Genomic DNA, 55,666 nt, shown 5'->3' with positions numbered 1-55,666 from the left:
CACCGGCCCGAACAGCAGTTCGTCGCCGGCGGCCCGCTTGAAGTACAGATGCGCCTGGTGCTCCCAGGTGAACCCGATCCCGCCGTGCAGCTGGATCCCCTCGGCGGCGGCGAGCCGCAGCGCCTGGAGCGCCTGGGCGAGCGCGAGCCCGCCGACGCCCTCGCCGCGCCCGGTCGCCCAGGCGGCGTAGTACGCGGCGGACCGGGCGGCCTGGACCTGCACATACACGTCGGCCAGCCGGTGCTGCACCGCCTGGAATGACCCGATCGCCCGCCCGAACTGCTCGCGCTGTTTCAGGTACTCCACGGTCCGCTCCAGCGCCCGGTCGGCGGCCCCGACGGCCTCGCAGGCGAGGAAGGCGGCGGCGAACTCCCCGGTACGGGCCAGCACTTTGCTCACTTTCGTCTCCTCGTCCCCCAGCAACTCCGCTTCTGCATCCCGTAGTTGTACCCGCCCCTGCGGCCGGGTCGCGTCGAGGGCGGTCTGGCGGGTTCGTACGACCCGGTCGGCGTCGCCCGCCACCAGGAACAGCAGGGTCCGCGACCGTACGAACCCCCCGGTGTGGGCGGCGACGAGCAGCAGCCCGGCGCTGTGCCCGTCGAGGACCTGGGCGGCCTCGCCGTACAGCCGCCAGCCGTCCCCGGCCCGCCGGGCCTGCACCCCGCCCGCGCGTCCGCCGCCGGACCAGTCGCCGCCGCCCGGCCCGGTCAGGGCGAGCGCGGTGGCGAGGGCGGGCGCGGGGACGGCGAGGGCGGCGGTGAGCGTGCCGTCGGTGAGGCGCGGGAGCAGCCGGGCGCGCTGGGCGTCGGTGCCGAGGGCCAGGACCAGGGGCGCGGCGAGGACGGAGGTGGCGAGCAGCGGGGTGGGGGCGAGGGCCCGGCCGGTCTCCTCGGCGGCGAGCGCGAGGTCGGTACGGGGGCAGCCGACACCGCCGTACGCCTCGGGGACGGCGAGGCCGGGCAGGCCGAGCTGTTCGGCGAGGGTGGTCCACAGGGCGCGGTCGTGGCCGGCCGGGGTGTCGAGGGCGGCCCGCAGTTCCTCGGGGCCGCAGCGTTTGTGGAGCAGTTCCCGCAGGGCGCGGCGGATCTCGTCCTGCTCGGCGGTGAGACGGGGGTCCATGGCGGTTCCCTCCGGATCTGACATCCCTGCGGATCCGGCACTTCCCTCCGGATCTGACGGTCCGTCATATTAGGAGCGCCGGATCGAGATGCACAGAGGAAGGTGGCCCCTCATGACCTCGGGGACCCGGAAAGTGGCCGTCGTCGGCGTCGCGCTCTCGGACTGCGGGAGGGTGGACGACGCGACCCCGTACGCCCTGCACGCCCAGGCGGCCCGCCGGGCGCTGGCGGACGCCGGGCTCGACCGGTCGCGGGTGGACGGTCTCGCCTCCGCCGGGCTCGGCACGCTCGCCCCGGTCGAGGTGGCCGACCATCTGGGCCTGCGCCCCACCTGGGTCGACTCCACCTCCGTCGGCGGCGCCACCTGGGAGGTCATGGCGGCGCACGCGGCCGACGCGATCGCCGCCGGGCACGCGAACGCGGTCCTGCTGGTCTACGGCTCCACGGCCCGCGCCGACATCCGGGCCGGCCGCCGCACCGGCACCTTCGCCTTCGGCGCCCGCGGCCCGCTCCAGTTCGAGGTGCCGTACGGGCACACCCTGATCGCCAAGTACGCGATGGCGGCCCGCCGGCACATGACCGAGTACGGCACGACGATCGAGCAGCTCGCCGAGGTCGCCGTGCAGGCGCGGGCGAACGCGGCGCTGAACCCGGAGGCGATGTTCCGCACCCCGGTCACCGTGGACGAGGTGCTCTCCGGGCCGATGATCGCCGACCCGTTCACCAAGCTGCACTGCTGTCTGCGCTCCGACGGGGGCGCGGCGGTCCTGCTGGCGGCCGAGGAGTACGTACGGGACTGCCGTACGGCCCCGGTGTGGATTCTCGGCACCGGGGAGCACGTCTCGCACGCGAGCCTGTCGGAGTGGGAGGACTTCACGGTCTCCCCGGCGGCGGTCAGCGGGCGGCTGGCCTTCGGGCGGGCGGGGGTGCGGCCGGCTGAGATGGACTTCGCGGAGATCTACGACGCGTTCACCTACATGACCCTGGTGACCCTGGAGGACCTGGGGTTCTGCGCCAAGGGCGAGGGCGGGGCGTTCGTGGAGAAGGGCCGCCTGACGGCCGGCGGGGAGCTGCCGGTGAACACCGACGGGGGCGGGCTGTCGGCCCAGCATCCCGGTATGCGGGGGCTGTTCCTGCTGGTGGAGGCGGTCCGGCAGTTGCGGGGGGAGGCCGGGGAGCGTCAAGTGCGGCGACCCGACGGCGAGTTGCCCCGGCTGGGGGTGGCCTCGGGGACCGGGGGGTGGTTCTGTTCGTCGGGAACGGTGGTACTGGGCCGGAACTGAATTCGGCCGTACCCTCGTCGTGCCCGAACGAGGCCTGGGAGAGGGCCGGCAGAGGGCTGGGACAGCGCGGCATGCCTGGGGGGCGGGAAGCGGTGGACAGAGGGGTTTTACAGGGCTTGTGCGCCCTGTCGGTGAGCGGGCTGCTGCTCGTCACGGCATGTTCCGGCGGTGGCGGATCCGGTGGGGGATCCGCTGGGGGATCCGGCGGCGGGAAGGCCACCGGGACACCGGGGCAGACGTCCACCGGCGCCTCGGGCGGTGCCGTCACGGACGCGCCCGGTTCCCCGCCCACCGCGCTCGATTTCACTCCTGACCCGGCCCGCGCCCCGAAGAACCGCGCGGACGCCGTGCGCCTGGCCGACAAGGTCGCCGCGGGCCCCGAGGTCTGGGGCGCCGGCTTCGTCCGCGCTGCTCCGGACAGCGGTCCCGGCACCTGGCCGGTCCTCGACGGCGACTGCGTCTGGCAGCGCGAGCCCGTCCCCGACGACGTGTTCGCCAGCGTCACCCGTTACAGCGAACTGCCCGCCGAGAGCGGCAAGGGCCCGGTCAGGGTCGCCGTGACCGTCACCGTCCACCGGGACACGGACGGCGCCGACTGGGAGCAGGCGTCGACGCTGGAGGAGGCGCTGCGCTGCCCGGACCAGGTGCTGCGCGCCGGGGAACGGATCACCGGCCTCAAGTCCCTCGGCCAGGCCTTCGGCCACAACGGCAACGAGTACGCCGAGGACACGTTCTACGAGGGCGGCGAGTACCACAGCGACACCCTGGGCGGCCCGTACTCGTACATGTGGACCCAGGGCCGTATCGGCCAGGTCACCGTGGCCGCGACCGCCCGCGCCGCCGAGGGCCGCGACGCCGCCGCCCTGAGCCAGGCGGTGGCCGAGACGCAGAGCACCATGCTGCTCCGTCTGGAGAACGCGCTGGAGGTGACCGGATGACCGGCCCCCTGCTGCCCTCCGACCCGTCCTCCCTCGCCGGGCACCGGCTGCTCGGCCGGCTCGGCGCAGGCGGGATGGGCGTGGTCTACCTGGGCCGTACGGACGAGGGCGCGCTGGCCGCGATCAAGGTGATCCAGACCGAGTACGCCGAGGACGCCCAGTTCCGGGCCCGTTTCCGGCGCGAGGTGGCGGCCGCGCGCCGGGTCAGCAGCCCCTGGGCGGTGCCCGTGACCGGTGCCGACCCGGATGCCGACGCCCCCTGGCTCGCCACCGCCTTCGTCCCCGGGCCCTCGCTCGCCGAGGCCGTCGCCGTGTGCGGTCCGCTGCCCGCCCGCAGTGTGCGGGTGCTGGGCAGGATGCTCGCCGGGGCGCTGGCCGAGGTGCACACGGCCGGGCTCGTGCACCGGGACGTCAAGCCCGGCAATGTCCTGCTCGCCGTCGACGGGCCGCGGCTCATCGACTTCGGGATCGCGCGGGCCGCCGACGACACGGCGCTCACCTCCGCCGACATGGTCGTCGGCACCCCCGGTTTCCTCGCTCCCGAACAGGCCGAGGCCCGTGCGGGCGAACTCGGCCCGCGCAGCGACGTGTTCTCCCTCGGCTGTCTGCTGGCGTACGCGGCGACCGGCCGCCCGCCCTTCGGCGCCGGCGCGGTCGACGCCCTGCTCTACCGCACGGTGCACGACGAGCCCGACCTGGAGGGCGTCGACGAGCAGCTGCTCGCGTTGCTGCGGCCGTGCCTGGCCAAGAGCCCGGCCGACCGTCCCTCGGCGGCCGCGCTGCACGAGCTGATCGTCGAGGACACCCCGGGGGATCCGGCGGGGTGGCTCCCGGAGGACGTCGTACGGATCATCGCCGAGCGGTCGGCCGCGATGCTCGCGCTGCCGGACATCGAGCCGACCGTCGCGGAGGCGCAGGCGGGGCCGGGATCGGGCGCGGGACCGGGACAGGGACAGGGACAGGGACAAGGACCAGGATCAGGATCAGGACCGGGATCAAGGTCGACGCCGGCGTCAGGATCGGCATCGGCATCGGGCGGGCGAGGCGGGACGGCCGGGTCCGGAGCGGACGCGGTCACGGCCGGGGCGGGCCCGCCCGCGACCGGTCGGCGCCGGTTCCTGATCGCGGCGGCCTCGGGCGCCGTACTGGCCGCGGGCGGCGGGGTGGCGGCGTGGGCCGCCCTGCGCGGGGACGACGGCTCCAAGACGTCCGCTGCCCCGTCCGGCCGGGACTGGATCATCGGCGTACAGGCGGACCTCAGCGGCCCGGGGAAGGCCCTGGGGCGGGCGCAGGAGCGGGGCGCGCGACTCGCCGTCGAGCAGTTCAACGCCCGTAAGGACAAACCCTTCACCCTGACCCTGAAAGTGGCCGACGACCGGGGCGACGTCACCCGGGCCGGCATCGTCGCCCGCGCCTTCGTCGAGGACGAGGACGTGCTCGCCGTCCTCGGCCCGACGTCCGACGACCCCGCCCGCGCCGTCGTCACCGTGTACGACGAGGCGCTGCTCCCCCTGATCTCCGTGTCCGCCGGGGCGAGCATCCTGACCAGCGCCGAGAACCGTTCCTTCCTGCACGCCCGCCCCAACGACCTGGAGGCCGTGGCCTCGATCGCCATGTTCCTGACCGCCGGAGGGAGGGCGGCGGGCGGGGAGTACGCCTCCGGTCCGGCGGCCACCGGCCCGTCGAGCCGGCCCGGTCTGCTCATGGACCGCACCGCCGCCGACTACGCCTGGGCGTCCATCGGCGCCATCAACCTGATGGTGCGGGGGCAGGGCCGGCTGCCCTACCCGCGGGTCGTCCCGGCCGGCACCGAGGCCTTCGGGCCCGTCGTCGCCGACATGCTGGCGGCGGGCTCCGACTCCTTCGTCTACGGCGGCTACCCGGCGGGCGCGGCGGCCTTCGCGCGCGCCCTGGCCGCGGCCGGCTTCGACGGACCCCGGTACAGCCCGGAGGCCTCGCTGAGCACGGAGTTCCTCGACGCGGCGGGCGAGGCCGCCGAGGGCTGGCTGATCACCAGCACCTGTGTCGACCCGGCCGGGCTGCCCGCGGCGGCCGGCTTCACCGCCGCCCACCGCACACGGTTCGGCAGCGCCCCCGGCTTCTACGCGGCGGAGGCGTACGACGTCGTCGGCATGATCGCCGACACCCTGCGCGGGGCGGACGGCCGGCCGACGCGCGCCCGGCTGACCACCGCCCTGCGCCGGACCGCCTATCAAGGCGTGACCAAGAAGTTCGCCTTCGTGCCCGAGACCGGGTCCTTCGTCTCCCCGGAGAACGGCGCGGTCTTCGGATACCTGGTGGCGGACGGCAGGTTCCGTTTCCTGGGCCCGGCGCCCGTACCGTCGTCGGACGCGTAGGGCCGTACGACCGTGCCCGTCACCGCGCTCCGTCCGGGGGATCCGCAGGCCGTCGGCGGTCACCGGCTGCTCGGGCGGCTGGGCGCGGGCGGCATGGGCGTGGTCTATCTGGCCCGTGCGCGGGGCGGGGCCCTGGTCGCGCTCAAGGTGATCCGCGCCGAGTACGCGACCGACCCCGCCTTCCGGGTGCGGTTCCGGCGCGAGGCCGAGGCGGTGGGCCGGCTCGGCACACTGCTCGCGGGGCGGCCCGGCGGACGCTGGCTGGTGCCGGTGACCGCCGCCGACCCGGAGGCCCGCGCGCCCTGGCTCGCCACGGGGTACGTCCCCGGGCCGCCGCTCGCGGAGACGGTCGCCCGCTACGGTCCGCTGCCGCCGGAGACCGTACGGGTGCTCGGCGCCAGGCTGGCCGAGGCGCTGGCGGAGGTGCACGGGGCGGGGCTGGTGCACCGGGACGTCAAGCCCGGCAACGTCCTGCTCGCCCTGGACGGGCCCCGGCTGATCGACTTCGGCATCGCCCGCTCGGCGGACGCGACCGCGCTCACCGCGAGCGATGTGGTCATCGGCTCCCCGGGCTATCTCTCCCCCGAACAGGCCCGGGCGGGCCGGGCGGAGCGGATCGGCCCACCGAGCGACGTGTTCTCGCTGGCCTGTGTCCTCGCGTTCGCCTCGACCGGCCGCCGCGCCTTCGGCACCGGCACCCCGGCCGCCGTCGTCTACCGCACGGTCCACGAGGCCCCCGACCTCGACGGCGTACCGGAACCGCTGCTGCCGCTGCTGACCGCCTGCCTGGCGAAGGAACCCGGCGACCGGCCGACGGCGGAGGAGGTCCACGCCGCCCTCGATCCCGGTACGGCGGCCGGCGCCGGCTGGCTGCCCGCTCCCCTGCCCGGCCTGATCGCCGAACGGGCGGCACGGGTACTGGAGTTGCCGGTGCCGCCGGCACCGGACACCCCACAGCTCGGGCAGCTCGACGAGACCGAGGTGGCTGCACGCCCCGCACGGCGGCGTTTCCTGGCCCTCGGGGCGGTCGCGGGGGTGCTCGGGGCCGGGGGCGGTGTGGCGGCGTGGGTGGCCGGACACTCGGGCGAGGGGGCCCGGGGCGGGGGCGGGGGCGGGACGGGGGTGCGGAGTCCGCTGCCCCGGTACGCCATCGGGCTGCACGCCGATCTGAGCGGGGCCCGGAAGAGTGTCGGGCGGGCGCAGGAGCGGGGCGCGCGGCTCGCCGTGGAGCAGCACAACGCCCGTGCGGGCCGTGACTTCGACCTCGTGCTCCGGGTGCGGGACGACGGCGGGGAGCCCGAGCGGGCCGTGGAGACCGCCGGCGCCTTCGCGGCGGACGACACGGTGTACGCCGTGGTCGGTCCCACGACGGACGCGACGGCGGTGGCCGCCCAGGCGAGCTACCAGAAGGCACTGCTGCCCGCGCTGGTCGTCTCCGCCGGCGACGAACGGCTCTCCGACACCTCGAACACGGCGGTCTTCCAGCTCAGGCCCGGCGACATCTCCCTGACGGCACCGGTCGCCTGGTACCTCACCCATGTGGAGCCGGCCCACCGAACCGCCGTCGTCGACGACCGGGCCGCGGGAGAGGTCGGCTGGAGGAGCGCCCGGTCGATGAGGGAGTTCCCACCCTCCAAGGGCACCACCACCCTCCACACGGTCGCCGCCGGCAGCGAGGACTTCCGCCCGGTCGTGACGGCGGCGATCGCCGCCCGGGCCCAGGCCCTCGTCTACACCGGCGTCTCCGCCCGGCGGGCCGCCCTGTGCGCCCGCGCGGTACGCGAGGCCGGTTTCAGCGGCCCGTGTGTGGCCATGGAACCGGTGCTGGGCCCCGCGTTCCTGGAGGAGGCGGGAGAGGCCGCCGAGGGCTGGGTGTTCGGCACGACCTACGTGGATCCCGCGGCCGCTCCCGCATCGAAGCCGGCGCAGGCCTTCGCGGCGGCGTACCGGAAGCGCTATGGCGTCGACGCCGTGCCGCCGTACGCCGCCGAGGCCTTCGACGCGCTCGGCCTGGCCGCCGAGGGGCTGCGGCTGCTCGGCCCGGACGGCATGGAGCGGGGCGGTGTGACGCGGCGGCTGCGGACACTCACGTACCGGGGTGTCTGCAAGAAGGTGTCGTTCAACAGGACGACGCTTCAGATGGACTCCACGCCCGGGCTCTTCCTGTACCAGGTGAAGGAGGGCCGGGCGCGCTTCCTGGGCCAGTACGAGACGGTGACGTGAGCGGACCGGTGGGAACCGGGTGAACCCGGGCGGCCCCGGGGCCGTATGAAGTCACGGCAACCTTCGGGAGGGTCCGCGGCGACTGTCGGGGCGGACGCTCTCGTCACCGGAGCCCCGCCCGACCGAAGGAATCGACTGTGACCACCCCTTCGCACCGCCGCCGCTCCCGCCCCCGGCGCCACACGGCGCTGCTCTCCGCCGTCGCCGTCGCCGCCGTGGCGCTCGTCGTGTCGCTGGCCGTGGCCTTCCGCCCGGGCGGCGGCGGGACCGCCGATGTGCAGGACGCCGCCAAGCCCGTCTCCGGCGCCCGGGCGAGCGCCTCGCCGACGCCCGGGGCGCCCTCGGCCTCCGGGTCGCCGACGCCGTCCGCGAGCGCGGCGAGCCCGACGGCCCGCGCGTCCGCGTCCCGCTCGGCCACCGCGTCCGCCGCGTCCTCCGCGGCCGCCCGCGCCAAGGCCACCACCTCCACCGCCACCGCACCGAGGACCTCCGCGTCGGGCTCCCTGGCCGGCCGGATCCGCCCCGGCGTCACCTACCGGGGCGTGGCCACCTCCTACGACGTCGGCAACGGCGACGGTGCCTGCTCCTACGGCCCCACCTCCGACGTGATGACGGCGGCGATGAACACCGCCGACTACGAGACCTCGAAGGCCTGCGGCGCGTTCGTGGCCGTCCACGCGGGCGGCAAGTCGATCACCGTACGGATCACCAACGAGTGCCCGGCGCCCTGCCAGGCCGGTCAGCTGGACCTCAGTCAGCAGGCCTTCGCCAAGCTGGCGCCGCTGTCGGCGGGCCGGATCCAGATCACCTGGAACCTGCTCAGCCCGAGCACGAGCGACACGATCTCGATCCGCTACAAGACGGGCTCCACCCAGTACTGGTGCGGCATCCAGGCCCTCGGCCACCGCAACCCGCTGGCCCGCCTGGAGGTCCGTACGGGCGGTGGCTGGAAGCAACTGGAGCGCACCGCGTACAACTACTTCCTCTCCGAGCAGGGCACCGGCTGCGGCGCCGCGATCCGGCTGACCGACATCTACGGCGAGCAGCTCACGATCGAGGGGATCGCGGTGAAGCCGGACGCCGTGCAGTCGACGAGCGCCCAGTTCACCCGGCGCTGAGCGACGGGGTTGACACTCGGGGCCGATACTCGGGTCATGGCTACGGATCTTCATGAGCTGCTGAGGTCGCTGCGGGTGTGGGACCCGGAGGTGACGCGGCTGCCTGCCTTCGACCCGGAGCGGGCCCCCGGCACCCCGGTGGAGCTGTTCACCGCCTGGTTCGCCGAGGCGGTGGCGGCGGGTGAGCGGGAGCCGCACACCATGACCCTGGCCACCGCCGACGAGGAGGGCCGCCCGGACGCCCGGATCGTGATGCTGCACGGCGCCGACGCCGGCGGCTGGTCCTTCGCCACGCACGCCACCAGCCGCAAGGGCCGCCAGCTCGCCGCCCGCCCGTACGCGGCGCTCACCTTCTACTGGCCCCGGCGCGGCCGCCAGGTCCGCGTCCGCGGCCCGGTCGTCTCCGCCCCCTCCGGCGAGGCCCAGGCCGACCTGCACGCCCGCTCCACCGGCGCCCTGGCCGCCGCCCTGACGGGCCGCCAGAGCGAGCCCCTCTCCTCCACCGAGGAGCTGGCGGCGGTGTCCCGGGCGGCCTGGGACCGGGCCCGGGCCGACCCGACGGCCGCATCCCCCACCTGGACCCTGTACCGGCTCGACCCCGAGGAGGCGGAGTTCTTCCAGGGCGAGGAACACCGCCGGCACGTACGCCTGTCGTACGTCAGAAACGACACCGGCTGGTCACGACAGCTGCTCTGGCCCTGAGGGGCCCGCGAGGTACCGGGCCGCCCCCGTGCGGGGCAGGACCGCCCACATGCGGGTGCCGCCGCCCGATTCGTGCTCGCCGCCGATGCCCCAGTCGCCGTGGCAGGCGCGGACGACCTCGTCCAGGACGCGCAGGGACACCCGGCGGGACAGGACGCAGATGGCGCCGAGGCGGGCCCGCTCGTGGCGGGGGTGGCCGTCGTAGACGGTGACGCGCAGGTCGCCGCCGCGGTGGCGCAGCGAGACGTACACCTCCTTGGTGGCGGACAGCCGGCAGGCGCAGGCGGTCAGTTCGCTGACCACCTGGACGACCGCGTCCGTCACCTCGGTGAGGCCGTGCGCCCTCAGGACCGTCCGGGTCGCGGCGCGCGCCACACCGGGACTGCGCGGGGAGGCCGGGAGCGTGAAGCTGTACGAGAGGTTCTCCGGGAGCGCGGGAGCGAACGGGGCATCGACGGGAGCGCTGGTCGGCGACGGGCAGGTCGTGGTGTCGGGGTGCACGGCAACTCCCTGGTCTCATGGGGGTGTTCCCCAGAGAAGCAGAGAGCACGCGGGCCGTGCTGATGCCCGTCCGGACGACTCCGGTACGACGTTGTGGTCGGCCGGTGACAATCGCGGGGTGGCGCGGCTGCGCCGTTCGGCCCCCTCCGATTGCCGCACCGCCGATGACACTCTGTGATGATTCATGACTTTCCGTGAGCTCCATCGGCTCGCGGACGAATCTCGCGGAGGTGTTCAGTGACGTTCCGTCGTTGGAGTGCGGCCCTGGTCGCGACGGCCGGGCTCGCCGGCTCCGTGCTGCTCGGCGCGCCCTCGCCCGCCACGGCCGCACCGGCCGCGCCGGCCGCGCCGGCCGCCGAGCGGTCCGTGGTGGCGCCGCTGCCCGTCCCGCGGGCGGGCGGCAAGGAGACGGCACCGCGGGGGTACGGGGACCCCGCGCCGGACGGCAGACAGGCGTCGTCCTGCCTGGGGCTGGTGCCCTCGCCCTACCCGTACGCCCACACGCCGTACTACTGCAACGACTGGCGCTTCGGTCCGGCCGAGCTGCCCACCTCCGGCCTCGTCGGGGCCACCCTCCAGGGCTACGACCGGTTCGGCACGCTCACCCCCGTCGAGTTCCTCAACAAGTGGTGGGACCCCACCCTGGAGCACGGCATCGGCGACTGGAAGTACGCGCTGATCCCGGACGACGGCTTCGACCACAACGCCCAGGGCGCGCCCGTCGCCACCGAGACGACCCTCCCGGTCGGCCAGCTCCTGGACCGCTTCGGCAACGAGTTCGGCAAGTTCCTGGCCCCGGCTGGCGCCACGTACGCCGAGCGGTCCATTCCGCCGTCCGGCCTGGACACCCAGGACCCGCGCTTCCCGTACAACTACCACCTGTACCGGGTGAAGAAGCCGACGCTGGTGTGCGCCGGCCCGACCGCCCCCGCCTTCGAGCAGCCGGGCCAGGGGGTGCAGTACGTCACCTCGGTCGCGTCGGCGGCGATGTACTGCCCGCATGTGAAGACCGGCGCCACGGTCAGCTCCCTGATCAACAGCGGCAACCTGGAACGCGCCAACTGACCCGGGAGGGGGCGGGGCAATGGACCGGCACGGGCTGTGCGCGGCACTGCGCGCGGCGGGCGTCCCCGCCGGGCTGTACGAGATCGCCGGCTGCCCCGCCCCGCCCGGCACACCCCGGCCGGAGGACCGCCTCTACCTGGCGGAGGAGGCGGGCGGCTGGGTCGTGGGCGTACGGCAGCGCGGCGTACGCACGGTCCTGGAGCGGTTCCCCGACGAGGACCGGGCCTGCCGCGGTCTCTACACCAGGCTGACCGACCCGGGGCCGCCGTCCGTACCGCTCACCGCCGAGGAGCGGGCGCGGTTGCCGGACCCTCCCGGCCCGTGAGTCACTCCTCGAACCGGTGCACCGTGAAGTCCGCCACCGGGCGGTAGCCGATGCGCTGGTAGAGGCCGTTGCTGGTGGGGTTGGCGAGGTCGGTGAAGAGGAGGACCTCCCGGGCGCCGGCGGCCCGGGCCGCTCGGCTGATCTCGGCGGTCGCGGCGCCCGCGTAGCCCCGGCCGCGCAGGGGAGCGGGGGTGTAGACGGTGGTGACCCGCACCTGGCCGGCCACCTCCGGGGTGACCACGGCCAGGGAGACGGGGGTGCCGTCGGGGGTCTCCCAGAAGAGGGCCCCGCCGTGGGCGATCCGGGCGTCGGCGAGCGCGCCGGCGTCCTGGAGTTGGCGCTCGCCGATGCTCTCGCCGAACTCCTCGTACCAGCTCATGAGCCGGGCGCGGTCCGTGGCGGTGGCGGTGGCGATCCGCGGGGCGCCCTCGGGCACCGGCTGGGGGACCGTCAACTCGTCGAGCCGGTAGAGGCGTTGCTCCTTCCAGAGGTCCGCCCCCGCGCCGGTGTGCCGCTTCCAGGCGGCGGCGAAGGCGTCGGCCGTGGCGCGGTCGGCGGTGACTCCGGGGAGGCGGTGTCCCGCGGACGCCAGCCGGGCGGCGAGGGCGTCGGCCTGTTCCCCGGTGAGGGAGGTGAGATTGATCCAGTACGGCGGGGTGTGCAGGGACACCGCCTCCACCGCGCCGCCCCGCTCCAGCACACCGAAGACGGGGGCCTCCTCGCCGTAGACGTTCACCCCCCTGTCGCGCAGGTTCTCCAGCACGGTCAGCGGCACGGTGTGCAGCGCGGGCCGGGAGGCGAGGAAGTCGCTGGCCCGCCGGAGGAAGGCGTCGAGGTCATGGGTGAGGTTCCAGTCGTCCGGTCTCATGCCCGGCATCGTGGCGTACCCGGTGCCCGTACCGCCCCCGATTTAGGGCCTGTCGTTTGGATCAGGTCGGCTGGGCCGACGTGGTCTCTCGGCCGACCTGAGCGGGGTGTGGTGCGTGCGGCTGCAAGGCGGAGGAGGGCGGCGACGCGATGGGGGTCCCTCCCGCGCGAGCGCAGCCGAGCGTGGGGGAGTCGACAACCGACGACAACGCGGCTGGGGGTCCCCCCTCTGGGGGAGTGCGTGCCACACCCCGCGACGCGCGGCATGATCCAAACGACAGGCCCTAAGGCCCCTGGGGCTCCGGGTCCGTGGCCAGGCGTCCGTGCAGGTGGACGTCGCGGAAGGCGTCGCGCCTGCCTTCTTCCCACATCGCCCCGCGCACGGTCCCCTCGTACCGGAACCCGCACCGCTCGGCGACCCGGCAGGAGCCGCCGTGGCCGAGGGCGTGGCCCAGTTCCAGCCGGTGCAGGCCGATCTCGTCGTAGGCCCAGCGCGCGGCGAGGAGCAGGGAGCGGGTGGCGATGTGCCGGCCGCGCGCCTCGGGCAGCACCCAGTAGCCGACCACGGCGTTGCTCAGTACCCGGTCGATCGCGTTGACGGAGATCTGCCCGAGGACCGTCCCGTCGTCGGTGGCGGTGACGCAGAAGGTCATGGCGCGCCCGGCATCCGTGTCCGCGGCCTTGGCCTCCAGCGACTCCCGGGCGCTCGCGGGGTCGGTGATCGTCCTGATCGGGGTGTTCCAGCGCCGGAACTCCGGGTCGGTGTGCCCGCGCAGCCACGCGTCCACATCGGTCGCGGACGCCGGATCCCAGAGGCGGAGGGTGAGGCCGTGGCCGTGTATCTCCGGGGGGTGCGGGAGGGCGCGGGGGTCGCGGATGCGAGTCATCCGGCCATTCAACACCGGGCCGGCACCGGGCCCCCGGCAGGTGGCGTGCTCGTCAGGCCGGCGCACCGTGGCCGGCCACCCGGAACACCGGCACCCCTTCCCGGAACGTCGCCTCCAGTGCCATCCCGGCCCGCAGGGTGTCCGCGTCCTCCCCCACCACCTCGGTGGACATCCGGGGGCCCTCGGCGAGGTCGACGACCGCGGCGACGTACGGGGTTCGCTCGCCGAACGGCGGGAGGTCGTTGCGGTGGACGACCGACCAGGTGTAGAGCGTGGCCCGGCCGCTCGCGTCCTCCCAGGTCACGTCCTCGCTCCAGCAGTACGGACAGAACTCGCGAGGGTAGTGGTGGGCCCGTGCGCAGGCCCCGCAGCGCCGGATCAGCAGCCGGCCCGCGGCGGCCGCGTTCCAGTACGTCCGGGTGAAGGCGTCGGCCTCGGGGAGGTCGTGGCGCGCGGTCACCGGGTTCCTCCGAGGATGCCCCGGCCTTCAAGCCGGGGAGGAATCGGACTCCTGCGAAGCAGGACAGGGAAAGCCGAATCGCCGTCAGGGCGATTCGGCGTCTGCCACGGTGGCGCGGTAGTCGCCCTCGATGCGGTGGAGGATCTCGGAGTTGAGTGACCGCCGGTTCGCCTTGGCCTGCGCTGTGAGCCAGGCGTGGAGGTCGGTGGGCAGGCGGAGAGTGATGCGGGTTTCGTCATGATTCACACCCCAATCCTAGTGGTAAAATGGTGGCATGACGACACGACAGCAGGCGAGTGAGGAGTCCGGGCACGCCCGGTACACCTACCGCCTCCGCGTGTCGTCGACCGCGAGCGCCGGACTCAATGCCGAGTGGGCGCGCTGCCGTTGGATCTGGAACGAATGCGTGGCCATGTCCCGCAAGGCCCACGGCCTGAGCAAGGGACTCCCCGAGGACGCCATCGAGAAGGTGACGTGCGGCCCGGCACAACTCGACAAGATGCTTACCGAGGCCCGCACCTCCATGGGGTGGCTGCGCGAGGGCTCCTCGGTGCCCCAGCAGCAGATCATCCGCGACTTCGGCAAGTCCCGCGCCAAGGCCCTGAAGGACATCAAGGCGAAGCTGCCGATGCGGCAGCGTGCCGGTATGCCCCGGGTCAAGCGGAAACGCGACGCTCTGCCGTCGCTGAACTACACCCGGCGCGGCTTCCGCTTGAAGGACGGCCGCCTTCGCCTCGCGGGCGGCATCGCCCTGACCGTGGTGTGGTCCCGCGACCTGCCCGCTGACCCCACGTCGGTCCGGGTGTACCGGGACAGCCTCGGCCACTGGTACGCCTCGTTCGTCGTGGAGACCGCCACCGAACCGCTGCCCGCGACGGGCCGGGCGATCGGTATCGACTGGGGCGTCAAGGAGACCGCCACCACCACCTCGGACGCGCACGACCTTCCCCACCCGCAGCGCGGCCGCACCGCCGCCGCGAAGCTGGCCCGGTACCAGAAGCAGATGGCGAGGCGGAAGCCCCCGCGCGGAAAAGCCGCGTCGAAGGGCTATCGGGCGGCATCCCGTGCGGCGGCCAAGGTCCACAAGAAGGCTGCCCGGCAGCGCCAGGACACCGGCCGCAAGTGGGCCAAGCGCGTCGTGCGCGACTTCGACCAGCTCGCTGTCGAGGACTTCCGCCCCAAGTTCCTCGCGAAGTCCACAATGGCCCGCAAGGCCGCTGACGCCGCGATCGGCGCAACCAAGACCGCGCTGACCGAGATGGCCCGCAAGCACGGCCGTATCGTGCACCTCGTGCACCCGGCCCACACCACGATGGAATGCGCACAGTGCGGTGCGAGAACCAAGCACGCACTCCCCCTCTCCGAACGAACCTACGCGTGCATCGCGTGCGGAGCCGTGTCCCCCAGGGACAAGAACTCCGCCCGCGTGATGCTCGTCCGGGCTGGTCTCGACCCGGCTGGTGCTGATGGCAGAAGTCCTCTGGGAGCGCCGCTCCCGGAGGCGGCCTGAGCTAGGAATCCCCCTGCTTCAGCTGGGGGAGGATGTCAAAGGAAGAGCCCCAGGGCGTCGTCCACCGACCAGGTCTGCCAGGCCATGCCGCCCAGCGCGACCAGCGAGATCAGCGCCATCATCCCGTTCTGGCCCTGCTCGGCCCAGTCGTGGATCATGAGGACGAGGTAGATCAGGTTGAGGAGCAGGCCCGCGACCAGGGCGATCGGGGTGAGGAAGCCCGCGATCAGGCCGAGGCCCAGGGCGAGTTCGGCGTAGACGACGACGTACGCCATGAGCCGCGGCCGGGGCTTCACGACGCGCTCGAAGCCGGACCGTACGACGGTCCAGCGGTGCTTGGCCGCCACGCCCGCCGCCCAGGCGATGCCGGAGCCCTCGAACCAGCTCTTCTTCTCCTTGTGCCGCCAGCTCTCCAGCCACCACAGCCCGAGTCCGATCCGCAGCACCGCGAGCCACTGGGCACCGTCGAGCCAGATCGCATCCATGGATCTGACGGTACGTCAGATAGCCGGTTCCGGGAAGACCGTGCAACCTGTGCGCCCGCCGTGAAGCTGTGGGGTCCCCATGAATGGCGCGGGATTGTTGGCAATTTTGTTCGCACCCTGGGTACGTTCACACCGCAAGCAGCGAACCCGAGGGAGTCGAACCGTGAAGCACAGGGCAATCAAGCGCAGGTCGGTCGTCATCGGCATCGGCGCCACCGCCGGAGTCGCCGCGGTGGGCGGCATCGCCCTGAGCGCGCAGGCCTCCGCCAAGCCGTCGGCCGCGTCGGACTCCCTGGTCTTCGACCCGGACGCCTACACCGAGCTGACGACGACCGTCACGGACGCCGACGGCGACGAGCACTCCGTGACGTACCACTTCTGGAAGGCGATCACCTATGTCGCCGACCCCGTGGACGCCACCTACCAGTCCCTGATCGTCAGCGCCCCGGTCGAGATCGACGGCGCGGCCGTCGACACGAGCGACGCGCCGATCCTGCTCGCGAACTCCATCGGCGGCTACATGCCGTCCTCGGTCGCGGAGGCCACCGGCGTCGGCGCCGGCGGGGGCGGCGGGATGCCCGGCGGCACCCTCCCCTCCGGCGCGGCCAGTGCCTCGGCCGCCCCCAACGCCAACGAGAACACCAACGCCGACGGCGGCGCCACCTCCTCCAACCAGCTGCTGGCCCTGGCCGCCGGGTACGTCGTCATCGAGCCCGGCGCCCGCGGCCGTACGCTGAAGAACTCCGACGGCGAGTACTACGGCGTCGCCCCCGCCGCCATCGTCGACCTCAAGGCGGCGGTGCGCTACATCCGGTCCAACCAGGGCCGCATCCCCGGCGACACCGACCGGATCGTCTCCGCCGGCACCAGCGCCGGTGGCGCCCTGTCCGCGCTGCTCGGCGCGTCCGGCGACAGCCCGCTCTACGACAAGCTCCTGAAGGAGATCGGCGCCGCCGACGCCTCCGACGCGATCTTCGCGACCGGCGCCTGGTGCCCGATCACCGACCTGGACCACGCCGACGGCGCCTACGAGTGGAACTGGGGTTCCAACGCGACGAGTTCCGGCTCCCAGGTCGACCAGACCGTGTCGAAGGCCCTGCGGGCGCAGTTCGCCGAGTACCAGGCCGGGCTCAGGCTCAAGGGCCTCGACGGCACCCGGCTGACCGCCCGCAACTACGACACCTACCTGGTCGAGCAGTACCTGGAGCCCTCGGCCACCCGGTACCTCACCGCTCTCCCGGACACCGAGCGCACCGCCTACCTCGCCGCGAACACCTTCCTCACCTGGAAGAACGGCAAGGCCTCCTTCTCCTGGGAGGACTTCCTCACCCATGTCGGCGCCCGCAAGAAGACCGCCCCGGCCTTCGACGCCTTCGACCTGTCGGCGGGCGAGAACAACCTGTTCGGCAAGGGCACCGCGGAGACCCGTCACTTCACGGCGTACAGCCTGAAGCACGACACCACCGGGGCGACCGCCAAGCGCCTCGACAGCGACATCCCCGAGGTGCTGCGGCTGATGAACCCGATGCACTTCCTCGTCGACCAGCCCAACGAGGGCCGTACCAAGCACTGGTGGATCCGCCTGGGCACCAACGACTCGGACACCTCGCACACGGTCTCCGCCAACCTCGCCGCCGCCGCGCACACCCTCGGCGACGACGTGAACCACCTCTACTACTGGGACCAGGGCCACGGCGCCAACACCGACCCGGGCGACTTCATCACCTGGATCGCGAAGGTGACCGGACACCAGGTGAAGGCAAAGAGGTGAGCCGACCCCGGCGGTGATCCGTACCCTGGAGCGGGGGCACCCCTGAACGCGGCGGCGTCCGTTTCCCGTCATAGCTACTGACGCCGTCCGCCCGCGACGCCTGGCCCAAGCGCACCTGGACCAGGCGTCGCACCTTTCCCACAACCAAGTGGCCCACGCCACAAGTTGCCCACAACCTCCCCAAGCGTGATCGATCCGCAACCAATTCCGGTCTTGACCGAGACCCACCGATCCCGCGCGTGATTACGCTCGCGCTCATGGAAGACTCCGCACCGTCCGCGATCACCACCGCGAACCCCGCCGACCGCCCCGTCTACGTCATCGGCGGCGGCCCCGGCGGACTCGCCGCCGCGTACGCCCTGCGCGCCCAGGGGATACGTGCCGTCGTGGTGGAGAAGGCCGACCGGGTCGGTGCGTCCTGGAGCCGCCACTACGACCGGCTGCATCTGCACACCACCCGCCGCCTCTCCGCCCTGCCGGGGCTGAAGATGCCCCGCCGGTTCGGCCGCTGGGTGACCCGCGACAACGTGGTGCGGTATCTGGAGAAGTACGCCGAGGTCCATGAGCTGGAGATCGTCACCGGCGTCGAGGTCTCCCGGATCGAGCGCACCGCGGACGGCACCGGCTGGCTGCTGCACGCCACCGGCGGCCGGGAACTGACCGGCGCCGCCGTCGTCGTCGCCACCGGCTACAACCACACCCCCTTCCTGCCCGACTGGCCCGGCCGCGCCGCCTTCACCGGCGACCTCACCCACGCCGGCGCCTACCGCGACGGCAAGCCCTACACCGGCCGTGACGTCCTCGTCGTCGGCGTCGGCAACACCGGCGCCGAGATAGCCGTCGACCTCGTCGAGAGCGGTGCCGAACGGGTGCGGCTCTCCGTGCGCACCGCCCCGCACATCGTCCGCCGCTCCACCGCCGGCTGGGCCGCGCAGTACACGGCGATCCTGGTACGGCGCCTGCCCGTCGGCCTCGTCGACCGGCTGGCCCGCCCGATGGCGCGGCTCAGCGTGCCGGACCTCTCGGCGCACGGTCTGCCGCGCCCCGACACCGGCCTCTACAGCCGGGTCAGACAGGGCGCGATCCCGGTCCAGGACGTCGGTCTGATCGACGCGATCCGCAAGGGCCGGGTGGAGGTGGTGGCCGCCGTCGAGTCCTTCGAGGACGGCGGCAAGGTCGTCCTCGCCGACGGCACCCGGATCACCCCGGACGCCGTCGTCGCCGCCACCGGCTATGTCCGCGCCCTGGAGGGCCTGGTCGGCCATCTCGGCGTCCTCGACGAGCGCGGCCTGCCGCCGGCCCACGGCCCGCACACGCCGAAGAACGCCCCCGGTCTCTACTTCACCGGCTTCACCACCCCCATCAGCGGCACCCTGCGCGAACTGGCGCTCGACGCGTCCCGCATCGCGAAAGCCGTGACCCGCCATCTCCGCTGATTTCGGTTACTCCCGGTAACTCCCCTCGTTCTGCTGCCAGTTACACCTGTGTCAGATGTGACGAGGGCGTTGTCGCGCGCCCCGGTGCGGAGCCAGAATGTGAGACCTGTTCACCTTTCCGCTCCGCCCCCTCTCTACGGAGGACGTACGTGGCACGTGAAAGACAGCTCTCCCGCCGCTCCCTGCTCGGACGCACCGCCGCCGTGGCCGCCGGCGCGACCGCCCTCACCACGACCGCCGCCGGCCCGGCCGCCGCGGCGGCCACCCGGGACGTGGACGTCGCGATCGTCGGCGCCGGCCTGGCCGGACTCACCGCGGCCCGCGACCTGGTGGCGGCCGGAAAGACCGTCGCCGTCCTGGAGGCCCGCGACCGCGTCGGCGGCCGGGTCCTCAACCTGTCGCTGGCGAACGGCGGGACGACCGAGGGCGGCGGCGAGTTCATCGGCCCCACCCAGGACCGCATCAAGGCCCTCGCCGACTCCCTGGGCGTGGCCACCTTCGCCACCTACAACACGGGCGACAACCTCCTCTACAAGGACGGGAAGAAGACCCCGTACGCCACCGACGGCCTCCTCGGCTCGGTCCCGCCGGTCGACGTGGCCGGGCTCGCCAACGCCGCGGTCGTGCAGGCCGCGCTGGACGACATGGCCAAGACGGTCCCCGTCGACGCGCCCTGGACCGCCGCCAAGGCGGAGGAATGGGACCGGCAGACCTTCGAGACCTGGCTGCGCGCCAACGCCGTGATCCCGTCGGCCAAGTTCCTCCTGAACGTGGCCTGCACCTCGATCTTCTCGGCCGAACCCCGCGAACTCTCCCTGCTGTTCGTGCTCTTCTACATCGCCGCCGCCGGCAACGAGTCCACCCCCGGCACCCTGGAGCGCCTGACCGAGACCGCGAACGGCGCCCAGGAACGGCGTTTCGTCGGCGGCTCCCAGCAGGTGCCGATCAAACTGGCCGCCACCCTCGGCGACCGGGTGGTGCTGAACGCCCCGGTGCGCAGGATCGCGCAGTCCGGCGGCACGTACGTCGTCACGGCCGACGGCATCACCGTCACCGCCAAGAAGGTCGTCGTCGCCGCGCCCCCGCCGCTCGCCGCCCGGATCACCTACGACCCGCTCCTGCCGGCCGGCCGCGACCAGCTCACCCAGCGGCTGCCGATGGCCTCGGTCGCCAAGGCGATCGCGATCTACGACACCCCGTTCTGGCGGGCCGACGGCCTCAACGGCCAGGTCGTCAGCGACACCGGCGTGGTCAGCTCCACGTTCGACAACTCCCCGCCCGACGCCTCCTACGGCGCGCTGATGGGCTTCATCGAGGCCGACGAGGCCCGTGCCCACGACGCGGCGAGCGAGGCCGAGGTGAAGGCGGCGGTGCTGAAGGACTACGTGACGTACTTCGGCGCGAAAGCGGCCTCCCCCACCTCCTTCGTCCTGCAACGCTGGAACAACGAGGCCTACACGCGCGGCGGCCCCGTCTCCATCGCCGCGCCCGGCGTCCTGACCCAGTACGGTCCCGCCCTGCGCAAGCCGGTGGGCGGTATCCACTGGGCGGGGACCGAGACCTCGACGTACTGGATGGGCTTCATGGACGGCGCCGTCCGGTCGGGCGAGCGGGTGGCGAGGGAGGTTCTGGCCGCGCTGTAGGGCCGGGGTCCGCCCCGGCCGTCCCCGAAGGTCCGCTCGTGTCTCGCTCCTTCCTCGCTCCTTTTCTCGCTCCTTTATCGCTGCACGCCCATTCCTGACATCCCGTCAGGTATGTAATCTGACAGTGCGTCAGTTACTCGGCAGTCACACAGGAGCGGGCGGACCGATGCTTGGATCAACCCACGGCACCCTCACCACCGACTCCCGCCGCGCCCGGGTCATCGCGTGCGGCGAACAGCCCGGACCCGCCGTCCACGGCCGGCCCGCCGACGTCGACGACCTCGACGTCAGCGGCCGGCCGCTGTATGCGACCGTCCCCGATCTGGACCGCTTCTTCCGGCCCGAGTCGGTGGCGGTCGTCGGCGCCTCGGACGCCGAGGGACGCCCCAACACCGGTGTCACCCGGCAACTGGTGGGCTGGGCCGAGCGGGTGGGGGCGCGGCTGCACCCCGTGCACCCCACCCGCGCGTCCGTCTTCGGCATCCCCTGCGTGGCGTCGGTCGCCGAGCTGCCGGAGCAGATCGACCTGGCCGTGCTGCTGGTCGCCGATCCGCTGCCCGTGATCGAGCAACTGGCCGAGGCGAAGGTGCGGTTCGCCGTCGTGTTCGCCTCGGGCTTCGCGGAGACCGGCGAGGCGGGCGCGGCGGCGCAGGCCCGGCTCGCGGCGGCCGTGGAGGGCTCGGGGATCCGGCTGCTCGGCCCCAACACCAACCTCAACGCCTTCGAGCGGTTCCGCGAGGACCTCACCGGTCCGTCGATCGCGCTGATCACCCAGTCCGGCCACCAGGGCCGCCCGGTCTTCGCCCTCCAGGAGCTGGGCATCCGGCTCTCGCACTGGGCGCCGACCGGCAACGAGGCCGATCTGGAGACCGCCGACTTCCTGTCCTACTTCGCCGAGCGGCCCGAGGTCGGCGCCATCGCCTGTTACGTGGAAGGGCTGAAGGACGGCCGGGCCTTCCTCCTGGCGGCCGACCGGGCGGCCCGGCGCGGGGTCCCGGTGGTGGCGGTGAAGGTGGGCCGCACCGAGACCGGGGCCCGCACCGCCGCCTCCCACACCGGCAAGCTGACCGGCGCGGACGAGGTGGTGGACGCGGCGATGCGGCAGTACGGCGTGATCCGCGTCGACGGACTGGACGAACTCCAGGACACCGCCGCCCTGCTGGCCCGGGCCCGCCGTCCGCAGGCGGACGGTGTGGTCGTCTACTCGATCTCGGGCGGCACCGGCGCCCACGCGGCCGACCTCGCCACGACGGCCGGCCTGCGCCTGCCCACCCTCTCCACGGCCAAGCAGGCCGAGCTGCACCAGTGGATCCCCGAGTACCTGAACGTGGCCAACCCGGTCGACAACGGCGGCCATCCGGTGGGCGACTGGCGCGGCCGGAAGATCATCGACGCGATCCTCGACGATCCCGAGGTGGGGGTGCTGATCTGCCCGATCACCGGCCCCTTCCCCCCGCTCAGCGACCGTCTGGTGCGGGACCTGGTGGACGCGGCGGAGCAGACGGACAAGCTGGTGTGCGTGGTGTGGGGCTCGCCGGTGGGCACCGAACCGGCCTACCGCGAGGTGCTGCTGGGCTCCTCCCGGGTGGCGACCTTCCGCTCCCTCGGCAACTGCGTCACCGCGGTCCGGGCGCTTCTGGAGCACCACCGGTTCGTGCGCGACTACCGCTCGCCGTTCGACCAGGCCCCGCGCACCTTGTCCCCGTCCTTCCGCAAGGCGCAGCTGCTGATGCGCCCCGGCCAGCAGCTCAGCGAGCACGCGGCGAAGCAGCTGCTGCGGGCGTACGGCATCCGGGTGCCGCGCGAGCAGCTGGTGACCAGCGCGGCGGCGGCGGTGCGGGCGGCGGGGCTGGTCGGCTACCCGGTGGTGATGAAGGCCTCCGGCGGGCAGATCGCGCACAAGACCGAGCTGGGGCTGGTGAAGATCGGCCTGACCTCGGCGAGCCAGGTCCGCGACGCCTACCGCGAGCTGACCGACATCGCCCGCTACGAGGGCGTGTCGCTGGACGGCGTCCTGGTCTGCCAGATGGTCGAGCGGGGGGTGGAGATGGTGGTCGGGGTGACCCATGACGACCTGTTCGGCCCGACGGTCACGGTCGGTCTCGGCGGAGTGCTGGTGGAGGTCCTGCGCGACGCCGCCGTCCGCGTGCCGCCGTTCGGGGAGGAGCAGGCCCGGGACATGCTCGCCGAACTGCGCGGACGGGCGCTGCTGGACGGGGTCCGGGGCCGTCCGCCGGCCGATGTCGACGCCCTCGTCGAGGTCGTCCTGCGGGTCCAGCGCATGGCGTTGGAGCTGGGCTCCGACCTGGCCGAGCTCGACATCAACCCGCTGGTGGTACTGCCGTTCGGGCAGGGCGCGGTGGCGCTGGACGCGCTGGCGGTGTGTCGCTGAGATGGACACCTCGCTCCGGCACACCACGGACGGCCACGTCCTGTTCCTCACCCTCGACCGCCCCGAAGCGCTCAACGCCCTCACCCCCGACCTGCGCGACCGGCTGATCCGGACGTTCTCGGAGGCCTCCGCGGACCCCGCCGTCCGGGCGGTCGTCCTCACCGGCGCCGGGCGGGGGTTCTGCGCCGGGGCGGACCTGCGGGGCGGGGCGGCGGGCGAGCGGATCGCCGGTGACGTGGCCCGCGTGATCCGGCGGGGCGCCCAGCGGCTGATCGCGGCCGTGCTGGACTGCGAGAAGCCGGTGATCGCCGCGGTGAACGGCACGGCGGCCGGCCTCGGCGCGCATCTCGCCCTCGCCTGCGATCTGGTCCTGGCCGCCGAGTCGGCCCGGTTCATCGAGGTGTTCGTCCGCCGCGGCCTGGTTCCCGACGGCGGCGGCGCGTATCTCCTCCCCCGGCTGATCGGCCCCCAGCGGGCGAAGGAGCTGATGTTCTTCGGCGACGCGCTCACCGCACCGGACGCCGAACGCCTGGGCCTGGTCAACCGGGTGGTCCCGGACGGCGAGCTGGAGAAGACGGCCCGGGAGTGGGCGGCCCGGCTGGCCGCCGGCCCCACCCGCGCCCTGGCCCTCACCAAACAGCTCGTCAACGCCTCCCTCGACACCGACCGCACCACCGCCTTCGCCGCCGAGGCCGCCGCCCAGGAGATCAACATGACGACGGCGGACGCGAGGGAGGGCGTCACAAGCTTCGTGGAACGCCGGGCGCCCGAATTCAAGGGCCACTGAACAGGGGGGCGGCGCGCAGGGGCCGTGCACGGCGGCGGGCACGCGAGAGGCGCGAGCCGGGACGGGCACGCGAGGGGCGTGAGCCGGGGCGGGCACGCGAGGGGCGTGAGCCGGGGCGGGCGCGCGAGGGGCGTGAGCCGGGGCAGGCACGCGAGAGCCGCGAGCCGGGGCAGGCACGCGAGAGCCGCGAGCCGGGGCAGGCACGCGAGAGCCGCGAGCCGGGGCAGGCACGCGAGAGGGGGAGGCGGTGAGCAGGGGTGTGTTCGGGGTGGTCGGCTCCGGGATCCGCTCCAAACCCCCTCGTACCGCCCCCCGCCCACCCCTTCCTATCTGACATACCGTCAGCTTCAATGGGGGACATGATGGGACACGCGGGGATGGCGGCCGCCGCCGTCCGTTACTTGAGGGCGGGCCCGGTCGAACCGCTGCCCCGTCCCGAACTGCGCTGCGTCCGCGAGGACGAACGGGCGCCGGTGGACCAGGGCGAGTTCCGGCGGGTGCTGGGGAACTTCGCGTCCGGCGTGACCGTCGTGACGGCGGCGACGCCGGACGGCCCCGCCGGCTTCGCCTGCCAGTCCTTCTCCTCCCTCTCCCTCGACCCGCCCCTGGTCGCCTTCATGGTCGGCCGTACGTCCACGACCTGGCCGCGCATCGCCCACGCGGGCGCCTTCTGCGTCAACGTCCTCGCCGCGGGCCAGGCCGCGCTGTGCCGCGCCTTCGCGGTGAGCGGCGCGGACAAGTTCGCGGGTGTGCCGTACGACGCGGCCCCCGTCTCCGGCTCCCCGCGCCTGACCGGCACCCTCGCCTGGATCGACTGCACCGTCCACGCGGTGCACACCGGGGGCGACCACCTCATCGTCGTAGGACGGGTGGACGCCCTGGGGTCGACGGCCGCCGCGGACAGGGAACAGCCCCTGCTGTTCCACCGGGGCCGCTTCCTCTAGGCGCCGCGGGGCGCCCGCGCCGTCAGGCCGCCGCCAGGGCCGGGCCCGCGGGCCGCCGGCGGATCACCAGCGCCATCAGGGCCGCCGCCGCGCACAGGGCGCCCGACGCGTACCAGACCACGTCGTACGAGCCGAAGGTGTCGCGGGCGACGCCGCCGAGGAAGGCGATCAGGGCCGCGCCGACCTGGTGGGAGGCGAGGACCCAGCCGAAGACGATGGCGCTGTCGTCGCCGTAGTGCTCGCGGCACAGGGCGAGGGTGGGCGGCACGGTGGCGACCCAGTCCAGGCCGTAGAAGACGATGAAGAAGATCATCGGGGGGTGGACGGTGGGGGCCAGCAGCAGGGGGAGGAAGAGGAGCGAGATGCCGCGCAGCGCGTAGTACACCGCGAGCAGGCGGCGCGGGGAGAAGCGGTCGGTGAACCAGCCGGAGGCGATCGTTCCGACGACGTCGAAGACGCCGATGACCGCGAGGAGCGAGGCCGCCGCCGTGACCGGCATGCCGTGGTCGTGGGCGGCCGGCACGAAGTGGGTCTGGACCAGGCCGTTCGTGGAGGCGCCGCAGATCGCGAAGGTGCCGGCGAGGAGCCAGAAGGGGCCGGTGCGCATCGCCGAGAGCAGGACCTTGACCGTGCGTCTCGCCGCGCCCTGCACCGGCGCCGGCTTCGGTACGAACTCCTGCGCGCCGTACGGGCTCGCCCCCACGTCCGCCGGGTGGTCGCGCAGCAGCAGCCAGACGAACGGGACGACGGCGAGGGCGGCCAGGGACACCGTGACGGCGGCGGGGCGCCAGTCGTGGCGGGTGATCATCCAGGACAGCAGCGGCAGGAAGATCAGCTGACCGGAGGCGGAGGCGGCGGTGAGGATGCCGCTGACCAGGCCGCGGCGCTCGGTGAACCAGCGGTTGGTGACCGTCGCGGCGAAGGCCAGCGCCATCGAGCCGGAGCCCAGGCCGACCAGCAGGCCCCAGCACAGGAGGAGTTGCCAGGCCGCCGTCATCCACACCGTGAGGCCGGAACCGAGCGCGATCACGGTCAGGGCGACCGCCACCACCCGGCGGATGCCGAAGCGGTCCATCAGCGCGGCGGCGAACGGCGCGGTGAGCCCGTACAGGGCGAGGTTGATCGAGACGGCCGCGCCGATCGTGCCGCGCGACCAGCCGAACTCCTGGTGCAGCGGGTCGATGAGCAGACCGGACAGCGAACGGAAGGCGGCCGCGCCGATGATCGTGACGAAGGTGACGGCGGCGACGAACCAGGCGCGGTGGATACGGAAACGGGCGGGGGGCTTCTGTACCTGTATGGCTGCGGGAGCCTCGCTTGTCTGGGTCACGTCACTAAGGGTCCGATGTCCCGCCTTCCGCCACCACTGGCCCGAAAGCCAGCATTCGTTAGGATCGGGCCATGAGTCGAGATGGCCGTGACGTCCGCCCGCACCGTGTCGTCGTCCTCGCCCTGGACGGCCTGCTCCCCTTCGAGCTGGGCATCCCGCACCGCATCTTCGGCCGTCCCAAGGACGTCGAGGGGCGCCCGCTGTACGAGGTCGTGACCTGCTCGATCCGGCCGCCGGGCCCGGTGCAGACCGACGCCGACTTCGCGATCATGGTGGACCACGGGCCGGAGACCCTCGCCACCGCCGACACCGTCGTCGTCCCCGCCTCCTACGAGCTCGGCCCGGTCTTCGAGCAGGGCGTCCTCACCGACGAACTCGCCGCCGCGCTCGCGCACATCCGCCCCGGCACCCGCCTCGCCTCCATCTGCACCGGCGTGTACGTCCTCGCCGCCGCCGGCCATCTGGACGGCCGGCCCGCGACCACGCACTGGGCCGACGCCGCGCGTCTCCAGCGGCTCTTCCCGAGGATCGACGTCGACCCGGACGTCCTGTTCATCGACGACGGCGACGTCCTCACCTCCGCCGGGGTCGCCGCCGGCATCGACCTGTGCCTGCACATCGTCCGCCGCGACCACGGCACCGCCGTCGCCAACGACGTCGCCCGCCGCACCGTCGTACCGCCGCACCGCGACGGCGGTCAGGCGCAGTACATCGAGCGGCCCGTGCCCGATCCGCAGCAGCCCGGCACCACCACCGCGCGCGCCTGGGCGCTCGGGCGGCTGCACGAGCCGATCCAGCTGCGGGACATGGCCGCGCAGGAGTCCCTGTCCGTACGGACGTTCACCCGCCGCTTCCGCGAGGAGACCGGCGTCAGCCCGGGCCAGTGGCTCACCCGGCAGCGCGTCGAACGGGCCCGCCAGCTGCTGGAGTCCAGCGACCGGTCCGTCGACCAGGTCGCCCGGGACTCCGGCTTCGGCACCGCCCAGTCGATGCGGCAGCACCTACAGGCGGCCCTCGGGGTCACCCCCACCGCGTACCGCCGCACCTTCCGCACCGGCGGCGGCCGGTCGGGCGTCGGCGAGCGCGAGCGGCACGGCGGGGTCGGCGCCCCGAGCTGACCGGGCGGCGTGCCGGGCCTCGCCCCACCAGCCGATCCCGGTCAGCGCCAGCGTCAGCCCCACCCCGGCCAGCACCGCCGTGGACGGCGCCACCACCCGCAGCAGCGCGCCCGCCAGCGATCCCGTCGCCGCGTACCCCGCCCCCGCCGCCGCGTACATGACGGAGTAGCCCGCGGCCAGCACGCCCGGCGGGAGCGCCTCGCGCAGGGACAGATTGCGGGTGAGCATGGCGCCCGACTGGAGCATGCCGCCCAGGGCCAGCGCCACCGCGATCCCCGCCGCGTGGGGGATCAGCGCGGCGGCCGTCACACACACCGAGGTACCGGCCATCAGGACCACGCTGCGCTCACGCAGCCGCCCCGGCCAGCTGCGCAGCCCGTGGACGAACGCGCCGAGCCCGCCGCCCACGGCCATCCCGGTCAGCAGCGGCCCCGACCAGCCGACGGCGACGCCCCGCTGTTCGAGCAGGGCCGGCAGGACCAGTTCGGACAGGCCGAGCAGGGTCAGGCTGGCCGCACCCGTCACGTACACCGGCCAGGCGCCGGCCAGGACCCGCGCCGGCGACGCCCCGAGGCGCTCCGCGCCGGTGCCGCCGTCCGGGCCCCAGGCGGCGGGCAGCGACGCCAGGAAGACGACCGAGGACGCCATCAGCGCGGCGGCCAGGAGCAGCGGGACGCGCGGCGCGACACCCAGCGCCAGGCCGGCGACGGCGGCCGGGGAGGCCGCCCACACACCGGCCGTCAGCATCGACTCGGCGGACAGCGCCTGCGCCGCCGCCCGCTCCGGGACGAGTGCGGTGAGCAGGGTGCGCAGTCCGCCGGTGGTGGCGCCGGGAGCGGCACCGGCGAGGAACGCGAACCCGCCGAGCACGGCCGGATGCGCGCCCGGCAGGAGGCCCGGCCCGGCGAAGCCGACGGCCCCGAACCCGAGGCCGACCGCCAGCTGGGCGCGGGCCCGGTCGTGGCGCAGCCGCATCCCGAGGACGGGGGCGCCCAGGATCTCGCCGAGGACGTAGGCCGCCGCGAGGACCGCCCCCAGGGAATACCCGCCGGGGCGCTCGCGCACCAGGAACACCAGCGCGAGGGGTGCCATCGCGACCGGCATGCGCGCGCCGACGGCGGTACAGGCCCAGATCAGGACCTGTCGGGAGGCGAGGTCGCGATAGCTCATGCTCCGACGGTAGGACGTGGGTCCGACGACGTCCCCCGGATTTTCCCGTCCGGTCCGCTCTCAGGCGGGCATGCCAAGATGCGGGTGCGGCGGGGTACTTGCCCGGACTGGGAGCGCGAGCGGAGTCATGCCTGAGACAGAGACGGTCCGCCGGTGGCTGCTCCCCGCGCTGCTGGCGGCGGCACAGCTCGCCTGGCTGGCGATCGCGGGCCCCTGGCGCGACGGCGGTGTGCGCGCGGTGGTCGCGGCCGGGGTGGTCGGGTGCGCTCTCGCGGTGGAGACGGCGGCCCTCGGCCGACGCCGGGACGCCCCGGTGAGCGCTCTGGCCTGGTCGGTCGGCGCCATGGCGGTCGGGCTGACCGCCTGGCAGGACGGCTACTTCGCGCTCGGCGCCCCGGTGTCCCTGTACTCGGTCGCGGTGCGCTGCCCCCTCCCGGTGACCCTGCGGGCCGTCGCCGCGGTCGTCGGCGCCGAATGGTTCCTGTCGTACGCGCGGGCGGGGTTCCGCACGGTCCCCGTGGCGGAGTGGGCGGTCGCGGCCCTGCTGTACGTGCTCTGCGCGGGCCTGGGCGAGGCGCGCCGCCAGTGGCGGGCGCGACGTCTGACCGCGGCCCGTCGGCTCGCGGGGGCCGAGGAGGGCAGGCGGCACGCCGCCGAGAACGAACGCGAGCGCCTCGCACGCGAGTTGCACGATGTGAGCGCACACCATCTGACCTCGGTGGTCGTGACCGTGGACACGGCCCTGCGGCTCGGCGGCACCCGGCCGGAGCTGACCGCCGAGGCGCTGGAGTTCGCGGAGCGCACCGGCCTGGAGACACAGGCGTCGCTCCAGCGGCTGGTGGGCCTCCTGCGGGACCCGGAACCGCGCGAGGCCGCCTCGCTGACCGGCCGCATCCAGCAACTGGTCGCGGGGTTCGGCCGGCTGGGCCGCCCCATCGCCACGGAACTTCCCCCGGACCTGACCGGCCCGGTCGGTGAGGCCGTCCACGGGATCGTGCGCGAGGCTCTCACCAACGCCGTCCGGTACGCCCCCGGCACGGCCGTACGCGTCTCCGTACGGCGTGACGCGGGGCGGTTGCTGCTGTCGGTGACCAACGGCCCCTCGGAGGCGCGGGCGTCCCGCCCGACCGGCCTCACGGGCTCGGGTCTCGGCATCAAGGGCATGGAGCAGCGTGCGGCGGCGCTCGGCGGTGAGCTGGACGCCGGTCCGACGGCCGAGGGCGGCTGGCGGGTCGAGGCGGTGCTGCCGGACGCGGGCGGGGCGCCGTCGGCGGAGGGGTGGCGGCGGGACGTCCTGCGGGAGCAGCTGCTGGCCGACCCCGCGCTCGCGTTCACCGCCGCGCTCCTGCCGGTGTTCTTCGTCCTGGTCGGGGCCGAGGACTGGAGCCGGGCGGCCCGGCACGCGGCCGTCCCCGGAATCGTGCTGGTCTCCGTCCTGTTCGCCCTCCACGGCCTGCCCCTGGTGTGGCGGCGGCGCGCGCCCCGGGCCGCGCTGGCGGGCGTCCTGGCGAGTTCCCTGCTCTGGCCCGTGGCCACCGCGCTGGCCCCCCTGTCGGCGCTGTCGCCGTACTTCGTCGCGGGTCTGATCGCCGAATGTCTCGCGGTGAACGCGCTGGGCGCCTACAGCCATCGCGGCGCCCACACCTGGCCGTGGGTCCTGGTGACGGGGACGGTGGGCACCGGTGCGTTGCTCGCCACGGCGGCCGCCGACGGCAAGGTGCCGGCCGGCGGGCTCTCCTGGCTCACCGGCGCGGTGCTGGTGGTGCCGTTGAGCCTGGTGGCCTGCGCGGGCTTCGCCCTCGTCTGGGGCTGCGGTCTGCTGGTCCGGCGGCGCCGGCTGCGCGTGCTCGCCCGGGACGACTTCGCGCTCGCCAGCTCCGCGTGGCAGGCGGACCGGTCCGCCGGAGCCGAACGGGAGCTTTTGGCCGGACGGTTGAGCGAGGCCGTACTGCACCGCACGGCGCGGCTCGTGGAACTGGCTCGCGCGAGGCGGCCGGACGAGGTCGCGGCCGAGGCCCGCTCGACCCTCGCCGCCATGCGGGAGCTGCTGCACGGTCTGGACCGGCCGCCGCACCCCTGACGCCCGTCTCCGCCCGTCTCCGCCCGGCCTTCTCTACCCAGAGATACAGACGGGGTTCGTCCGCCGAGACGATGGGAACGCGGCCGCCCGCCGGAACACTGGAGCCATGTATCTCACCTTGGTCACCGTGCTCTGCGTCTTCGTGGCGATCGCCGGCATCGTGGTGTCCGTCATCCACGAACCGCCGACCTGGGCCGTGGTCGTCGGTGTCGTCGCCGGGTTCGCTCTGAGCGCCGCACTGTTGCAGACGGCGGCGTTCGCCGACATCGCGCAGTCCTCCGTCGGCTCCTGGAGCGTGCGGCTGGCCTCCTTCGCGGGGGTCGAGGCGCTGCTGACACTCACCGCGGTCCAGCGCGGCCGGACCGCCGAGAACTGACGCCTGCCGGACCGCGGGCTAGAACGTGAGCACCCCCCGCGCCACCCGCCCCGCCTCCGCGTCCTCCGCCGCCTTCTCGAAGTCCTCCACCGGGTAGGTCCGGGTGATGAGTTCGTCGAGGAGCAGCCGGCCCTCGCGGTACAGGCCGGCGTACAGGGCGATGTCCCGCTGGGGGCGGGAGGCGCCGTAGCGGCAGCCCAGGATGGACTTGTCGAGGAAGAGGGAGGAGACCAGGAAGGACGCCTCCGCGGTGGCCGGCGGCACGCCCAGCAGGACCGCCTGTCCGTGCCGGTCCAGCAGGTCGACGGCGGCCCGGATCAGCTCCACCCGTCCCACGCACTCGAAGACGTGGTCCGCGCCCGTCGGCAGCACGTCCCGCACGGCCTCCGTGGACGTCAGGAAGTCGGTCGCCCCGAACCGCCGGGCCATCGCCTCCTTGGCCGGGTTGGAGTCGACCGCGACGATCCGCAGCGCGCCCGCGATCCGCGCGCCCTGGAGCACGTTGAGCCCGATCCCGCCCGTGCCGATGACGACGACGCTCTCGCCGTACCCGACCCGCGCGCGGTTGAGCACGGCGCCCACCCCGGTCAGCACCCCGCACCCGATCAGGGCGGCGGCCGGCAGCGGGATGTCCTCGGGTATCCGCACCGCCTGGACGGCCTTCACGACCGTCCGCTCGGCGAAGGCGGAGTTGGAGGCGAACTGGTACACCGCCCGCCCCGCGCGCGTGAACGGCTTCTGGGGCCGCCCGATCGCCTGCCGGCACATCGTCGGCCGCCCCCGGTCGCACTCGGCGCAGGTCCCGCAGCTGGCGAGGGTGGACAGGGCCACATGGTCGCCGGGCGCGACATGGGTGACCCCGGCGCCCACGGCCTCGACCACCCCGGCCCCCTCGTGCCCGAGCACCACCGGCGCCGGGAAGGGGATCGTCCCGTCGATCACCGACAGGTCGCTGTGGCACAGCCCGGCCGCCGAGATCGCCACGAGCACCTCGCCGGGCCCCGGATCGCGTACGTCGAGGTCGTCGACGACCTCCGCCCGCTTCCCGTCGAACAGCACGCCTCGCATCAGACGACCCCCTTGCGCTCTCTGGGCAGGCCGAGCACGCGCTCGGCGATGATCGTGCGCTGGATCTGATCCGAGCCGCCGTAGATCGTGTCGGCCCGGGAGAACAGGAACAGGTGCTGCGCGTCGTCCAGTGCGTACGGCGTCGACGGCGTCCAGTCCGACGGGCCCGCGCTCGCCGACGCGCCCCGCACCCCCACCGCGGCCTCCCCGAGCCGCTGATGCCAGCCCGCCCACAGCAGCTTGGCCACGCTGGGCGCCCCCGGCCCGCCCGAACCGCCCAGGGTCCGCAGCGCGTTCCACCGCATGGTCCGCAGCTCGGCCCACAGCCGCACCAGCCGCTCGCGTACGACGGGATCGTCGGCGGCGCCCGTCTCCACCGCCGTGCGGACCACGCGCCCCAGTTCCTCGGCGAACCCGATCTGCTGCGCGAGCGTCGACACCCCCCTCTCGAACCCGAGGAGGCTCATCGCGACCCGCCAGCCCCCGCCCGGGCCGCCGACGACATGCTCCGCCCGCGCGCCGTCGAAGAAGACCTCGTTGAACTCGCTGGTGCCGGTGAGCTGCCGGATGGGCCGCACCTCGATCCGGCCGGGCTGGTCCATGGGCACGAGGAGGAAGGACAGCCCGTGGTGACGGGTCGAGCCGGGATCGGTGCGGGCGAGGACGAAACACCAGTCGGCCTCGTGCGCGAGGGAGGTCCAGATCTTCTGCCCGGTGACGCGGTACGTCCGGCCGCCGTCGTCGGTCTCCGCCCGCGTCCGCACCCCGGCGAGGTCGGACCCGGCACCCGGCTCGCTGTACCCCTGGCACCAGAGCTCGGCACCGGCGGCGACGGGCGGCAGGAACCGGGCCTTCTGCTCCGGGGTGCCGTGGGCGATCAGCGTGGGCGCGAGCAGCTTCTCCCCGATGTGCCCGGACCGGGGCGGTGCCCCCGAGCGCGCGTACTCCTCGGCCCAGGCGACCTGTTGGGTGAGACTCGCGGTCCGGTTCCCGTACCCGCCCTCCGCCCACCCCAGCCCGATCCACCCGGCAGCCCCGAGCGTCCGCTCCCAACCACGCCGGTCGGCAGCCCCCGACACCTGCTCACCGAGCCAGGCACGAGCTTCGGCACGAAAGTCGTCGTCGGCCGCATCAAACCCGAAATCCACGTGCACCTCCTCGAGAAACGCCACCCGCAACCTCCTCAGGGGCGCGGGGAACTGCGCGAGCAACCACGTCGAACCCGCAGCCGCCGAACGACGCGGCCCCGAGTCATCGGGCGTTCGGCCGGCCCCCTTCGGCGGCAGCCCTCCGCATCTCCTCCAACCGCTCCAGCATCGGCATCGGATCCACCCCGACCGACCCCGGCAGCACCTCCGCGATGCGCGAGGGCGTCCAGGAACCGCCCTCCGCATACACGGCCCGGGTCTCCCGGGGCTGTGCCCACACAGCGATCTTCGCACCGGCGACCGTGTAGACCTGCCCGGTTATCCCCAACTCCCGCGAGCGGTCCGACAAAAGGAAAATCACCATCGCGGCGACGTCCTCCGGCTCCCCGATCTCCGCGAGCTCCGTCGGCACCCCGGCCGACATCCGCGTCCGCGCCACCGGCGCGACCGCGTTGGCGGTCACCCCGTACTTGTGCAGGCCCAGCGCCGCGCTGCGCACCAGCGAGATGATCCCGCCCTTCGCCGCGCTGTAGTTGGCCTGCGAGACGGACCCCTGGTGGTTGCCGCTGGTGAAGCCGATGAGCGCGCCGGACCCCTGCCGGCGCATGACCGCGGAGGCCGCCCGGAAGACGGTGAAGGTGCCCTTGAGGTGGGTGGCGACGACCGGGTCCCACTCCTCCTCGGACATGTTGAACAGCATCCGCTCCCGCAGGATCCCCGCGACGCAGACGACCCCGTCGAGCCGCCCGTACGTCTCCAGGGCGGTGTCCACGACCCGTTGTCCGCCCGCCATCGTGGAGATGTCGTCGGCGACCGCGACGGCCTGGCCGCCCGCCGCCTCGATCTCCTTGACGACGGCCTCGGCGACCTCGCTCGTGGGCGACGCGCCGTCCACGCCCACCCCGTAGTCGTTGACGACGACCCGGGCGCCCTCGGCCGCGGCGGCGAGCGCCACCGCCCGTCCGATGCCCCGTCCCGCCCCTGTGACGGCGACGACCTTGCCGGCCAAGAAGTTCCCCACGCCCGGCCCCTTCCCGCGTTTTCCGACGGACGGTTAGATGCTTGCGAAGACGTATCTGACGGACCGTTAGATTTTATGTCCCGCCGGTCGGGCGAGGACAAGCCCCGGGGAGGCACCGGATGGCACTGCCGGAGGAGTTCCACGACATCGCCAAGCGCGTCAACAACTGGGGGCGCTGGGGAGCCGCCGACGAGATCGGCACGCTCAACCTGATCACCGACGAGGTGGTGCGGGGCGCGGCCGCCGAGATCCGCTCGGGGCGCCGGGTGCCGCTGGCCCTCCCCCTGCGCGAGGACGGGGTGCAGACCGGGATGATCCCGGGGCGGGTCAACCCGATGCACACCATGGTGCAGATCAACCAGGAGATCTTCGGTCCCGGCACGGTCGCGTGCAGCGACGACGCCGTGACGATGGGCCTCCAGGCGGCCACGCACTGGGACGCGCTGACCCATGTCTCGCACTCGGGGAAGATCTACAACGGCCGTCCGGCGTCCGGCATCACCGCGCACGCGGGCGCCGAGTTCAGCGGGATCGACAAGGCGCGGCACCTCGTCTCGCGCGGGGTGCTGCTGGACGTGGCCCGCGCGCGGGGCGTGGACCGGCTGGCGGGCGGGCATCCGGTGACGCCGGAGGACCTGGAGGCGGCGGAGGAACTGGCGGGGACGCGGGTGCGCGCCGGCGACATCGTGCTCGTACGGACCGGGCAGGTGCAGCTCTATCTGGCGGGTGACAGGCACGCGTACGCGTTCCCGTCGCCGGGGCTGTCGGTGCGGACGCCGGAGTGGTTCCACGCGCGCGATGTGGCGGCCGTCGCCAACGACACCATGACGTTCGAGATCTTCCCGCCGGAGATCGAGAACCTGTGGCTGCCGGTGCACGCGCTCGACCTGGTGGAGATGGGGATGCTCCAGGGCCAGAACTGGAATCTCGAAGAGTTGTCCACAGCCTGTGGACAAGAGGGCCGGTATGCGTTCCTGCTGTCGGCGATGCCGGAGCCGTTCGTCGGCGGCACGGGGACTCCGGTGGCCCCCGTGGCCGTCCTCTGAGGTCCCGGGGCCGACGCCTTCGGCGGACGTCCGACGGCGGCGCGCCGCTGCCCGCCCCGAGCACGGCACCGCGCGCCGCCATCCGACTCGGCGTACCCTCCCCGGCTCCCCCTCCGGCCCTGGGGACTCGACGCCGAACCACGACCCACACTCGGCAAGGGCCCGTGTCACCGAGGCCCTCGTCGTCCCCTCGCGGTGAATCGCTGACCACAAGCGTGATCAAACGGACACGCCGCGTCAACACCCGGAAGGAGATTTGTTACTTACGCCCCCTTTGCAACGGGCGCGCACGGAAGCACATCCGGGCGCATCGGTGCCGCACCGGCTCAGGACGACAGCGCTTTCTGCGCCCGTGCACCGCAGGCAGACGCCCCTTCGCGGCGATGCGCCCGCCGACCGACCCACCGGACGACCCACCCCGCCACCACCCACCCCGCGCCGCTCACACGGCCTCGAACGCACGCCCCTCGTAGGCGGGTTCCGGGCGGACCGGCGGCTTCGGGTAGACGGGCGGCTTCGGGTACACCGGCTCCGGATAGGCGACGGCCTGCCGACCACCCGTCAGGGCCCCGCGCTCGCCCCTGTTCGCGCCGCCCACCGCACCCTCGGCGGGCCGCTCGCAGCGGTCCAGCTCGCACCAGATGCGCTTGCCGCCGCCCTCCACGCTCCAGCCCCAGCGGTCCGCGAGACAGTCGACGAGGGCCAGCCCGCGGCCGCCGGTGGCGTCGTCGCCCACGCAACGGGGCACGGGGGCGCGGTCACTGGTGTCCGCGACCTCCAACCGGACGGTGGCCGCCCCGTCCGCCGCACCCGGCCCGCCGCCGCCCGGCAGCGACAGCCGCACCACGGCCGGACAGCCCGTGTGCACCACGGCGTTGGTGACGAGTTCGGAGACGAGCAGGATCAGCGTCTCGGCGAGCGGTTCGTCGTCCCCTATGCCGCACCCGGCCAGACGCGAACGGGCCCACTTCCGGGCGCGCCCCACTTCTGCGGGGTCGGGCCGGATCTCCAGTTGCACTTGAAGCACCTGCACCGCTCACACCATCCGAACCGGCGGACACATGGCCGTGCGCCACGCGAGCCACGCGAGTCGCGTGGGCTCCATGACGACGGGGGCCACGATCGTAGCCATTTTCTGCATGGCCAGAACAACAGCCAGAGGCAGCGTGACGGAACGTGAATCCCTTACGAGACAGCTTGGTTGACGTACAGTCACCTCAACAAGCGCTTCGGGCATATTCCAGCGCGAAGGAGTACCCGTGCGGCATACTGTGCGACGCCCGCGCCAGGGAGTCGAACAGGCGGGGACGTGAAGCCCGTCCGCCCTGCGAGCAGCGGCGTGCACCGCCGGTTTCGGCACCGCCCCAGGGGCACCGCCGGCATGGCTCATGCTCGGAACCACTCGCATCCCACAGAAGGTACCGGAGGGTCCGGCCGACTCCGGGCCGTGACGGGTCACGCATCGGACACAACCCGGTATCGACGCTCCGTGAACCCGGTATGCCACAATCCGCGACACCCGTACGGCAGTCCGAGCCCCGAGCAGGTCGTCGGCGCAGGCAGCGGCGCTAGCGGCCCGCTCCGGTCAGCAGTTCACGGGCGAGCAGTTCCTCACTCTCCGTACCACCCCCCGCACGCCGGGTGCGCACCCAGGCGCGTTTCAGCAGCAGATGCACCTCCGCCTCCCAGGTGAACCCCATGCCGCCGTACACCTGGAGACAGTCCCGCGCGCCGCGTACGGCGGCCTCGTCGGCGAGGAGCCGGGCGGTCGCGATGTCGGCGGGATCGGCGGTGACGGCGGCCGCGTAGACCGCCGCGCGGGCCACCTCGACCCGCACCAGCAGGTCGGCGCAGAGGTGTTTGACGGCCTGGAAGGCGCCGATCGGCTGCCCGAACTGCTCGCGGGTCCGGGCGTGTTGCACGGCCAGCTCGCACGCGCGCGTGGCGGTACCGAGCTGCTCGGCGGCGGTGAGGAGGACGGCGACGGGCTCGGCCGCCGTACGCCGCCCCTCCCCCGGCACCCGGTGCAGGGGCGTCAGCGGATCCACCGACCGCAACGCCACCGCCCCCGAGGCGCCCCCGCCCATCACGGCGACCTCGTCGCCCCCATCGCCCCCGTCGCCCCCGTCGCCCCCATCGCCCCCGTCGCCCCGGTCCGCCCGGTCCTCCCTGTCCGCCCGGTCCGCCCTGTTCGGCCCGTTCGGCCCGTCCACCACGTCCGCCTCGGTGAGCCACTCCACCAGCCCGCCGGCGTCGACGGTCGTCACGACGGTCTCCCCCTCGGCCGCTCCGGGCACCCGGCCCGCCGCGAGGTGGGTGGCGGCCAGGGGGCCCGGCAGGAGCGCCCGGCCCGCCTCCTCGAAGACCAACACCGCCTCGGGCAGCCCCAGTCCGACCCCGCCCTCCGCCTCGGGCAGCCGTAGCGCGAAGAACCCGGCCGCGCCCAGCTCCCGCCACAGCGCCCGGTCGAGTACGGGCCGCTCCACGGCCGCCCGCAGCGCGTCCCGGCCGAAGCGCCGGGCGAGCAGGTCCCGTACCCCTTGTCTCAACGCCCTCTGGTCGTCCGTCAGTCGGAAGCGCACGGAGAGGTCTCACCGTCCTTTCGGCAGCCCGAGAATCCGTTCGGCCACGATGTTGCGCTGGATCTGCGAGGTGCCGGCCGCGATGGTGTACGACAGCGAGGAGAGCCGGTCGAGCACCCAGGGCCGGTCGAGATCGAGGGCCGCGTCGCCGAGGACGTCGGCCGCGGCGTCGTACAGCTCCTGACGGGCGTGCGAGTACCTCAGTTTGAAGACCGAACCCCCGACGCCGGGCACCCCGCCCGCCGCGGCCTCGCTCACGTTCCACTGCGTCAGCCGCCACAGCGCCCGGAACTCGGCCTCCAGGAGGGCGAGCCTGCGCCGCAGGACGGGGTCGTCCCAGCGGCCGTTCGCACGGGCCTCGCGGGCCAGTTCGCCGAGCACGCGTCGGCAGGCGACGACCTCGCCGACGAACGCGGTGCCGCGCTCGAAGGACAGCGTCACCATGGTGACCCGCCAGCCGTCGTTCTCGGCGCCGACCCGGTGGGCCGCGGGCACCCGCACCTCGTCGAGGAACACCTCGGCGAACTCGGCGGACCCTGCGAGCGTCCGCAGCGGCCGTACGGTGATCCCGGGGGCGTCCATGGGCATCGCCAGCCAGGTGATGCCCCGGTGTTTCGCCGCAGTGGGGTCCGTGCGCACCAGCAGTTCGCACCAGTCGGCGACCTCGGCGTGCGAGGTCCAGATCTTGGACCCGCTCACCACGTAGTCGTCGCCGTCGCGCCACGCGCGCGTGCGCAGCGCCGCGAGGTCGGAGCCGGCGTCCGGTTCGCTGAAGCCCTGGCACCAGACCTCCTCGCCGCGCAGGATCGGCTCCAGCCAGCGCGCGCGCTGGGCGTCCGTGCCCTCGGCGGCGATCGTCGGACCCGCGTGCAGCAGTCCGACGAAGTTGGCCCCCACGTAGGGTGCTCCGGCCCGCTCCGTCTCCTCCAGGAAGATGAGCCGGGTGGTCGGGCCGGCGTCCCAGTGCACGTGCGCGTACCCGGCGTCGTACAGCGTCCGCTGCCAGCCGAGGTCGTAGCGGCGGCGGCCGGGCCAGTCGTCCGGGGACGGCTTCGGCGGGAGCGCGGGCAGCGCCTTGCCGAGCCACTCCCGCAGCCGGGCGCGGAAGTCCTCCTCCTCGGCGGTGTACGTCAGGTCCATGACCCGTCCCTCACTTGTCGAGGTCCAGGTCCAGCATCCGGATCGCGTTGCCCCGCATCAGCTTGTAGACCGTCTCGTCGTCGAGGCCCTCGACGTGGTCGAGGGCGACCTCCTTGGTGTGCGGGAACGTGGAGTCGACGTGCGGGTAGTCGGTCTCGAAGGTGGCGTTGTCGCGGCCGACCACGTCCAGGGAGGCCACCCCGTGCTTGTCGCGGAAGAAGCAGCAGTACATCTGCCGGTAGTAGTACGTGGACGGCGGCTCGGGGATCAGATCCCTGACACCGCCCCAGGCCCGGTGCTCCTCCCAGACGTCGTCGGCGCGCTCCAGGGCGTACGGGATCCAGCCCATCTGGCCCTCCGAGTAGGCCAGTTTCAGCGCCGGGAACTTCACCAGGACCCCGCTGAACAGGTAGTCCATCATCGAGGCCATGGCGTTGTTGAAGGACAGCGAGGCCTGGACGGCGGGGGGTGCGTCGGGGGAGGCGGCCGGCATCTGCGAGGACGAGCCGATGTGCATGTTGACGACCGTCCCGGTCTCCTCGCACACGGCGAAGAACGGGTCCCAGTAGCCGGAGTGGATGGACGGCAGCCCCAGGTGGGTGGGGATCTCGGAGAAGGTGACCGCGCGCACCCCGCGGGCGGCGTTGCGCCGGATCTCCGCCACGGCGAGGTCGATGTCCCACAGGGGGATCAGGCAGAGCGGGATGAGGCGGCCGCCGCTGTCGCCGCACCACTCCTCGACCATCCAGTCGTTGTAGGCCCGCACGCACGCGTGCGCGACCTCCTTGTCGTGCGCCTCGGCGAAGGTCTGGCCGCAGAAGCGCGGGAAGGACGGGAAGCACAGGGACGCCTCGACGTGGTTGAGGTCCATGTCCTCCAGCCGGGCCTTCGGGTCCCAGCAGCCGCGCCGCATCTCCTCGCGGGTGATGCCGTCCAGGGTCATCTCGTCGCGGTCGAAGCCGACGGCGGCGATGTTGCGCTTGTACGGGAACTTCAGGTCCTCGTAGATCCACCAGTCCGTGGGCTGGCCGTCCGGGTCCATGGTGATCCGGTACTTCCCGGCGACGTAGGCCAGCTCGCCGATGCCGGCCGTGAGCGGCTGCGGTCCGCGGTCGCGGTACTTCTGGGGCAGCCAGGTCGCGAAGAGGTGCGCGGGTTCGATCACATGGTCGTCGACGCTGATGATGCGGGGCAGTTCGGTGGCCATGGGTTCCCCTCCGCCGGACGGTACTTATCTGATGACCCGTCAGATAGCATGGCACCTGACGAGTCGTCAGCCAAGCTGGGGGCAGACATGAACGCCATCGCGCACTCCCTGAGCTCCTCCCGCACCCTCTGGGACCTGGTCGCCCGCCGCGCCGAGCTCACCCCCGACCGGCCCGTCCTCCTCCAGGGCGACCGCACCCTGACCTTCGACGAGCTGCGCGCGCGTGCCGAACGGACCGCGGCCGGGCTGTACGGCATGGGTGTGCGCCCGGGGACGGTCGTCGCCTGGCAGCTGCCCACCCGCATCGAGACGGCCGTGCTGTCCTTCGCGCTGGCCCGCCTGGGCGCCGTGCAGAGCCCCGTCATCCCGTTCTACCGGGACCGCGAGGTCGGCTTCGCGCTCAGGGAGTCACGCGCGGAGTTCTTCGCCGTACCGGGCGTCTGGCGCGGCTTCGACCACGGCGAGATGGCCCTGCGGCTCGGCGCGAAGGGCGTGTTCGACGCCTACGACGACCTGCCGGAGGGCGACCCTGCCGTGCTGCCCCCGCCGCCCTCCGAGGGCACCTCGGTCCGCTGGATCTACTGGACCTCCGGCACGACGTCCGACCCCAAGGGCGTCCTGCACACCGACCGTTCCCTCCTCGCGGGCGGCTCCTGCCTCGCCCACGCGCTGGAGCTGACCGCCGACGACGTGGGCTCGATGGCCTTCCCGTACGCGCACATCGCGGGGCCCGACTACACCGTCATGCTGCTCCTGTACGGCTTCCCGGCGGTGATGTTCGAGCAGTTCGCGCTGCCGGACGCGCTCGCCGAGTACCGCCGGCACGGGGTGACCGTGGCGGGCGGGTCGACGGCGTTCTACTCGATGTTCCTGGCCGAGCAGCGCAAGCAGCCGGGCGTCCCGGTGCTCCCCTCGCTGCGGCTGCTCGCCGGCGGCGGGGCGCCGAAGCCGCCGGAGGTGTACCACGCGGTCGTCCGGGAGATGGGCGTGCAGCTCACCCACGGCTACGGCATGACCGAGGTCCCGATGATCACCATGGGGGCGCCGGACGACACCGTGGAGAACCTCGCCACGACCGAGGGACGGCCGCCGGAGGGGATGGAGATACGGATCGCCGAGGGCGGGGAGGTGCGGCTGCGCGGGGAGGCCGTGTGCCGCGGCTACCTGGACCCGGCGCAGACCGCGGAGGCCTTCGACGAGGACGGGTTCCTGCGCACCGGGGACCTCGGGCGGCTGACCGGGAGCGGGCATCTGGTGCTCACCGGACGGCTGAAGGACGTCATCATCCGCAAGGGGGAGAACATCTCCGCCAAGGAGATCGAGGACCTGCTGGCCGCCCGCCCGGACGTCGGGGACGTGGCGGTGATCGGATTGCCGGACGCCGAGCGCGGGGAGCGGGTGTGCGCGGTGGTGGAGCGGGCGGCGGGGGCCGCTGATCCGACGCTTCAGGCGCTGACGTCGTATCTGCGCGCGGCGGGACTGTCCGTGCACAAGCTGCCCGAGCAGCTGGAGGTGGTGGACGCCCTGCCGCGCAACGACACGCTCCGCAAGGTCCTGAAGTACAAGCTGCGCGAGCGCTACTCGGAGACGGTGAAGTAGCGCGCCACCGCGGGCACGACGTCCTGCTCGCCGACCTTGTCGTCGCCGTCGGCGTCGAGGGCGGCGGCGACCGTGCGGGCGAGGTCCTCCCGGACGCCCAGGACGTGCAGCACGCGCGCGGTGTCCCCGACCGTGGCCAGGCCGTCGCCGTCGGCGTCCGCGAGGTCCAGGGCGGCGTGCAGGAAGGGGCGGGCGATCTCGGCGAAGCGGTCGGGGTTGTCGTGCAGCCGCTTGACCGCGCCGCCGACGAACTCGTCCCGGGTGATGCGCTGGTCGCCGTCGCGGTCCGCGATGCCCGCCATGCCCTGCCAGAAGGCCTCCGCGCCCGCGTACAGCGCCTGGCCCTTGTCGGAGCGGGCCGCCGTGCCGAACTCTGCCAGCAGCGCCTTGGCGGCCGCGCCGAAGTCCTCGCGGTCGATGTAGCCGTTGCCGTCCTGGTCGAACGTGGCGAACCGGTCGGCGATCCTGCGTTCGTACTCGCTGCTGACCATGCTGTCCTCCGGCCGCCTGGTGTCCTGGTGCGGGAAACCTTCCGGCAGGGAGCGTACGACGCCGCCGGCCCGGTGGGAGCCGGTGGGCGGTCTCTGTACCCGGACCGGGGGGATTTCGGGACACCCTTGTCGCACGGCTGTGCGGCTCAGGCCGTCAGCGGTGCGGAGCCGTCCTCGGCCACGGCCTCCGCGAGGTCGCCGTAGACGTCGAAGAGGCGCCGGACGCCGAGCGCGCCCAGGACGCGGTTGACATGGGAGTCCTCCGCGGCCCCGCGCGCGGGCAGGATCAGCCGCAGCCGGCCCCGGCAGGAGCGGATGAGTCTGCGGGCCGCGATGAGCACGCCGACCCCGCTGGAGTCGCAGAAGTAGACCTCGGAGAGGTCCAGGACGAGACGGTGGCGCCCCTCGGCCACCTCGTCGTGCACCCGCTGCCGCAGCACCGGTGACGTCACCAGGTCCAGCTCGCCCGACACATGGAGCACGGCCCACCCGCCCTGCTCGCCGCCGGTCACCTTGAAGGCCACCACCACGCCTTTCCCTCGCCGTAAACGGAAGCCGTCCCTACGCTTCCTTGCAGCGCGGCTGCCCAGCGGCGTTGCCCCGAAACACCTGACGAAAAACGGGTACCGAACGAAAGAGGCTTGATTCCGTCATATTCAGTCCTGTTCGATCTGGATTGGTCATGATGAGTCTGGGTAGGCGCCGCCCCATACCATCGCCCGGACGATCAGGGGCGCACATTGGAACAAAGGGGCGTGCGTTGTCCTACGTGCCGACTACATTCGAGGTGACGCACAGGTGAGGGGGCCGCATGGCGAAGAAGGACGCACCGCCCCGCTGGGACCGCAAGATGCAGCAGCGACTCGCGCGCGGTGAGGCGGCCGCCCTCGGTGAGCTCTACGACCGGTTCGCTTCACTCGTGCACGGCCTCGCCCATCGCGTGCTCGGAGACGAACACGCGGCCGACCGCGTCACCCGCGAGGTCTTCGTCCACGTCTGGCAGCACCCCGACGCCTACGACCCCCAACAGGGCCCCCTGCGCACCTGGATCGCCGCGCTGACCCACCGGCTGGCCGTGCAGCGGCTGCGCGCCACCGAGACCGCCGCGCTCGCCGAGGGCGGTCCCGGCACCGCCGAGGACCTGGAGCACAAGGTGCGGCACGCCGCGGTCGCCGCCCGCGCCGACTACATCGTCCAGGCCATGCCCGCCCCGCTGCGCGCCGCCCTGGAACTGGCCTACTTCCAGCGCCGTGACTACCGCCAGACCGCCGCCGACCTCGGCGTCACCGAGGACGAGGCCCGCCGCCGGCTCCGCCTCGGCCTGCAACTGCTCTCCACCGCCCACGACACACCGGCCTCCGGGGCCCCGCCCGAATACGGGGGTGCGGCGTGACCGACGCGGACGGATTCGAGGGCCACGACGGCGAGAGCGAGGACGACAGGGACGACAAGGGCGGCACGGACGCGACGGACGGCAGCGAGGGCTACGACGGCTCCATGGACGAGCACACCGCGAACGGCGGCGACCCGAGCGGCGACGGGGGCGACCAGGGCGACGGCACCCGCCGTGCGCCCCGCATCCCGTTCCCCCGCGCCTCCGTCGAGGACACCGGACTGCCGCTGCCCGCGCTGGAGGCGCTCGCCGTCACGGAACCGCCGCGGCTGGAGCACCGCGTGCTGAAGGCCCTGCTGGGCGCCTGGGCGCTGGCGGCCTGCTCCGCCGAGGAGGCCGCAGCTGTCGAGGAGCACCTCGGCGACTGCGGCGCCTGCGCCGACGAGGCCCGGCGGCTGCGCGAGGCGGTCGGCCTGCTCCAGCGCCCGGAGAGCCTCGACCTCGACCCGGGCCTGCGCACCCGCGTCCTGGAGGCCTGCCTCGACCGCCGCCCGCCGCGCATCCCGGTACCGCCGTGGGCGACCTCGTACGACGCCGAGACCGCACGCCTGGACGCCCTGCTCCAGGACTTCGGCGACGCCGAGTGGCACGCGCCCGTGCGGCTGCGCTGGTTCCGCGGCGACGGGGAGAGCACCCGGCGCACCACCGTCGCCGGTGTCATCGCCCATCTCCTCGCCGTGGACGGCCTGGTCGCGGTGGCCCTCGGCCTGGAGGACCCGCTCGGCCCCGGCGACGACAAGGAGACCGACGGTGTCCGCGGCCCCGCCGAGCGCACCGAGGCGTACTGGGGAGCCTCGCACTTCCCGCCGACCCGCTCGGTGCGCGGCCCCTGGCGCGAGCAGAGCCACGCGCTCGTGCGCACGGTGTCGTTCACCGGTGGAGGAGGGCCCGGCACCCTGCCGATCCCGTACGGCGGCTTCGAGCTGCCCCTGCGGGACGCGATGCTGGACCGGGCGTTCGAGTGCTGGGTGCACGCCGAGGACATCGCGGAGGCGGTCGACTATCCGTACGCGCCGCCCGCGCCCCGCCATCTGCACGGCATGATCGACCTGGCGGCACGGATGCTGCCGACGGCGCTCGCCGCGCGCCGGCGCGCGGGGCTGGCCGCGCCCGCGCCGAGCGCCCGGCACCTGGTGAGCGCCGGCAGCCCCGGCCGCAGCCTGCGGCTGGAGATCGAGGGCGACGGCGGGGGCGAGTGGCTGATCCCGCTGGACTCGCCCGCAGCGGTGGGCTCCGCCGCGCACGAGGTGGCGCACGTGGCGCTGGACGACGTGGAGTTCTGCCGGCTGGCGGCGGGCCACGTACCGCCGGAGGAGGCCGCGGCGGGGCAGGTGGGGGACCGGGGGGCGATCAGGGATGTTCTGTTCGCGGCGGCGAGCTTGAGCCGGATGTAGGGGTTGGTTGCGGTGCGTTGGGGGGTGCGGGTGCGTGGGGGTTGTTCGCGCGGTTCCCCGCGCCCCTGGAAACGCACGCCAGTTGTAAAGGGGCGCGGGGAACCGCGCGACCAGCCACCGACAACCCGCACTCGCCCGCGACGAGGAACCCCCCGCCTCCCTAGGCGAACACCACCGTCCGGCGCCCGTTGAGCAGAATCCTCCGCTCCGCGTGCCACTTCACGGCCCGCGCCAGCGCCTGGCACTCCACGTCACGGCCCACCGCGACCAGCTGGTCGGGGGTGGCGTCGTGCCCCACCCGCTCGACCTCCTGCTCGATGATCGGCCCCTCGTCGAGATCGGCGGTGACATAGTGCGCCGTCGCCCCGATCAGCTTCACGCCCCGCGTGTGCGCCTGGTGGTACGGCTTCGCGCCCTTGAAGCTCGGCAGGAAGGAGTGGTGGATGTTGATGATCCGGCCGCTGAGCTGCTTGCAGAGGTCGTCCGAGAGCACCTGCATGTAGCGGGCCAGCACCACCAGCTCGACGTTCTGCTCGCGCACGATCTCCAGCAGCTTGGCCTCGGCCTCCGCCTTCGTCTCCTTCGTCACCGGGATGTGGTGGAAGGGGATGTCGTACGAGCCCACCAGCTCGGTGAAGTCGGTGTGGTTGGACACCACCGCCGTGATCTCCACCGGCAGTGCGCCGATCCGGGCGCGGAACAGCAGGTCGTTCAGGCAGTGCCCGAACTTGCTGACCAGCAGGACGATGCGCATCTTCTCGTCGGCCCGGTTGATCTGCCAGTCCATGTGGAAGGAGTCGCCGATCGCCGCGAAGCTCGCGCGCAGCTTGTCCACGGTCTGCGGCGCGTCGGCCGAGAAGTGGACCCGCATGAAGAACAGTCCCGTGTCGTGGTCGCCGAACTGCTGGCTGTCCTCGATGTTGCAGCCGGTCATGAACAGGTAGCTCGACACGGCGTGCACGATGCCCTGCTTGTCCGGGCAGGAGAGGGTGAGGACGTACTGGTCGGCGGGGGACGCCGCGGCTCGGGCGGACTGCTCACTCATGCAGCACAGGGTCTCACGTCCGCCTCCGCACGGCGGAGGCCGTCCCGCTACGCGGACCTCGTCATGATCCGCAGCACTTCCAGCGTGCGCGGCGGCGCGTCCGGGTCCTCGCCGTCGGCCACCGCCAGGCGGATGTGCGCGTCACGTGCCGCCTGGACCGCCTCGGGCCAGCCGGGGTGGGAGACATAGGTGGAGACGGGAGCGTCCGGGCCGACCTGGTGCATGATCCGCAGGACGCGCAGCACGGCGGTGTCGACGAGCGCCGCCTCCTGCGGGTCGCGGAAGATCGTGCCGACGTACTTCTCGGCGGACCAGTTGTCGAGCCAGGTGTCCTCGACCAGCCGGTAGACGGCGTCGGTGACGTCGCCGTATCCGTCCACACCGGACAGCCAGACGTTCTGCTGGAACACCGGGTCGGAGAGCATGTGCAGCGCGGAGCGCACATTGCTGCGCCAGCGCCACCACGGCATGTCGTTGAGTGGCATGCCGCCCATGGTGGAGGAGCGACGGCCGCGACGGGAAGAGTTCTCCGAACCTTGCACGGTCATCGATCGTACGTTTTCCCGTCCCCGAGTCCTCACGGACCCCGGTAATTCACTCTCACGTCACCCGTCGTTGACCGTGGGTCACTCCGAGGTTAGTGATGTGACGGAATCGTGCGTGTTCATGACCGGCAGGCGACGCACCTTCTCGCGAAGTACCTTCCTCCCCAGGTTTCTCCGCAGTACCGGAAACGGCAGATCGGCCGCCCTCGCGGCGGGCGCTCTGGCCGCCGTCGCGTCGCTGACCGCCGGATGCGGGGTCGTCCCCGGGGTCACGGGGGGTTCCGGGGACGACCCGATCGTCGTGATGACCTGGGCGCCCGTGGGGACGGCCGCCACGAACAAGCCCGGCATGCCCGCCTTCGCCCGCGCCTACGCCCGCTGGATCAACTCCAAGGGCGGCATCGACGGCCACAAGCTCACCGTGCTGACCTGCAACGACCACAACGACGCGGTGTCCGCGGCGGCCTGCGCCCGGCGCGCGGTCAAGGAGAAGGCGGTCGCCGTCGTCGGCTCGTACAGCCAGCACTCCGACGCGTTCTTCCCGCATCTGGAGGGCGCCGGCATCCCCTACATAGGCGGCTACGGCGTCACGACCTCCGAGTTCACCAGCCCTCTGTCCTACCCCGTCAACGGGGGCCAGCCCGCGCTCCTCGCCGGTCTCGGCAAGGTGCTGGCCGGCTCCTGCTCGGGGCCCGTGGCGCTCGTCCGCCCCGACACCATCGCGGGCGACGGCCTGGCGCCGATGCTCGACGCCGGTCTGAAGGCGGGCGGGCACGACAAGGCCGAGGACCAGCGGGCGGCGGAGGACGCCACCGAGTACTCCACGCAGGCCGAGAAGGCCCTGCGGGAGGCCACCGGCGGCACGGCGGGCACCGGCACGGCGTCCGCGGGCACGGCGTCCGGTGGCAAGGGCTGTGTGGTGCCCGCGCTGGGCGACCGCAACGGCACCTTCATGGACTCCTTCCGCCGCAGCCGCGAGGACTATCCCGCGGTGAACACCGGAAGCGTGCTGGGCAGCGTCGACCAGACCGTCATCGACGCCAGCGGCGGCGGCTCCGGCCCGTACGAGGGGGCGTACGTCACCGGCTGGTACCCGGTGGAGAGCGACAAGCGGTGGGCCGGGATGAAGAAGGTGATCAGCGAGTCCGCCTTCTCCGACACCAGCATCGACCCCTCCGACACCGGGGTGCAGACCACCTGGATCGCCTACAACGTGCTGCGGCAGGCCGTGGAGTCGCTGGGCGACGACGAGGTGAGCGCCGACTCCGTGCGCGGCGCCCTCAACAGCGGCCGGAAGTTCACCACCGGCGGGCTCACCCCCGCCCTGCGCTGGAAGTTCACCAGCCGGCTCGCCGCCGTCGGGTTCCCCCGGCTGTCCAACGCCGAGGTGACCGTGCAGCAGGTGCGCAAGGGCCTGCTGGTGGCCTCGCAGAAGGGCTTCGTCGACGTCACCGACACCATGGAGGGGGCGGACGTCGGCTGAGGCCCCGACGCCCGCCCGGCTCAGAGCTGGGTGGGCTGGCGCTGCGTCAGACCGTACTTCTGGGCGATCGCGTTCCACAGCCGGGCGGCCTGGTTCTTCTGGGCGCTCGCGGTACCGCTCTCCCGGTTGCCCTGCTGGGTGGCGTTCGTGGTGCGGGCCCCGCCCTTCTTGCAGGCCTTGCGCTTGTTGCCGGCGACCTCGTCGGCCCACTGCGCGTAGTGGTTGTCGGCGGCCGCCGAGGCCTGCCAGGCCTTGGTGAGGGCGCCGGTCAGCGCGGCGTGGTCGGGCAGCCGGCCGACGTCGAGCGCCGCCAGCTTGGTGACCAGCTCGTTGCGCTGGCCGGCGGCGGCCCGCAGGTCCGAGGCGGCCTGGTCGAGGTTGTTGCACGCCTTCACGTTCGCCACCGCGGCGATCACGCTGGCCCGGCTGCTGCCGCTGTCCGCGAGCAGCTTGTCCAGGGCGGTCGCCTGCTGCTCGGCCGCGTCGCCGGAGGAGGCCGACGGCTCGCCCGCGGAGGCCGACGCGGCCACGGGCTTGCTGCCGTCGCCCTTGTCGTCGTCGCCGCCTCCACCGCCGAGCAGCGCGCCCGCGCCGATCCCGACGACGGCGATCGCGACACCGACCGCCGCGAACAGCGGCAGGCGCGATCCGGTACGGCCGCCGCGGCCCCGCTCGTCACCGTGGTCGTCGGGACGTACGGGAGGCACGTAGCCGGGCTGCGGGGCGCGCGCCGCGGGCCTCGCGCCGTAGCCCTGCGGTCCGCCGGCGTAGCCGGGGGTCTCCGGCTCGGTGATGCGCGGCAGCTGCTGGGTGGCGCCCGCCGGGGCACCGGCCCCCGGGCCGCCCTGGCCGCCCGGTCCGTCGCGGAAGAGGTTCTCGAACCCGGCGGGCGGCTGCGCGCCCCCGCCGGCCGCCGGGTACCCCTGGGCGGGCACGGGCGGTATGTACTGCGTGGCTTCGGCGTCGGAGTGCGCGGCGCCCGGGTAGGGCGACGCTCCGCCGGGGCTCTCGGGCGGCAGCGCGCCCGGCCGGACCGGCGGGATGTACTGCGTCGCGCCCTCGTCGACGCCCGGGACGGGCCCGGTGGCGGGAATGGGCGGCAGCACCTGGGTACGGCCGTCGTCGACCGGGCCCGGGGGAACCGGCGGGATGTACTGGGTCGCCCCGTCGGCGCCGACGGCGAACGGCGGCATCGGCGCCCCCGGTCCGCCCTGGGGGTATGTCGGCGGCGCGGCCGACACCTGCGGGGCCTGGCCGTAGTCGGCCGGGGCGTGCGGGTTCTGGCCGTAGCCGGCCGGGCCCTGCGGGTTCTGGTCGTACGACGGCTGCGGCGCCGCCGGCGCGCTCTGGCCGTACGTCTGCCCCGGCGCGCCCTCGGGCGGCAGCGGGCCCGCGCCCCACGCGTCGGGCTGCGCGGTGCCCCACTGCTGGGCCTGCTGGTCCGCGGGCAGCGGCCAGCCCTGCTCCGGTTGCCCGGCCGGCGCCTGCTGCTCGGGGCCCCACGGACCGCCCCAGGTCTGACCGCCGGCCGGCGGCTGCGCGGGCGGCTGCTGCCCGTACGGCTGAGCCCCGTACGGACCGGGCCGCCCGCCCTGATGATGGCCCGACTGCGGTCCGCCGGCGTCCGTCAGCCCCGGGATGAGGGGCTCACCACCGTCGGAGGGCAGCACGATGCCTTCGCGCGCGGGCCGCGCCGAGGGCTCCTCGCCCTGTCCACTCTGCGTCACCGGGACTCCTACGAACGGGGGACTGACGGAATCGTCGGCTCACGCTACCGGGTCCCCGGAACCCCGTGCCACGCAGCTCAGGACGTGATCTGCCTCCCAGTGACGTCCGTAACAGATCCGGGGCGCCGTGCGCCGCGTCCGTCGGATCCTGTACGGGACCTGTCCGTTTCCCGAACGTTCACGCGACGGCGCCCCGTCCGTTCACGCCGCGGCCTGGAGTTCCAGCCGCGCCCCGAACTCCCGCACCACCGGCTCCTCCCGGTAGGGCTCCAGCCGCTGCTGGAGGTCCTCCAGATACTCCGCGCCCCGGTTGGAGCGCAGGGTCTCCAGGAGTTCCACCGCCTTCAGACCGGTGCTGCACGCCTGCTCGACCTCGCGCTGCTGGACCTGCGCGGTGGCGAGGAGGACGTATCCGATGGCCCGGCGGCGGGCCCGGGTCTCCGGATGCCCGGCCAGCGACTGCTCGGCGCACCGCGCCGCCGCCTCCGCCTGCCCGAGGTCCCGGTGGCAGTGCGCCAACTCGTCGGCCAGATAGGCCTCGTCGAAGTGCGCGATCCACGCCGGGTCGTCGCCCGCGGACGGCTCGGCACCCTCCAGCGCCGACACCGCCCGCCCCGAGGCGAGCTGGGCGGAGCGGATGTCGCCCATCAGCGCGTGTCCCCGGGCCTCCGCGGCGTGGAACATCGACTCCGCGCGCGGAGTGACCCGCCCGCGCGCCCCCTCCTGGGCCGCGCGCGCCAACTGGGCGATCTCGCGCGGGTTTCCGAGCTGGGCGGCGAGATGGCTCATGGACGCGGCGAGGACGTACCCGCCGTAGCCGCGGTCACCCGCCGCCTGCGCGAGCCGCAGGGACTGGATGTAGTACCGCTGGGCCAGGCCCGGTTGGCCGGTGTCGACGGCCATGTACCCGGCGAGTTCCGTCAACCGGGCGACCGCGGCGAAGAGTTCACGGCCGACGGCCTCCCGGTAGGAGCCGGCCAGCAGCCCCGAGACGACGCTGTTGAGGTAGTGCACGACCACCGGGCGGACATGCCCGCTGCCGTACTGGTGGTCCAGGTCGACCAGGGCCTGGGTCATCGCCTTCACGGCCGCCACGTCGGACAGGCCCACCCGCGGCCCTGCGGACCGCGCCACCTGGGCGTCGGGCGACGAGATCAGCCAGTCGCGGCTGGGCTCGACCAGCGCCGAGGCGGCGACGGACGAACCGGAGAGGAAGTCGCGCCGGCCCACGTCGCTGCGCCACAGCTCGCAGACCTGCTCGATGGCCCCCAGCACCGTCGGCGAGAACTGGAGACCCACGCCCGAGGCGAGGTTCTTGCCGTTGGCCATGCCGATCTCGTCGATCGTGACCGTACGGCCGAGCTTGCGGCCCAGGGCCTCGGCGATGATCGCCGGGGCGCGTCCGCGCGGCTGCTGTCCGCGCAGCCAGCGGGCCACCGACGTCTTGTCGTAGCGCAGGTCGAGACCGTGCTCGGCGCCGCACATGTTGACCCGGCGGGCGAGCCCGGCGTTCGAGCACCCCGCCTCCTGGATGAGCGCCTGCAGCCGTTCGTTCGGCTGCCGCGCGACGAGAGGCCTTGCGGCCATTGGCACTACCCCCTGTGGAGTTCCGCACCGAAAAGTTCCGGCCGAGAAGATCAATGCCCCATGGAAACAGCGAAAATGCGAGGCATGTGCTGATTGCACGAGAATTGCCGGGATATCGGCGGAAGTCCGCCCCCGTCGGTGACTACCCGCTCCCGCGCCCGTTCCTTCCACGCGCCCCCCGGGATGCACCCATGCGCCCCGCACGCAAAATCGGTGCTCCTCCCCCGCGCACAGTGGCGTGCGTAACCCCCGGTGACCGCTAGAGTTGTGCTCATCGTGGAAGAGACCATCGCGGGCGCCGACGCCACTCAAATCCCGAAGCAGCGCGGGGAATCGCTGCTCGAGACCGCTGTTCGCTACACCGAGGAACGTCATTGGGACGTCTTCCCCGGCACCTGGCTGGAACCCGTCGACGGTGTGCAGCGCTGCTCCTGCGGCGACACGGCGTGCGAGGCGCCGGGGGCGCATCCCACGCGCCCCGACTGGGTGACGCAGGCGACGGGGAGTGCGACCGTCGCGCGCCGGATGTGGCAGACCCAGCCGACCTCCTCGATCCTGCTCCCCACCGGGCGTACGTTCGACGCCATCTCCGTGCCGGAGACCGCCGGGTTCCTCGCGCTGGCGCGGATGGAACGGATGGAACTGACGCTGGGGCCGGTGACGTTGACGCCGGACCGGCGGATGCACTTCTTCGTGCTGCCGGGGGCGTCCGCGAAGGTGCCGGACCTGGTGCGCAAGCTGGGCTGGTCCCTGGGGTCGCTCGATCTGGTGACGTTGGGCGAGGGCACGTATGTGGCCGCGCCGCCCACGCGGTTCGGGTCCCGGGGTGCGGTGCAGTGGGCCTGCCGGCCGACCGCGGCGAACCGGTGGCTGCCGGACGCGGAGGAGTTGATCTCGCCGCTCGCCTATGCCTGCGGGCGGGATCGGTAACCGGTTCGTCGCCGTTGTCGGGTGCGGGTGCGTGGTGGTTGCTCGCGCCCCGCGACGGAGCCGCATATCGGACACAGTCCCGCGCCCCCAAAAAAGCAACTTGCCTGAACGTAGGCTTCGGGCATGACGTCTGCCGTGCGCGTTCGTGGGCTGTGGAAGCGGTTCGGGCAGCAGGTTGCGGTTGCCGGGATCGATCTCGATCTGCCCGCCGGGAAGTTCATCGGGCTCGTCGGGCCCAACGGGGCCGGGAAGACGACCACGCTCTCCATGGTGACCGGGCTGCTGCGGCCCGATCAGGGGTCCGTCGAGGTGGCGGGGCGTGACGTGTGGCGGGATCCCGTGGCGGTGAAGGCGCGGATCGGGGTCCTGCCGGAGGGGCTGCGGCTGTTCGAGCGGCTGTCGGGGCGTGAACTGCTCGGGTACAGCGGACGGCTGCGCGGGCTGCCCGGGGCCGAAGTCGACCGGCGGGCCACGCAGTTGCTCGACGTCCTCGATCTCGCGGGGGCCCAGCACAAGCTGGTCGTCGACTACTCGACGGGGATGCGCAAGAAAATCGGGCTCGCCACGGCGCTGCTGCACAATCCCGAGGTGCTCTTCCTCGACGAGCCGTTCGAGGGCGTCGACCCGGTGTCCGCCCAGACCATCCGCGGGGTGCTGGAGCGGTACACCGCCTCCGGGGCCACCGTCGTCTTCTCCTCGCACGTGATGGAACTCGTCGAATCCCTGTGCGACTGGGTGGCGGTGATGGCGGCGGGGCGGATCCGGGCGCACGGGACGCTGGAGGAGGTCCGCGGGGCGGCTCCCTCGTTGCAGCGGGCGTTCCTGGAGCTGGTCGGCGCCGAGGGGCGGCACGGCGGGGCGGATCTCGACTGGCTGGGCGGCGGGGCGGCCCGATGACCGCGCTGACCTCCACCGTCGTACGGCTGAAGCTGTCGCTGCTGCGCAACGGACTGCGGCAGTCCGGTGGGCGGCGGGCCGCGTACGCGGTGTCCGCCGTGGCCGTGCTGGTGTTCGCGGTGCTCCAGCTGCTCGGGCTGATCGCGCTGCGGGGGCATGCGCACGCCGACGCGCTCGTGGTGCTGCTGGTGGGGGTGCTGGGGCTGGGGTGGGCGGTGATGCCGCTGTTCTTTCCCGGCGGGGACGAGACGCTGGATCCGACGCGGCTGGTGATGCTGCCGCTGCGGCCCCGGCCGCTGGTCCGGGCGCTGCTGGCGGCCTCGCTGGTGGGCATCGGGCCGCTGTTCACCGTGCTGATGCTGGTCGGAGCGGTGGTCGCGGTGGCGCACGGGCCCGCGGCCTACGTCGTCTCGGTCGTCGCCGTCGCCCTGGGGCTGCTGGTGTGCGTGGCGCTCGCGCGGGCCGTCGCCGCCGCCAATGTACGGCTGCTGACCAGCCGCCGGGGGCGGGATCTGGCGGTGCTGAGCGGGCTGGTGATCGCCGTGGGCGCGCAGGCCGTCAACTTCGCGGCGCAGCGGCTGGGCACGGCCGGGCTCGGGCAGCTCGATCCGGCGGCGGAGGTGGTGCGGTGGCTGCCGCCGGCCTCGGCGGTGGGCGCGGTGGACTCGGTGAGCGAGGGGGCGTACGGCCTCGCGGCGGGGCAGCTGGCGGTCGGTGCGGCGGTGCTGGCGGGGCTCGTGGCGCTGTGGGCGCGGAGTCTGGACCGGCTGATGACCGCGCCGGACGGTTCGACGCTGGGGGCCGCCGAGGCGGACGTGCGGGACCGGCGCGGCGGTGCCGGGTGGGCGCGGCTGCTGCCGGGCGGCCGTACCGGGACCGTCATGGAGCGCAGCCTGCGCTATGTGTGGCGGGATCCGAAGACGAAGGCGGCCTGGGTGACGTCGCTCGCGATCGGGCTGATCGTGCCCGTGTTCAACGCCGTGCAGGGCACCGGCTCGATCTACTTCGCCTGTTTCGCCGCCGGGATGCTCGGCATCCAGATGTACAACCAGTTCGGGCAGGACACCTCGGCGTTCTGGATGGTCGCGCTGACGATCTCCTCGCCCCGGGACGCCTACGTCGAACTCCGCGCGCGTGCCCTCGCGCTGCTGGTGATCACCCTGCCGTACGCGACGCTGGTGACCGTGGTGACGACGGCGCTCCTCGGGGACTGGCCGAGGCTCCCCGAGGTGCTGGGGCTGTCGCTGGCGCTGCTGGGCGCGATGCTGACGACCGGCGCCTGGACGTCGGCCCGCTTCCCCTACTCGATCCCGCAGGAGGGCTACAAGAACGTGGCCCCCGGGCAGACCGGGCTGGCCTGGATCTCCATCTTCGGCGGGATGGTCGCGGCCGCCCTGCTGTGCGCCCCGGTCATCGCGGGGACGATCTGGCTGAACGTCACCGTGGACGGTGAGCTGTGGAGCTGGCTGCTGCTGCCGGCCGGCGCGGTGTACGGGACGGCGATCACCCTGATGGGCCTGCGGCTGGCGGCCCCCCGGGTGGCGGCCCGCCTGCCGGAGATCCTGGCGGCGGTGAGCAAGGGCTGAGGCCCGCGCCCTCGCGCGTGGGCTGCCCTAGGGCGCGAGCACGCCGTCCAGGAATGGTTCGATCGCTGCCCGCCAGGCCTCGGGCTGGTCGTAGTGGACGAGGTGGCCGGCGTCGGCGACCTCCGCGTACTCGCCGCGCGGGAGCACCCGGACCATCTCCTGGGCCTCGGCCCGGCCCAGCTCGCCGTCGAGGCCGCGCACGACGAGCGCGGGGCACCGCACCTGGGTCAGCTCCTCCCAGTGGGCGTCGTAGACCCAGGTCTCGCGGGACTTCAGCATCTGCTCGGGGGCGAAGACGGGGCGCCAGCCGTCGGGGGACTCCTGCATCACCTCGGCGTAGAACGCGCCGCGGGAGGGGTTGGGGCGCTCCACCCAGGGGTCGTCCTCGCCGAACCACTTGCGGACGTCGGCGAGGGTGGCGAAGGGCAGGGGCCAGGACTTGAACCAGTCGGCCCACTCGCGCTGCGAGGCCGAGCCGAGCGCCGAGGCCCGCATGTCGCAGAGGACCACGGCCCGCACCAGGTCGGGGCGTTTCGCGGCGAGCTGCCAGGCGGTGAGCGCCCCCATGGCGTGGCCGACGAGGACGGCCGGGGTGAGGCCGAGCTGCTCCAGGGCGGCCTCCGCGTCCTCGACGTACGCCTCACGGGTGAAGGCGGCCTCGGGGGGCTTCTCGCTCTGGCCGTGGCCGCGCTGGTCGAGGGCGACGGCGCGGTGCCGGGCGGAGAGCCAGCGGGCGGTGGACGCCCAGTGCGAGGCGCGGCCCATCAGCCCGTGCAGTAACAGGACACCGGAGGTGCGGTCGGGATCGGCGTCGGATGCGGGTGCGGTGCCGGGCGCGGTGCCGGGCGCCGTGCCGTTGCGGCCGTCCCGCCCGCCGGTCGACTGGGCCGG

General features: G+C 73.5%; 49 protein-coding genes (2 of these 49 only partly in view). 26 read left to right on the top strand and 23 right to left on the bottom strand.

All coding sequences use genetic code 11. The annotated features are described in order from the left end of the window. Positions 1 to 1,119, bottom strand: partial view of an acyl-CoA dehydrogenase family protein gene (locus ABZ490_RS07605; RefSeq protein ID WP_358985719.1) — the 5' portion only. It extends 66 nt beyond the left edge of the window; only the first 1,119 of its 1,185 coding nucleotides appear in the window; its start codon is at positions 1,117 to 1,119; its stop codon lies off the left edge, out of view. Positions 1,120 to 1,231: 112 nt separating this feature from the next. Between ABZ490_RS07605 and ABZ490_RS07600 the strand changes: the two genes are divergently transcribed. The 6 genes from ABZ490_RS07600 (at position 1,232) to ABZ490_RS07575 (ending at position 9,739) form a co-directional block, all read left to right on the top strand. After that, positions 1,232 to 2,401: an acetyl-CoA acetyltransferase gene (locus tag ABZ490_RS07600; RefSeq protein ID WP_358985717.1), complete on the top strand. Its 1,170-nt coding sequence runs from the start codon at positions 1,232 to 1,234 to the stop codon at positions 2,399 to 2,401. A gap of 116 nt (positions 2,402 to 2,517) precedes the next feature. Then, positions 2,518 to 3,339, top strand: coding sequence for a hypothetical protein (locus ABZ490_RS07595; protein WP_358985714.1), 822 nt, complete (start codon positions 2,518 to 2,520; stop codon positions 3,337 to 3,339). Next, a complete protein-coding gene (locus ABZ490_RS07590; RefSeq protein WP_358985711.1) occupies positions 3,336 to 5,696 on the top strand; it encodes a bifunctional serine/threonine-protein kinase/ABC transporter substrate-binding protein in 2,361 nt (786 codons plus the stop codon). Before ABZ490_RS07595 ends, ABZ490_RS07590 begins: the two co-directional genes overlap by 4 nt. A gap of 12 nt (positions 5,697 to 5,708) precedes the next feature. Continuing rightward, the gene (locus ABZ490_RS07585; protein WP_358985708.1) at positions 5,709 to 7,919 is read left to right on the top strand and encodes a bifunctional serine/threonine-protein kinase/ABC transporter substrate-binding protein; all 2,211 of its coding nucleotides are present in this window, start codon (positions 5,709 to 5,711) and stop codon (positions 7,917 to 7,919) included. Between the two features lie 137 nt (positions 7,920 to 8,056). Then, complete coding sequence (locus ABZ490_RS07580; RefSeq protein ID WP_358985705.1) at positions 8,057 to 9,037, top strand: expansin EXLX1 family cellulose-binding protein; 981 nt, start codon at positions 8,057 to 8,059, stop codon at positions 9,035 to 9,037. Between the two features lie 36 nt (positions 9,038 to 9,073). Further along, positions 9,074 to 9,739: a pyridoxal 5'-phosphate synthase gene (locus tag ABZ490_RS07575; protein ID WP_358985703.1), complete on the top strand. Its 666-nt coding sequence runs from the start codon at positions 9,074 to 9,076 to the stop codon at positions 9,737 to 9,739. Here ABZ490_RS07575 and ABZ490_RS07570 read toward each other — a convergent pair. After that, positions 9,716 to 10,240, bottom strand: a complete 525-nt coding sequence (locus tag ABZ490_RS07570) for an ATP-binding protein (protein WP_358985700.1) — start codon at positions 10,238 to 10,240, stop codon at positions 9,716 to 9,718. The genes ABZ490_RS07575 and ABZ490_RS07570 overlap by 24 nt on opposite strands. A gap of 237 nt (positions 10,241 to 10,477) precedes the next feature. Here ABZ490_RS07570 and ABZ490_RS07565 point away from each other — a divergent pair, with 237 nt between their 5' ends. Together ABZ490_RS07565 and ABZ490_RS07560 are read left to right on the top strand one after the other, a co-directional pair. Then, a complete protein-coding gene (locus tag ABZ490_RS07565; protein WP_358985697.1) occupies positions 10,478 to 11,305 on the top strand; it encodes a TNT domain-containing protein in 828 nt (275 codons plus the stop codon). 19 nt (positions 11,306 to 11,324) lie between these two features. Continuing rightward, entirely contained in the window at positions 11,325 to 11,630 is a 306-nt protein-coding gene (locus ABZ490_RS07560) for a hypothetical protein (RefSeq protein ID WP_358985694.1), read from the top strand. 1 nt (position 11,631) lies between these two features. Here ABZ490_RS07560 and ABZ490_RS07555 read toward each other — a convergent pair whose 3' ends face one another. The 4 genes from ABZ490_RS07555 to ABZ490_RS07540 form a co-directional block, all read right to left on the bottom strand. Continuing rightward, on the bottom strand, positions 11,632 to 12,498 hold the full coding sequence (locus ABZ490_RS07555) for a GNAT family N-acetyltransferase (protein ID WP_358985691.1): 867 nt from the start codon (positions 12,496 to 12,498) through the stop codon (positions 11,632 to 11,634). Positions 12,499 to 12,781: 283 nt separating this feature from the next. After that, positions 12,782 to 13,384 (bottom strand): GNAT family N-acetyltransferase, encoded by a 603-nt coding sequence (locus tag ABZ490_RS07550; protein WP_358985688.1) that lies wholly within the window; start codon positions 13,382 to 13,384, stop codon positions 12,782 to 12,784. Positions 13,385 to 13,436: 52 nt separating this feature from the next. After that, positions 13,437 to 13,844, bottom strand: a complete 408-nt coding sequence (locus tag ABZ490_RS07545; protein ID WP_358985685.1) for a Zn-ribbon domain-containing OB-fold protein — start codon at positions 13,842 to 13,844, stop codon at positions 13,437 to 13,439. 84 nt (positions 13,845 to 13,928) lie between these two features. Next, on the bottom strand, positions 13,929 to 14,090 hold the full coding sequence (locus ABZ490_RS07540; protein ID WP_358985682.1) for an Arc family DNA-binding protein: 162 nt from the start codon (positions 14,088 to 14,090) through the stop codon (positions 13,929 to 13,931). A 28-nt stretch (positions 14,091 to 14,118) separates the two neighbouring features. Between ABZ490_RS07540 and ABZ490_RS07535 the strand changes: the two genes are divergently transcribed. Then, entirely contained in the window at positions 14,119 to 15,354 is a 1,236-nt protein-coding gene (locus ABZ490_RS07535; RefSeq protein WP_358985679.1) for a transposase, read from the top strand. Positions 15,355 to 15,389: 35 nt separating this feature from the next. Here ABZ490_RS07535 and ABZ490_RS07530 read toward each other — a convergent pair whose 3' ends face one another. Then, a complete protein-coding gene (locus ABZ490_RS07530) occupies positions 15,390 to 15,839 on the bottom strand; it encodes a DoxX family protein (protein ID WP_358985676.1) in 450 nt (149 codons plus the stop codon). A 163-nt stretch (positions 15,840 to 16,002) separates the two neighbouring features. Between ABZ490_RS07530 and ABZ490_RS07525 the strand changes: the two genes are divergently transcribed. The 6 genes from ABZ490_RS07525 (at position 16,003) to ABZ490_RS07500 (ending at position 24,812) form a co-directional block, all read left to right on the top strand. Next, positions 16,003 to 17,610, top strand: a complete 1,608-nt coding sequence (locus tag ABZ490_RS07525; protein WP_358985673.1) for a subtype B tannase — start codon at positions 16,003 to 16,005, stop codon at positions 17,608 to 17,610. 257 nt (positions 17,611 to 17,867) lie between these two features. Then, positions 17,868 to 19,046: an NAD(P)/FAD-dependent oxidoreductase gene (locus tag ABZ490_RS07520; RefSeq protein WP_358985670.1), complete on the top strand. Its 1,179-nt coding sequence runs from the start codon at positions 17,868 to 17,870 to the stop codon at positions 19,044 to 19,046. Between the two features lie 149 nt (positions 19,047 to 19,195). Next, positions 19,196 to 20,689 carry an FAD-dependent oxidoreductase gene (locus ABZ490_RS07515; protein ID WP_358985667.1) on the top strand — a complete coding sequence of 498 codons (1,494 nt, stop codon included), beginning with the start codon at positions 19,196 to 19,198 and terminating at the stop codon, positions 20,687 to 20,689. Positions 20,690 to 20,855: 166 nt separating this feature from the next. Next, positions 20,856 to 23,081 carry an acetate--CoA ligase family protein gene (locus ABZ490_RS07510; RefSeq protein ID WP_358985664.1) on the top strand — a complete coding sequence of 742 codons (2,226 nt, stop codon included), beginning with the start codon at positions 20,856 to 20,858 and terminating at the stop codon, positions 23,079 to 23,081. A gap of 1 nt (position 23,082) precedes the next feature. Next, complete coding sequence (locus ABZ490_RS07505) at positions 23,083 to 23,868, top strand: enoyl-CoA hydratase (RefSeq protein ID WP_358985661.1); 786 nt, start codon at positions 23,083 to 23,085, stop codon at positions 23,866 to 23,868. A gap of 350 nt (positions 23,869 to 24,218) precedes the next feature. After that, positions 24,219 to 24,812 (top strand): flavin reductase family protein, encoded by a 594-nt coding sequence (locus tag ABZ490_RS07500; RefSeq protein WP_358985659.1) that lies wholly within the window; start codon positions 24,219 to 24,221, stop codon positions 24,810 to 24,812. 22 nt (positions 24,813 to 24,834) lie between these two features. Here the strand turns inward: ABZ490_RS07500 and ABZ490_RS07495 are convergent, their stop codons facing one another. Beyond that, on the bottom strand, positions 24,835 to 26,142 hold the full coding sequence (locus ABZ490_RS07495) for an MFS transporter (protein WP_358985656.1): 1,308 nt from the start codon (positions 26,140 to 26,142) through the stop codon (positions 24,835 to 24,837). Positions 26,143 to 26,213: 71 nt separating this feature from the next. Here ABZ490_RS07495 and ABZ490_RS07490 point away from each other — a divergent pair, with 71 nt between their 5' ends. Beyond that, a complete protein-coding gene (locus ABZ490_RS07490) occupies positions 26,214 to 27,260 on the top strand; it encodes a helix-turn-helix domain-containing protein (RefSeq protein ID WP_358985653.1) in 1,047 nt (348 codons plus the stop codon). Here ABZ490_RS07490 and ABZ490_RS07485 read toward each other — a convergent pair. Then, positions 27,144 to 28,430 carry an MFS transporter gene (locus ABZ490_RS07485; protein WP_358985650.1) on the bottom strand — a complete coding sequence of 429 codons (1,287 nt, stop codon included), beginning with the start codon at positions 28,428 to 28,430 and terminating at the stop codon, positions 27,144 to 27,146. The two genes, ABZ490_RS07490 and ABZ490_RS07485, sit on opposite strands and share 117 nt — an antisense overlap. A gap of 127 nt (positions 28,431 to 28,557) precedes the next feature. Between ABZ490_RS07485 and ABZ490_RS07480 the strand changes: the two genes are divergently transcribed. Beyond that, a complete protein-coding gene (locus tag ABZ490_RS07480) occupies positions 28,558 to 30,510 on the top strand; it encodes a histidine kinase (RefSeq protein WP_358985647.1) in 1,953 nt (650 codons plus the stop codon). Positions 30,511 to 30,616: 106 nt separating this feature from the next. Next, the gene (locus tag ABZ490_RS07475) at positions 30,617 to 30,886 is read left to right on the top strand and encodes a hypothetical protein (protein ID WP_358985644.1); all 270 of its coding nucleotides are present in this window, start codon (positions 30,617 to 30,619) and stop codon (positions 30,884 to 30,886) included. Between the two features lie 18 nt (positions 30,887 to 30,904). Here ABZ490_RS07475 and ABZ490_RS07470 read toward each other — a convergent pair whose 3' ends face one another. The 3 genes from ABZ490_RS07470 to ABZ490_RS07460 form a co-directional block, all read right to left on the bottom strand. After that, positions 30,905 to 31,954 (bottom strand): Zn-dependent alcohol dehydrogenase, encoded by a 1,050-nt coding sequence (locus tag ABZ490_RS07470; RefSeq protein ID WP_358985641.1) that lies wholly within the window; start codon positions 31,952 to 31,954, stop codon positions 30,905 to 30,907. Further along, on the bottom strand, positions 31,954 to 33,102 hold the full coding sequence (locus tag ABZ490_RS07465) for an acyl-CoA dehydrogenase family protein (protein WP_358985959.1): 1,149 nt from the start codon (positions 33,100 to 33,102) through the stop codon (positions 31,954 to 31,956). The genes ABZ490_RS07470 and ABZ490_RS07465 overlap by 1 nt, the downstream gene beginning before the upstream one ends. A gap of 103 nt (positions 33,103 to 33,205) precedes the next feature. Then, on the bottom strand, positions 33,206 to 34,123 hold the full coding sequence (locus ABZ490_RS07460; RefSeq protein WP_358985638.1) for an SDR family oxidoreductase: 918 nt from the start codon (positions 34,121 to 34,123) through the stop codon (positions 33,206 to 33,208). 119 nt (positions 34,124 to 34,242) lie between these two features. On the opposite strand from ABZ490_RS07460, the gene ABZ490_RS07455 reads away from it, so the two are divergent. Then, a complete protein-coding gene (locus ABZ490_RS07455; RefSeq protein WP_358985635.1) occupies positions 34,243 to 35,169 on the top strand; it encodes a cyclase family protein in 927 nt (308 codons plus the stop codon). Between the two features lie 442 nt (positions 35,170 to 35,611). Here the strand turns inward: ABZ490_RS07455 and ABZ490_RS07450 are convergent, their stop codons facing one another. From ABZ490_RS07450 to ABZ490_RS07435, 4 genes are all read right to left on the bottom strand, one after another. Then, entirely contained in the window at positions 35,612 to 36,187 is a 576-nt protein-coding gene (locus ABZ490_RS07450) for an ATP-binding protein (RefSeq protein WP_358985956.1), read from the bottom strand. Between the two features lie 550 nt (positions 36,188 to 36,737). Continuing rightward, the gene (locus ABZ490_RS07445; protein WP_358985632.1) at positions 36,738 to 37,751 is read right to left on the bottom strand and encodes an acyl-CoA dehydrogenase family protein; all 1,014 of its coding nucleotides are present in this window, start codon (positions 37,749 to 37,751) and stop codon (positions 36,738 to 36,740) included. A gap of 9 nt (positions 37,752 to 37,760) precedes the next feature. After that, positions 37,761 to 38,891: an acyl-CoA dehydrogenase family protein gene (locus ABZ490_RS07440; RefSeq protein ID WP_358985629.1), complete on the bottom strand. Its 1,131-nt coding sequence runs from the start codon at positions 38,889 to 38,891 to the stop codon at positions 37,761 to 37,763. Positions 38,892 to 38,901: 10 nt separating this feature from the next. Further along, positions 38,902 to 40,098 carry an amidohydrolase family protein gene (locus ABZ490_RS07435; protein WP_358985626.1) on the bottom strand — a complete coding sequence of 399 codons (1,197 nt, stop codon included), beginning with the start codon at positions 40,096 to 40,098 and terminating at the stop codon, positions 38,902 to 38,904. Between the two features lie 87 nt (positions 40,099 to 40,185). Here ABZ490_RS07435 and ABZ490_RS07430 point away from each other — a divergent pair, with 87 nt between their 5' ends. Further along, on the top strand, positions 40,186 to 41,697 hold the full coding sequence (locus ABZ490_RS07430; protein WP_358985623.1) for an AMP-binding protein: 1,512 nt from the start codon (positions 40,186 to 40,188) through the stop codon (positions 41,695 to 41,697). Here the strand turns inward: ABZ490_RS07430 and ABZ490_RS07425 are convergent. Both ABZ490_RS07425 and ABZ490_RS07420 read right to left on the bottom strand, forming a co-directional pair. Continuing rightward, a complete protein-coding gene (locus tag ABZ490_RS07425; protein ID WP_358985620.1) occupies positions 41,676 to 42,188 on the bottom strand; it encodes an EF-hand domain-containing protein in 513 nt (170 codons plus the stop codon). The genes ABZ490_RS07430 and ABZ490_RS07425 overlap by 22 nt on opposite strands. Positions 42,189 to 42,334: 146 nt before the next feature. Continuing rightward, entirely contained in the window at positions 42,335 to 42,718 is a 384-nt protein-coding gene (locus ABZ490_RS07420) for an STAS domain-containing protein (protein ID WP_358985617.1), read from the bottom strand. A 281-nt stretch (positions 42,719 to 42,999) separates the two neighbouring features. Here ABZ490_RS07420 and ABZ490_RS07415 point away from each other — a divergent pair, with 281 nt between their 5' ends. Then, complete coding sequence (locus ABZ490_RS07415) at positions 43,000 to 43,581, top strand: sigma-70 family RNA polymerase sigma factor (RefSeq protein ID WP_358985614.1); 582 nt, start codon at positions 43,000 to 43,002, stop codon at positions 43,579 to 43,581. Between the two features lie 104 nt (positions 43,582 to 43,685). Continuing rightward, positions 43,686 to 44,975 (top strand): zf-HC2 domain-containing protein, encoded by a 1,290-nt coding sequence (locus ABZ490_RS07410; RefSeq protein ID WP_358985953.1) that lies wholly within the window; start codon positions 43,686 to 43,688, stop codon positions 44,973 to 44,975. 160 nt (positions 44,976 to 45,135) lie between these two features. Here the strand turns inward: ABZ490_RS07410 and purU are convergent, their stop codons facing one another. Both purU and ABZ490_RS07400 read right to left on the bottom strand, forming a co-directional pair. Beyond that, entirely contained in the window at positions 45,136 to 46,020 is an 885-nt protein-coding gene (gene purU, locus ABZ490_RS07405; protein WP_358985611.1) for a formyltetrahydrofolate deformylase, read from the bottom strand. 47 nt (positions 46,021 to 46,067) lie between these two features. Beyond that, positions 46,068 to 46,568 carry a hypothetical protein gene (locus ABZ490_RS07400; RefSeq protein ID WP_358985608.1) on the bottom strand — a complete coding sequence of 167 codons (501 nt, stop codon included), beginning with the start codon at positions 46,566 to 46,568 and terminating at the stop codon, positions 46,068 to 46,070. A 118-nt stretch (positions 46,569 to 46,686) separates the two neighbouring features. Between ABZ490_RS07400 and ABZ490_RS07395 the strand changes: the two genes are divergently transcribed. After that, positions 46,687 to 48,048, top strand: coding sequence for an ABC transporter substrate-binding protein (locus tag ABZ490_RS07395; RefSeq protein WP_358985605.1), 1,362 nt, complete (start codon positions 46,687 to 46,689; stop codon positions 48,046 to 48,048). A gap of 20 nt (positions 48,049 to 48,068) precedes the next feature. Here ABZ490_RS07395 and ABZ490_RS07390 read toward each other — a convergent pair whose 3' ends face one another. Together ABZ490_RS07390 and ABZ490_RS07385 are read right to left on the bottom strand one after the other, a co-directional pair. Beyond that, positions 48,069 to 49,775 (bottom strand): hypothetical protein, encoded by a 1,707-nt coding sequence (locus tag ABZ490_RS07390; protein WP_358985602.1) that lies wholly within the window; start codon positions 49,773 to 49,775, stop codon positions 48,069 to 48,071. Between the two features lie 201 nt (positions 49,776 to 49,976). Then, entirely contained in the window at positions 49,977 to 51,362 is a 1,386-nt protein-coding gene (locus ABZ490_RS07385; protein ID WP_358985599.1) for a transcriptional regulator, read from the bottom strand. A 267-nt stretch (positions 51,363 to 51,629) separates the two neighbouring features. Between ABZ490_RS07385 and ABZ490_RS07380 the strand changes: the two genes are divergently transcribed. From ABZ490_RS07380 to ABZ490_RS07370, 3 genes are all read left to right on the top strand, one after another. Further along, the gene (locus ABZ490_RS07380; RefSeq protein WP_358985596.1) at positions 51,630 to 52,292 is read left to right on the top strand and encodes a bifunctional DNA primase/polymerase; all 663 of its coding nucleotides are present in this window, start codon (positions 51,630 to 51,632) and stop codon (positions 52,290 to 52,292) included. 123 nt (positions 52,293 to 52,415) lie between these two features. Then, positions 52,416 to 53,189 carry an ABC transporter ATP-binding protein gene (locus tag ABZ490_RS07375; RefSeq protein ID WP_358985593.1) on the top strand — a complete coding sequence of 258 codons (774 nt, stop codon included), beginning with the start codon at positions 52,416 to 52,418 and terminating at the stop codon, positions 53,187 to 53,189. Then, positions 53,186 to 54,775, top strand: a complete 1,590-nt coding sequence (locus ABZ490_RS07370; protein ID WP_358985590.1) for a transporter — start codon at positions 53,186 to 53,188, stop codon at positions 54,773 to 54,775. The genes ABZ490_RS07375 and ABZ490_RS07370 overlap by 4 nt, the downstream gene beginning before the upstream one ends. A 27-nt stretch (positions 54,776 to 54,802) precedes the next feature. On the opposite strand, the gene ABZ490_RS07365 is transcribed toward ABZ490_RS07370, so the two are convergent. Continuing rightward, on the bottom strand, positions 54,803 to 55,666 hold the 3' portion of the coding sequence (locus ABZ490_RS07365; protein WP_358985587.1) for an alpha/beta hydrolase. 111 nt of this gene lie beyond the right edge of the window; only the last 864 of its 975 coding nucleotides appear in the window; the start codon falls outside the window, past its right edge; its stop codon occupies positions 54,803 to 54,805.

The organism is Streptomyces sp. NPDC005811, from assembly GCF_040630405.1.
Taxonomy (GTDB): Bacteria; Actinomycetota; Actinomycetes; order Streptomycetales; family Streptomycetaceae; genus Streptomyces.
The sequence above is the reverse complement of the archived record's forward strand: the minus strand, read 5'-3'. Positions and strand labels throughout refer to the sequence as shown.

What these genes read in the sequence shown, in the direction of transcription:
- ABZ490_RS07480 (WP_358985647.1), top strand. Translation starts at nt 28,558, where the DNA reads ATGCCTGAGACAGAGACGGTCCGCCGGTGGCTGCTCCCCGCGCTGCTG.
- ABZ490_RS07475 (WP_358985644.1), top strand. Translation starts at nt 30,617, where the DNA reads ATGTATCTCACCTTGGTCACCGTGCTCTGCGTCTTCGTGGCGATCGCC.
- ABZ490_RS07485 (WP_358985650.1), bottom strand. Translation starts at nt 28,430, where the DNA reads ATGAGCTATCGCGACCTCGCCTCCCGACAGGTCCTGATCTGGGCCTGT.
- ABZ490_RS07555 (WP_358985691.1), bottom strand. Translation starts at nt 12,498, where the DNA reads ATGAGACCGGACGACTGGAACCTCACCCATGACCTCGACGCCTTCCTC.
- ABZ490_RS07600 (WP_358985717.1), top strand. Translation starts at nt 1,232, where the DNA reads ATGACCTCGGGGACCCGGAAAGTGGCCGTCGTCGGCGTCGCGCTCTCG.
- purU (WP_358985611.1), bottom strand. Translation starts at nt 46,020, where the DNA reads ATGAGTGAGCAGTCCGCCCGAGCCGCGGCGTCCCCCGCCGACCAGTAC.
- ABZ490_RS07500 (WP_358985659.1), top strand. Translation starts at nt 24,219, where the DNA reads ATGGGGGACATGATGGGACACGCGGGGATGGCGGCCGCCGCCGTCCGT.
- ABZ490_RS07455 (WP_358985635.1), top strand. Translation starts at nt 34,243, where the DNA reads ATGGCACTGCCGGAGGAGTTCCACGACATCGCCAAGCGCGTCAACAAC.
- ABZ490_RS07430 (WP_358985623.1), top strand. Translation starts at nt 40,186, where the DNA reads ATGAACGCCATCGCGCACTCCCTGAGCTCCTCCCGCACCCTCTGGGAC.
- ABZ490_RS07560 (WP_358985694.1), top strand. Translation starts at nt 11,325, where the DNA reads ATGGACCGGCACGGGCTGTGCGCGGCACTGCGCGCGGCGGGCGTCCCC.
- ABZ490_RS07505 (WP_358985661.1), top strand. Translation starts at nt 23,083, where the DNA reads ATGGACACCTCGCTCCGGCACACCACGGACGGCCACGTCCTGTTCCTC.
- ABZ490_RS07440 (WP_358985629.1), bottom strand. Translation starts at nt 38,891, where the DNA reads ATGGACCTGACGTACACCGCCGAGGAGGAGGACTTCCGCGCCCGGCTG.
- ABZ490_RS07400 (WP_358985608.1), bottom strand. Translation starts at nt 46,568, where the DNA reads ATGACCGTGCAAGGTTCGGAGAACTCTTCCCGTCGCGGCCGTCGCTCC.
- ABZ490_RS07395 (WP_358985605.1), top strand. Translation starts at nt 46,687, where the DNA reads ATGACCGGCAGGCGACGCACCTTCTCGCGAAGTACCTTCCTCCCCAGG.
- ABZ490_RS07370 (WP_358985590.1), top strand. Translation starts at nt 53,186, where the DNA reads ATGACCGCGCTGACCTCCACCGTCGTACGGCTGAAGCTGTCGCTGCTG.
- ABZ490_RS07375 (WP_358985593.1), top strand. Translation starts at nt 52,416, where the DNA reads ATGACGTCTGCCGTGCGCGTTCGTGGGCTGTGGAAGCGGTTCGGGCAG.
- ABZ490_RS07535 (WP_358985679.1), top strand. Translation starts at nt 14,119, where the DNA reads ATGACGACACGACAGCAGGCGAGTGAGGAGTCCGGGCACGCCCGGTAC.
- ABZ490_RS07530 (WP_358985676.1), bottom strand. Translation starts at nt 15,839, where the DNA reads ATGGATGCGATCTGGCTCGACGGTGCCCAGTGGCTCGCGGTGCTGCGG.
- ABZ490_RS07415 (WP_358985614.1), top strand. Translation starts at nt 43,000, where the DNA reads ATGGCGAAGAAGGACGCACCGCCCCGCTGGGACCGCAAGATGCAGCAG.
- ABZ490_RS07590 (WP_358985711.1), top strand. Translation starts at nt 3,336, where the DNA reads ATGACCGGCCCCCTGCTGCCCTCCGACCCGTCCTCCCTCGCCGGGCAC.
- ABZ490_RS07520 (WP_358985670.1), top strand. Translation starts at nt 17,868, where the DNA reads ATGGAAGACTCCGCACCGTCCGCGATCACCACCGCGAACCCCGCCGAC.
- ABZ490_RS07410 (WP_358985953.1), top strand. Translation starts at nt 43,686, where the DNA reads ATGGACGAGCACACCGCGAACGGCGGCGACCCGAGCGGCGACGGGGGC.
- ABZ490_RS07510 (WP_358985664.1), top strand. Translation starts at nt 20,856, where the DNA reads ATGCTTGGATCAACCCACGGCACCCTCACCACCGACTCCCGCCGCGCC.
- ABZ490_RS07385 (WP_358985599.1), bottom strand. Translation starts at nt 51,362, where the DNA reads ATGGCCGCAAGGCCTCTCGTCGCGCGGCAGCCGAACGAACGGCTGCAG.
- ABZ490_RS07435 (WP_358985626.1), bottom strand. Translation starts at nt 40,098, where the DNA reads ATGGCCACCGAACTGCCCCGCATCATCAGCGTCGACGACCATGTGATC.
- ABZ490_RS07470 (WP_358985641.1), bottom strand. Translation starts at nt 31,954, where the DNA reads ATGCGAGGCGTGCTGTTCGACGGGAAGCGGGCGGAGGTCGTCGACGAC.
- ABZ490_RS07550 (WP_358985688.1), bottom strand. Translation starts at nt 13,384, where the DNA reads ATGACTCGCATCCGCGACCCCCGCGCCCTCCCGCACCCCCCGGAGATA.
- ABZ490_RS07575 (WP_358985703.1), top strand. Translation starts at nt 9,074, where the DNA reads ATGGCTACGGATCTTCATGAGCTGCTGAGGTCGCTGCGGGTGTGGGAC.
- ABZ490_RS07490 (WP_358985653.1), top strand. Translation starts at nt 26,214, where the DNA reads ATGAGTCGAGATGGCCGTGACGTCCGCCCGCACCGTGTCGTCGTCCTC.
- ABZ490_RS07425 (WP_358985620.1), bottom strand. Translation starts at nt 42,188, where the DNA reads ATGGTCAGCAGCGAGTACGAACGCAGGATCGCCGACCGGTTCGCCACG.